We start from the raw sequence: 49,228 nt of genomic DNA on the forward strand, positions 1-49,228 counted from the left end.
ATCGCACCGATTAAGTTTTTGGCTAAAATTGCCAGCGATGAAAACAAACCCAATGGTCAGTGTGTTATTCCACCTCACCAAGTGAGCGCTTTTATTGATGCGTTGCCCCTTAAAAAGATCCCTGGTGTAGGCAAAGTGACGCAACAGAAGCTTCTTGCGATGGGGCTTGAATATGGGAGTGATGTTAAAGCGCTATCTGAAGCGCAATTACGCCAGTCATTTGGTAAGTTTGGCACTGTGTTGTGGCGACGCTGCCAAGGTATAGATGAGCGTCGGGTTGAGACTGACCGAGTGCGCAAGTCTGTGGGGGTTGAGACTACTTTTGCAGAAGATACGCTCGACCTAGCTACGCTCAAGCAGGTCATCACAGAAAAGCTCTTGCCAGAGCTTACACGCCGAGCACAGCCTTATCTAACGCGTGGATTTAACAAGCTTGGTGTGAAAGTGAAATTTTACGATTTCACCCAAACTACAAAAGAGTGCCAATATCAACATATTGATCTGGCCATTTTTGAAGAGCTGCTGGTGGAAGCCATGTCACGGCAAAAATTTAAACCAGTTCGTCTGATAGGGTTGCATATTGGTTTAAATGAAAAACCGGGTGATCAAGCACAGCTTGGGCTTTTTGATGGTTAGACTAAAAGATAACTGCAAATAATTTATTTTATGCTAGCTTCGAAGTTGTCGTGGAACAAACTAATCACGCAATGTGCGTGTAATTAAAACAACAACAAGAGGTAAGCATTATGCAATCCATAATGATCGTACTTTTCGGCATTATAGGGATGTTATTTGGATGGTTTGTCTATTCCAAATTTATTGCTGAAAAAATCTTTAAAATGGATGACAACTTTGTCACGCCAGCTCATGAATTGGAAGATGGTGTTGACTATGTACCGACGAATAAAGTGGTACTATGGGGGCATCACTTTACTTCAGTCGCAGGTGCGGCACCAATTGTTGGTCCTGCTATTGCTGTTTATTGGGGCTGGGTGCCAGCGGTGCTTTGGGTTGTATTTGGCACTATATTTTTTGCTGGTGTTCATGATATGGGCGCGCTATGGGCAAGTGCTCGCCATAAAGGTAAATCGATGGGGGCGCTGTCTGAAAGCGTCATCGGTAAGCGTACTCGTTCATTGTTTATGATAGTGGTCTTCCTTGTACTGCTCATGGTTAATGCAGTATTCGGCGTGGTGATTGCAAACTCTTTTGTGGGTAATCCTAATGCGGTATTCCCAGCTTGGTCGGCTATTGTTGTAGCGCTTATCATCGGTCAATTGCTAAAACGAAAAGTGCCGCTAGTGCCGCTGTGTATTATCGGAGTTATTGTGCTCTACGCGACCATTTATATGGGCAGTAGTATGCCGATTACCTTACCAACCGAAATGTTTGGCCTCGGTGATAAAGCAAACTGGATCATCATTTTATTTATGTATGCAGCGGTGGCATCATTACTACCTGTGTGGATGTTATTACAGCCACGTGATTTTATTAATGGTATGCAGTTGCTGGTTGGCTTGGTTTTATTATTTGGAGCGGTGTTTGTGGTGATGCCAGATATTACTGCACCGGCATTTAATACCCATACGGTCGAAAATACCCCTAGCATTATCCCGCTCCTATTCGTAACGATTGCCTGTGGTGCGGTATCTGGCTTCCACGGAATTGTCTCCTCAGGAACGAGTTCTAAACAACTAGACAAAGAAAAAGATGGCCGTTTTGTAGGTTACTTAGGAGCAGTTGGTGAAGGCTCATTAGCACTGATCACTTTGGTCGCCGTGAGTGGTGTGATGCTCGCAGTATCGCCAGAAGAGTGGCACGAAATTTATAGTCACCTTGGTGCCGGTAGCGTATCAGCCTTCATTAATGGTGGCTCAAACCTTATCAGTACGGGTTGGGGGTTACCAGTTGAAATCGCATCGACGCTACTTGCGGTTATGGTTGTTCTTTTTGCAGGCACGACGATGGACTCTGGCGTTAGGCTACAGCGCTATATTATCCAAGAGTGGGGCGAGATCTATAACATCAAGTTCTTGAACAACAGTATTGTCGCAACTTTATTTGCTGTAGGGTGTTGCTTGTTACTTGCCTTTGGCGCTGGTGGTGCATCGGGTAGTGGTGGTATGGTGATTTGGCCGCTGTTTGGTTCGACTAACCAAATCTTGGCAAGCTTAACTCTGCTGGTTATCTCAGTGTACCTTATCAAATTAGGGCGTCCCGCCAAGTACACTTTAATCCCAATGGTGTTCGTACTGGTAATGGCGTTCTTTGCTGGTGTGATCAAGCTAGGGGAATACTATCAAAAAGGCAACTGGCTGTTGGTTGTGCTTGACGTTATCGTGCTGGTGGTCAGTATTTTGGTGATGTTAGAAGCTTGGTCGGTGATAAGCAAAACCAAAGCAAAACCAGATGAAGCCCGTGATATGTCGTAGTTCCCTTGGAACTTACTCATAAATCACCTATAGTCGGCCCTAATTCTAATATAGAAAAGGGCCGTTTTTATGTCTTTTCCAATTGCATTACCTTGCAACACCTTATTTGAAAGCGATGCTGATGCTATCGTTGTTGTTACTCATGATATCCAAAATCTCGGCAGTGCACAGCTTGACGAAGTTGCGGCGCCATTTTTAGCCGTTGATGCACGTATTGCTCAAAAGGCAAGCTTACTTGTTTCAGACAAAGTGCCGGGCAACCGTTTAGTGATTGCACCAACTGGGCCACTTGATAGAGATTATGATGATGTGCGCCGTTTCTTTGAGGCAGCAAAAGCCGGCATTTTAGAAGCAAAAGCAGCAGGTGCTGTAAAACCTGTGCTTGCTGTTGTTAATGTGCCTGCCGATGCTCGTTACGAAAATGCTCGTGCTGTAAGCTTTTTAGGTGCATGCCAAGGCTTATGGCAGCCATTAGAAGCTCGTGAGTACCGTGGCGATGCAATTGAGCCAATCGAGGCGATTTATGTTTTTGAAGCGTCAGCACAAAGCTGCGATCAACTGAGCGCAATCGCGGCTGGTCAGTATGCTGCACGCGATTTATGTGGTACCGAGCCTGAGCGCATGGCACCGCCTCGTTTTGCTGACTACTGTGTTGAGCTGTTCCAAGGTTCAGCGGTAAGCGTTGAAGTCATCGCCGATCGCAAAATTATGGATCAGCAGTATCCTCTACTCAGTACTGTGGCGCGTGCGTCTTACGCCGTTGAACGCCATCACCCTCGTGTTGTAAAAATGGCATACGAGCCAGAAGGGGACATTGAGCGTACTCTTATTTTTGTTGGTAAAGGTCTTGTTTACGATACCGGTGGTGCCGACCTTAAAGTAGGTGGCTTTATGGCAGGCATGAGCCGAGATAAAGGTGGTGCGGCGTCAGTGGTTGGTTTTATGGAAGCAGTTGCTAAGTACCAGCCAAAAGGCGTTAAGGTTATTGCTTACCTTGCCGTGGTTCGTAACTCGATTGGTTCTGACTGTTTCGTACCAGATGAAATCATTGAGAGCAGGGAAGGGGTTCGCGTTCGTATTGGTAATACCGATGCGGAAGGTCGCTTGGCAATGGGCGACTTGCTCAGCGAAGCGAAAGACTTAGCTCTGGGTGAGAAAAACCCTGAGATCTTTACAGTTGCAACACTGACAGGTCATGCAGCACGCGCTATGGGTCCTTACAGTGCTTACGTTGAGAATGGTCCTGCACGAGCTGCACACGTATCTCGTAAGATTGCAGATATGGGAGACCTGTGGGCTGATTGCGCAGAAGTGTCCCGCAGCCGACGCGAAGATTATGATTTTGTCCAACCACGCACCCTGGCAGACGATGTACTATCGAGCAACAACGCACCATCGGCCGTGACAGCTCGTGGTCACCAATTCCCAATGGCATTTTTGGCAATTGTTGGTGGTTTAGACAAGCATGGCTGTAACGCCGAGTTGCCAATTCCGTATGTACATATGGATATTGCAGGTAGTGGTGTTGAAGGCGGAGACTGGCAGCATGGCAAGCCAACTGCTGCAACCGTAGCAAGCTTATTTGCAAGGTATTGTATTTAATACCAATTGAATTAATTCTATAATCAATTTGAAGGGTGAAATAGCATATTAGCTTCGTTAAAAATTTCTCATTTAGAACAACTAAATAGCAAAATTTTTGCCTTGCCTATATGGATATAGGTACCTTAGCGGTAGCAGGACGCGAGAGCGGTGCTACTAAAGCTATTTTCCCGCATCAAGATAGATCATTTACTTAATACAACTGGTATAAGATTGATAAAAGGGAAGCATTGCAGCTTCCCTTTTTGGTTGGGTCAAATTAAAGAGAAGACTATTTGGGATCTAGCCCTCTGCGCTTTAAAAGCGCTGCAGTCGTCGGCTCTTTTCCGCGGAATGCTTTGTAAGAGTCCATTACAGGTCTTGAGTTACCAACTGATAAAATATGTTTACGATATTTTTCGCCATTTTCAAGTTTAAGGCCACCGAGCTTTTGCACGTATGCATAGGCGTCGGCTGCTAATATTTCACTCCACATATAGGCATAGTAACCAGCAGAATAGCCGCCTCCCATAGAGTGCGCAAAAAATGCTGATTTATAACGCGGTGGAACGTAATCGAGGGCGACTCCATGCTTTTCCAGTGCCGCTTGTTCAAATTCATTGATATCAGTGGGAGCATGCTCGGGGGAAATTGTATGCCACTCCATATCTAAGAGCGCAGATGCCATGTACTCCAAGGTATCGTAGCCCATATTAAAAGTTCGTGAGCGGATCACTTTATCAAGCAGTGTGTTTGGGATGGGCTCGCCGGTTTGGTAATGCTTTGCATAGTTACTGATAACTTCAGGGTGTGCAGCCCAGTCTTCCTCAAAGGTTGAGGGAAACTCAACAAAGTCACGAGAAACAGCGGTTCCAGCAAGGCTCGGATATTTTACGTCAGAAAACATCCCGTGTAAGCCATGTCCCATTTCGTGAAACATAGTTGTCACTTCATTGTAGCTCACAAAGGTTGGCTCACCATCAGGTGCCTTTGCAATATTCATGACATTGATAACCACAGGCTTTTGGTTTAATAACTCAGATTGCCCTACAAATGAATTCATCCAAGCTCCACCACGTTTACCTTCTCTTGCAAAATAGTCGGCAAAGAATATCGCGAGGCTTTCACCATTGTTATCGAATAGTTCATAAGCCTTAACGTCTGGATGATATACAGGTAAGTCAGGGCGAGCTTTGAAACTTACGCCGTACAACTTATTCATGGTATAAAAAACACCATTTTCTAAGACGTTATTAAATTCGAAGTACTTTTTCACTTCTGTTTCGTCTAGGTCATAACGAGATTGACGAACTTTTTCAGCGTAGTATGCCCAGTCCCAAGGTTTGATGTCGAACGAGTGCCCTTCGCTTTGAATAAGCGTTTTAATATCTGCTGCTTCCTTTTCCACGTTGGAAACAACGGCCGGCACCATGCTACCAAGCATGTCGTAAACTGCTTTAGGGTTTCTAGCCATTTGCTTTTCTAGGCCGTAGTCTGCCCAGCTTTTATACCCTAACAGCGCTGCTTTTTCAGCCCTTAACTGTGCCAGTCGGATGATAATCTGAGTATTGTCATTATCACCTGACTGAGCACGATAAGCAGAAGCTTGCCAAATCTGTTGCCTAAGTGCTCGGTTGGTTAAAGACGCTAAAATAGGTTGACGAGTTGTGTTGGTAATACCTATTAAGTACTTATCTTTATGTCCTGCTGCTTCAGCCGCGCGTTTAGTGGCAAGAATTTGTCTTTCTGTTAAACCGTCCAATGCGGCTTTATCATCAACAATCACTGATATGGCAGACGTTTCTGCTAATAGGTTTTGTGAAAACTGGGTAGTTAGAGATGAATGTTCTTCATTGATTTTGCGAATTTTCTCCTTATCTTCAGCACTTAGTTTTGCGCCAGCTCGCACAAAGTTGGTGTAGTAAACATCCAATAAACGCTTTGATTCTGAGTCCAGTTCGAGTGAGTTACGATTATCATAAAGCGACTTTATACGGCCAAATAATGCGGCGTTCAAATTGATGTTATCGCGGTGTTCTGCGAGCATTGGGGCTAGTTCTTTTTGTAATTGACGACGCTTTACCGAGCTATCTGTGCCTATTAAGTTAAAAAATACACTACTGGTTCGCTTTAGCAGTGCACCACTTTTTTCCATTGCAACTAAGGTGTTTTCAAACGTAGGCGTTGCTGGGTTGCTTGCTATTCTTTCGACTTCTTCAAGGTGTTCTGCCATTCCTAATGTAAATGCTGGCATAAAATGCTCATCCTTTATTTTATCAAACATTGGAGTTTGATAGGTCAAGGTGCTGACATTGAGTAATGGATTTATATAAGCTGTTTCTGCAGAGACGGCAGATGTCATCTCAGTTGAATAATTAGAGCAACCTGAGACAAACAGTGTGGAGTAAATCGCAGCTGCGATGACAGTCTTTTTCATAAACATTCTTCTTGTATTGCTTGTTATGTTATAATATATCAGCTTCTTGTGTTTTATATTGCAACTTATCGCATAATAATGGTGTTATAACGATTTTCAGTTTTACGTTCCGTTTGTTTGCGTAGCCTAAACGTAGAGTAGTAAATGCCTTCCTAGCCGTTAACTTTGATTCTGACTACGTTCAAATCTACTTCTAATACGTATACTTACTCTTGCTAGCGGGCGAAATTACCGCTTCAATCGCCTAGCGGAGCTACTTCTAAAATTCTCAGATAAGACAAGGTAACTCTAAAATAGCGGTTAGCTTTTTGTGTATCCAAGCCTAAAGTGAGACAAGAGATTATCCGCACAACTGATGTGTTGGAAATTTATGATCAACGACGACTGCATTGTGAGCATGTAAACTTTCTTGATGCTCTACCTTAAACCAGTAATCTATAAATTGAGGGCATGTTTCTAAAAATTGCTTGACTCTGCGCGCAGCATCTTCGCAAAACATTAAATTTTCTGCATTTAGCTTCGCAAATGCCTGTTCATCTTCGCGTTTTACCGCAGTTTGAACTGGCGTGCCAATGGTTTGTTCTAGCGCTTTTATAAGGTTTGGAATGAGGGGTAACATCCGTTCTGTTAGTTTTACTGTTACGTAAGCGAAAGAACGCTGGCTATGAGGTGTGGCAATGCTCCCTTTTAGAGAGGTTATCCACGTCATTAGTTCGTGTTTTGAAATCATCTCATGGGAAAACTGTTCTTCGATCTCTTCACTTAATGCTTGTCTAGAAAGTGCCGCTGAACAAGGGCAGGTACTTGAATAGGCAATAGTAAGTGACAACTCATAGCTAAGCTCTGAGTTTATATACTCACAATTAAGCGTGATAGGGTAACTTTGATAGCCGAATTGATCGCTCAACAATGCTGGTTTATCTATGGTTACTTCAAACTGTAACTCAAGCTTGGCTGCGTTGCTCAATCCTTGCTGAGATTGAACCGATTCTTTTAATAACGCTTCAATCGTTTTAATATTCAAAGGAGTCGTACTTAGTATCTCTCTCAAGCGAATGTATAACCGGGACATATGGATCCCTTTCGCCTCAGGTTTATCAAGGCTAACAAAAATATTTGCAAGAGCGTTAACCCTTTGGTAAGAGGTGCTTGATATTTCTACTTCTAAAGGTATGGCAATTTTTTCCATACCGACCCACTTTAGCGGTAAAGCTGTTGTTGCAAGCTGCCCAGAGGCAACATCAGGTAAAGATACTGTCATAGTCATTTCCGGTGAGGTTTCTAGGGCCTGTTGATCTTTGCTGTTTGATTTTTGTTCTCCTGAGTGTGTTTTGGTCGCGACGCTCGACTTGCCGCCTAGTAATCTATGCAAAAGTTGAGCAACAATGAACAAAGCGCACTCAGCTGAACCCAAAGGGCAGCGCTTGATTAGCATTTCTACTGTGTTCTCGCCTGACTCACATAGAATAACTATGCTACGCAGGCTCTGTCTTGTACAAATACCAATCAAACTGCTGCAAAAACAAACTTGAAAGGTAAACATGCCCTAGCGATTAAAAATTAGTGGCATAGCGGCTTTGGGTGTATTAAGCGGTTGTTGGCCGTCATAAACGAGACTGCCATTCACCCAAGTTTTTAAAACTTTAGCTGAAAAACGGTGACCGTCGAATGGGGTCCAGCCACAGTGATAGTGTGTTTTCTGATGGCAAGTGAGCGTTTCTTGATGAGGGTTCACGAGCACTAAGTCAGCATAGTATCCTTCACGAATAAAGCCTCTATCTACAATGTGATACCTTAACGCTGGATTATGTGCCACCTTCTCAACGAGTTGCTCTATAGATAAACGCTGATGATGCACATGGTCGAGCAAGCTTAACAATGCATGTTCAACTAAAGGCAAACCCGCAGGTGCTTGCTGGTAGGGGAGTTGCTTTTCTTGCCAAGTATGAGGCGCGTGATCAGTAGCAATAATATCTATTTGATTATTACGCACTGCTGCTAACAAAGCATCACGATCGCTTTTCGCTTTAATCGCTGGGTTGCATTTTATTAGGTTACCCTGCAGTGCATAATCTTCTTGACTGAACCACAAATGATGAACACATGCTTCTGCCGTAATATGTTTGTCGCGAATATCGCCTGAAGGGAATAAGCTCAATTCTTTTTCTGTTGTGATATGCAGTACATGTAAATCGCTACGATATTGTTTCGCTAAAGATACAGCGTACGAAGAGGATGAATAACACGCTTCGACGTCACGAATGATGGGGTGATCTTGAATTGTTAAACTGCCACTGCGTCCGATGCACATGGATAAATTCTTTTCAATCACTCTTCCATCTTCACAGTGGGTGACAATTAGGGTGGGACTTTCTCTGAAAATTGCGTCGAGAGCTTGTGGATGCTCAACGAGTAGATCGCCTGTTGATGCCCCCATAAAAACTTTAACACCGCAGTACTTCTTCGCATCTAAACGTTTTATTTGTTCTAAATTATCTTCGGTTGCCCCTAAGTAAAAACTATAGTTTGCCAGCGAACTTCTAGACGCAATCGCGTATTTCTGTTCAAGAGCTTCAATGGTTGTAGTCGCAGGGCTTACGTTTGGCATTTCCATATAGCTGGTGATACCACCTGCCACAGCAGCTCTGGATTCTGAGGCTATATTCCCCTTCTGTGTTAAGCCGGGCTCACGGAAATGTACTTGGTCGTCTATCATTCCAGGGAGTAGAAAATAACCTGTCGCATCGACAATATAGTCATTTGACTGTGCCGTTATTGAACTTTCAATTTTATTTATTCTGTTATCAACGATAAGTACATCACATTCTTGTGATTGATTCTCGTTGACCACAATTGCATTTTTTATCAGTGTGCTTTTCATATTGTAGGGACCTATTTGTCAAGTTTGGCTTTGCAAAGGTTACATAAGCCAGGCAACTCTAAGCGTGCATTTGCAGCTGAAAATCCAGTGCTTTCTACCGCTTTAAATAGATGCTTGGCAGCCTCTTGAACAGAATCTATTTCTTCTATTTGATGGCAGGATTTGCAGACTAAGATCACGGATAGATGGTGATGGCACGCACCATCTAGACTCTTACAGGCTATATATTTATTTGCAGAATGGATCCGGTGTGCCAGATTGACTGATTCTAAGAATTCAAGAATGCGGTACACGGACATTGCTAGAATAGGAGAGTTGGTGCTTTTATTGTATTTGTCAGTAAGTTCATACGCTGATAGCGGCTCGACTGTTTGCAATAATATTTCAAGCACGCCCTGTCGTTTTTCAGTTAAACGCAGCCCTAACGATTGGCATTTTGCTTGAGCCTGTTTGAGAATAAAATTTCGTTGAGTTTTGTTCACGGCAATGACGACATAATTCATTCAACTATTGATACAATATAACATATCAAGCATAATTGATACAATATAACATTTATTGGAGTCGTTATGTCTAAACTATCAACAATATCCTTGCTCGTTGCTGCACTGTTACCACCAAGCCTTGTAGCAAAGTCCGTAGAAGGTACAGTCGTCAATAAAGCTGGTAAAGGGATTGCAAATGCATCAATTGAGGTCGAAGGAACTGATATTCGAGTACTCACAGATAACAATGGTCATTTTCAAATTTCGGGTGTTGGGCTTGGAAATAAACAAATTCATGTAAGAGCATCTGGTTTTGCTCATCTGCATAAGGTGCTCACTCTGGATCAAGGTGGCGTTAAAAACGCAATGCTAGTGTTAAATCGCTCTCCAATAGAAGTTATAGATATTGTTGCTACTCCTGTACATATGTCGGCGATGGAATCTGCGGTTCCAGTTAGTGTTTTGTCAGGTGAAACATTGCGTCGACAACAAACCGCTACGCTAGGGGATAGTTTAGAAAAATTGCCTGGCGTCAATACAAATTTTCACGCCAAAGTAGCGAGTACACCAATTATTCGAGGTTTGAGTGGCCCGCGAGTGTTGGTGACGCAAAATGGATTAGATGTCAGTGATGTATCTAGAGTTGGTCCTGATCACTCAGTCGCCTCCGAAGCCTCAACGGCTCAACAAATCGAGGTGTTGCGGGGACCTGCAACTCTTTTTTATGGTAGTGGTGCGATTGGGGGAGTGGTTAACGTTGTCGATACAAGAGTGCCAACCGATAATACAACTCGCGGAGAATGGAATCTGGAAAGTAACTCTGTTGATGACCAAAATACAGCCTCGTTTAATGCGACATCGGGTATTGGCTCTGTGGCCTTATATGTTGATGCATTCTGGCGAGAATCTAATGATTACGAAGTACCTGTTCCTGCTGAAATTCATGAGCATAGTGAAGGGAATGACAATGATGAACATCACTATAAAGTAGCAAATAGTGCTGAAGAGTCTGATGGTTTTACTGTTGGCTCAAGTTACTTATTTGATCAAGGTTATGTCGGTGTGGCTGTTGAGAAATTTAACCGCAAATACGGCATTCCGGGGCATACGCATGGTGATGAAGAAGCACATAATGAGGCTGAAGAGCAGGTTTTTGCCGACTTAACACAAACAAAAGTGCAACTATTAAGCGAGTACAAGTTTAACAAAGGTTGGCTTGATAAAGTGAATGTGCGTGCTGGTTTTACAGAGTATGAACATGCTGAAGTTGAGCACGGCATGGTTGGAACAACATTTAAGAATGATACCAATGAGTTAAAAGTTGATTTACTACATCAGCCTCTGTCCGCTTGGACTGGTGGCGTAAGCTTACATTACAAGCACAGTGATGTTGAGGCTCAAGGTAGTGAGGCGTTTACGCCACCATCTGATACCCAAACACTTGCGATAGGGGTAATGGAGGAAAGGCGATTTGGTGATTTTTTAGTGCAGTTAGGTGGTCGTATTGAGCAAGTGGAGATCACCGCAAGTAATGTGCCTTTACCGAGTATTGATGCCCACTCGCACGATACTGAAATGCATGACCACATCGGTCATGACTCAGAAGCAACAAAGGTATATGCGGTTGAGCATCAGTTTACCCCTGTCAGTTTATCTTCGGGTCTTGTATGGGACTTTGCGCAAAATTATAACCTTGGGTTATCTGTTTCACACTCTGAACGAGCTCCTTCTTCATCGGAGTTATTTTCCTTTGGTCCGCACATAGGAACTAGTACTTATGAAGTTGGTGCTTTGTTTAAAATGGATGAGCACGGTCATTTCGAACTCGATGAGAAAGGTATAGCGCTAGAAAAGTCGCACAATATTGATATTACAGTGCGAAAAACCCAAGGTGATATAGGCTTTATTTTTAATGCTTTTTACAACCAAGTAGATAACTACTACTATCAAATAGAAACTGGGTTTTACGCCGAGAACGGCCATAGTCACGACCACGACCACGACCACGACCACGACCATAATCATGAACATGAGCACGATCATGCTTCCGAATTACCTATTTATTTATTCAAGACAGATGATGTGGTTTTGCACGGTTTTGAAGCGCAAGTTGCTTGGCAATTGACCGACGAGTTGAAAGTTGATGTTTTCTCAGACTTTGTGCGTGCCAGGTTAGAAGAAGGCGGCGATTTACCTCGTACACCACCTCTGCGCTTTGGGTCGCAGTTTAGTTATCAGACGGATAACCTCAGTGCACATATCCATATTACTCGATATCAAGAGCAGGACCGGATTGCACCAGAAGAAACCACGACCGACGGTTATACCCTAGTTGATGCTAGCATCTCTTATGATCTTTCGGTGTTCAATCAAGATCTCTCTATTTATCTTAGGGGAAGTAACCTAACGGATACAGAAGCTCGAGTACATAGCTCATTTTTAAAAGATATTGGTCCTCGTCCGGGTCGCAGTTTTGCACTTGGTATTCGCGGCTATTTTTAAGAATCTCAATCATTATGTACCTGTTAGCTAAAGCCATACAGGTACATAAGTCACTGAGTTATGCAACAACATAGATTTTAACTATGTGTAGCACTAGATTATTACCGACACGATTCACAATCAGCAGGGGAAATTATGGTTTCACGTCGAGGGTTTTTAAGGGGGGCAGGCACCCTAGCATTTATTGGCCTTTCTAAAAGCGCATTTGGCAGAGTGCCACTATTAGATTTTAACACGATGATAGCTGGGTATGGACCGTTGATCACTGACCCCAATGGCTTACTCGATTTGCCCCAAGGTTTCAGTTATCAAATAGTATCAAGCCTTGGGGATGAAATGTCCGATGGTTTTACTGTACCAGATAAAGCCGATGGTATGGGCTGTATTGCTTTAGATGAAGAGCGGGTTGCATTGATCCGCAATCATGAATTGAAACCAACAGATTTAGCAAAAGCCGATAATAGTATTCGCCAACATAAAAGTGATCTTGCTTTTGATACAAATGGCTCAGGCATCGCGCTTCCAGGTGGCACAAGTCATATTGTCTATAACCTAAAAACACGTCAAAAAGAACAAGAATATTTATCCTTGGTTGGCACTATTCGCAACTGCTCTGGTGGAATAACGCCTTGGGGGAGTTGGCTTACTTGTGAAGAAACAACTGCAACTAAAAATGATGGTTTTACACAAGATCACGGATATATTTTTGAAGTACCAGCGACTGCAAAGGGTTTAATTAAGCCACAACCTCTAAAAGCAATGGGGCGGTTTAATCATGAAGCTGCTGCTGTTGATCCCAAAACAGGTATTGTTTATCTCACGGAAGACCGGGGAGACAGTGTGTTTTACCGCTTTATTCCAAACGAAAAAGCAAAGCTCCACAAAGGCGGGAAACTACAAGCGTTGGCTGTGAAAGAAAGCCCGCAATTTGATAGTCGAAATTGGAATAAAAAAGCGATGCCACTTCATCAGGAGTTTATCGTTGAGTGGATAGATTTGGACGACCCGCAAAGTGCTAAAGACGATTTACGGATCCGTGCTTATCGAAGTGGAGCAGCGTTATTTGCTCGAGGTGAAGGGATCCATTGGGGTGAAAAAGAACTGTATTTCTGCTGCACCAATGGTGGGAAAAAGCAGCTAGGGCAAGTGATGAAATATCAGCCATCTGAATTTGAAGGGACAGAAAAAGAACATCTCAGTCCAGGAAAGCTATCTTTATTTGTGGAAAGCACTAGCCAGTCTCTCTATAACTTTGGTGATAATCTCACTGTATCACCAAAAGGTCATTTAATTGTGTGTGAGGATCAGTACTCGGATATTGTAAATAACTACCTAAGAGGAGTGACACCAAATGGTGAACTTTACAATTTTGCTAGATTAACCAAGCAAACTGAACTTGCAGGCGCTTGTTTTTCACCAGATGGAGGTACGTTATTTGTCAATGTCTACTCACCAACTACGACACTAGCGATTGTTGGACCTTGGGAGTGCTTCAATGAATCCTGTACATAATTAACTTGTTTGGACAATTTAAATTATCTTATGGTGTGGTTACACTGGTGAGGAATATGACAACACCAAAATAACGAGTGCAGTATGACAACAATATTCCAAGCACCTCAAGCGGTGGTGATGATCCGCCCACACCATTTCACTTCAAACCCCCAAACCATGCAAGATAACGCTTTTCAGCAAGCTTGTAGCGAAAACAACCCTAACAATAGAGCTTATGTTGAGGTCAGTAACGCAGTGCACGCGTTAGAATTAGCTGGCGTGAAAGTGCACTTATTTGAGGACACCTCTACGAAGACTCCTGATTCAGTATTTCCTAACAATTGGTTTTCGACTCATAGTGATGGTCAATTGACGATTTATCCTATGTATGCACCAAATCGACGGCTTGAAGTGCGCAGCGACATTATCGATTTTTTACGTGCTCAGTATCAGGTGACAAATATCAATGACTATAGTCATCTAACCGCTGAAGAAATATTCCTTGAAGGCACCGGCTCAATGGTTATCGACCATCAAACAAAAGTGGCCTATGCGGTAGAGTCTAAGCGCACCAACACAGATTTAGTTAATCAGGTTTGTCAGCAATTGGGGCTACAAGCCGAGATATTTAATGCCTATGATAAAAACCAAGTATCGGTTTATCACACTAATGTCTTAATGTGTGTTGCGACCGACTTCGCCATGATATGTCTAGATATGGTGCCTGAACATCAGCGGACAAAACTTGTTGCCTGTTTAACGCAAAGCGGTCACACGCTAATTGAGCTATCTTATGAGCAAATCCAACATTTTTGTGGCAACGCGATTGAGTTGCAAGGGAGCACCGGTCGCATACTTGCGCTTTCTACTACGGCTTATCGGGCGCTATTACCAGAGCAAATTACTGTCATTGAAGAGTCAGCTAAGCTAGTTGCTATTGATATACCGACAATTGAAGCCGCAGGTGGCTCGGTGCGTTGTATGATTGCTGGAGTCCATTTAAATAACCGTTAAAAAATACTAGATAAATGGCAAATAATAATAAAATAGGAACCGCCTATGTTTGAAAGTGCAGTTAAGAGTATCAATGGGCTCTTATGGGGAGAAGGCCAGATACTTATTTATATCCTGTTATTTGCAGGGTTCTGGTTCACTATTCTTTTGCGAGGAATACAAGTGGTTAAATTTCGCCACATGTTTAGCCTATTAAAAGGCAGTAGCAAAGGCGATAAAGATAATATCAGTTCTTTTCAAGCATTATGTACCGGGCTATCCGCAAGGGTCGGTACTGGGAACTTGGCAGGTGTGGCGGTCGCTATTTCTCTTGGCGGTAGTGGCGCTATATTTTGGATGTGGATGATAGCTATTTTGGGGATGGCAACCGGTTTTGCTGAGAGTGTGCTTGGTCAAGTCTATAAAGTACGTGATAGTCAAGGCGAATTTAGAGGGGGCCCTGCCTATTATATTCAAATGGGGCTAGGTAGTAGGGCACTGGCCATATGCTTCGCACTGTGTTTGTTTTTGGGCTACGGCTTTACCTTCAGCGCAATGCAAACGAACACCATTACCGACGCGCTTAATTACGCATTTAATATCCCAACTGGGTACTCGGGTATTGTGATCACTGTACTTGCAGGTGCAATCATCCTTGGTGGCTTTAAAGCGATTGCTAGATTTGCCGAAAAAGTGGTGCCCGTAATGGGATTAGTCTTTGTGCTCGTTGCCATCGTCATCACAGTGATAAATTACTCGCAAGTGCCGGGCATGCTGTTAGATATTTTGCGCAGTGCTTTTGGTTTGCAAGAAGCGGGAGCTGGCGCTCTTGGTGCAGCCATTAAAAATGGCATTCAGCGCGGCCTTTATTCAAATGAGGCTGGAGCGGGAAGTGTGCCGCACGCGTCAGCCAGTGCGACGCCGATACCCAACCACCCTGTGACTCAAGGTTATATTCAAATGCTAGGGGTCTTCTTTGATACAATCGTACTATGTAGCTGTACCGCTGTGATAATTCTCTTAGCCGATATCGATATCGGCAGTGAGATGGAAGGTATACGCCTTACACAATCTGCGATGACATCCCACTTTGCCGCAGGGGGCGTGTATTTTGTCGCGGCAGCAATCACTTTATTTGCTTTTACTTCCGTAGTAGCAAATTATGCCTACGCTGAAAGTAACTTACATTTATTCCATTTAGATAATAAAGTTGGTCGTTCAATCTATACCGCGTGTTACTTATGTATGATGCTTTGGGGCGCCTCAGCGACACTTAAGCAAGTGTGGGATCTAGCTGACATTGCACTAGGGTTAATGACCGTAGTTAACGTCATCGCGATTGTCCGCCTTACGCCTACTATTTTGGCGGTTACAACGGATTACCATAGTCAAAGTATGAAAGGTAAAGCACCGGTATTTGACACCAAAAAGGTAAAAATACAAGGAGTAACCGAGTCAGGAGTTTGGAATAATAGTCGTGAGAATCACTCAGCTTAAAACGTTGAAAGAAGGGTTATGGAGGGTTTTTTACCTCAGTTTATTCACAGGAGTTTTGAAGTAAAAGTGTCGTTATATTTTCTATCATCTACTCTATTTAATTTTTTTATATTCATTGTATACTGCCGCGCGCTTTTTATTTCAATATTTTAAATTAAATATTGCTCTTTTTTTAATCTGTGAATTTTGATGTGATAATGAAAATAAAACTATTTGGATTGGTATTACTATCCTTACCTATTTATGCAGAAGCTGAGGTCAACGTATACTCAGAAGCACTTATTGGTAAAGCCAATAATGAACTTTATGCGAAGGACGACTTTGACGGAAGTAAGCGCGCGTCATCTGCCATGTCTGATTCATTTGGACTTAGACTGGGTTTCGAGCTTACCGAGCAGTTAGCTCTTGAAATCTCTAAACACTATCATGGGGAAGCACCTGCCGAATATACAGTTCATAGGTCTACCACAATCCCTGGAAGTAATGAGGGTCCCTTTACAACTTCATATAACGTTGTCTTGCCTATTGATACTGAATCTCTAAGACTTGGAGTTAAGGGTAAGATAGCGTTGTCTAACAAAGTTAATGCGAATATAAGAGTGGGAATTGCACACTGGAAATACAAAGATGTGCTCCCCGCACAATTAGTTTCTCCAGATAATACCGGCTCAGGTGATAGTGGTAATGATATTTATACTGCTGTAGGATTTAATTATCAACTTACAGACAATCTCTATGCAGGTTTAGAATACGCCCTTATAAATATTAAAGAGTCGCAAGAATATGACTATGGGGGCAACGTTAAGTATGAGCATAATTTACACGAATTATCCATAGTGCTCGGTTGGGCTTTTTAAACCGCAGATTCACTTCGCTGAGCAATTAGCGTCAGGGATCTATTTAAAATTGGTCAAATTGATTGGTTTTGTATCACCTATTTTGGTAATCGGGTTTGGGCTCTTCTCAATGATGAGATTACCCAAACCCAGCGATGATTAGCTATCACCAGCCATCGTAGCGTTTTCTACGAGATAAAAATAGTGTCAGGATCACACCGATAATGATGCCACTAATCCCGATGATACCTCCGTAAGTCAGCAGCTGGTGCTGTTCTTTTTGGACTTTTTGCTGCTGTGACAAGCGTTCATCTTGAAGTTGCTGTTCAAGTCCGGAAATGGTCTCTTGTAACGCTACGTTTTCGGCAAGTAAATTGGTATTATTTTGTTGTAAGATGGGCAGTTGTTGCTGAGCGTCATTGAGTGCTGTTTGAGTATCAACCAGCGTTTGATTCAGGTTCTCAAGCTGTTGTTTTAGTCCGGCCTCAGTGGTAATGAACTTACTCTCTACCCAGCCTTCTCTTTCCTTGTCATCTTTAATTTGGACAAATCCATCTTCAGCGCCACTAAGTATAGTGATTGGTGTGCCTGCATCCACAGAGCCTAAAATCCGATAATTTTTACTTGGACCTGTGTGCATGAAAATATAAAGATTGTCACTTATATAGCCATTTGGCTGCGGTGGGTTTGCTGGGGTAGTGTCGGCAGGCTCTTCAGCAAAAATGGTAAAGCTTATTAAGAGCAGGCTCGCAATGATAAATTGCTTAAGGTTGAACATGCGTGGGCCTTTTATTCTTAGGGTGGTAAAGTTTACAAAATAGTAGGGATTTCACAGCTTAATAGCAAGGCTTTGTTTATTTTGAATAAGCCGAAATAATTGATTACATACTGGAAATTACTAAAGCGTGAGAGCTAAGCTTACGTATCAAAAATCCCGACATTTAGCGAATTTATCCAAACTATTTGTTGATTTAGCACATATTTAGCGGGATTTTCATCAGATAAAAAGATTGCAAACTCGGCTTCCTTTGTATATTTTGATCTTCCCGTAGACAAATAGGTAAAACACTGCCCTAATGGACACTGAAATAGAACTGAAATTCTTGGTTTCAGATAATGAAGTTCCGCTGATCCCTGCACTTCTCACACAGTTTGCAAAAACGGTCACCAACAAACCCGCTAAAAATTTAACGAATGCTTACTTTGATACGCCCAATCGTGAATTACGAGCGCTAGATATTGGTTTAAGAACTCGTTGTTGTAACGATGAGTGTGAACAAACAATTAAACTTGCAGGAGAGGTTGTTGGTGGGTTACATCAGCGGCCTGAATATAACTTACCTATTCAGTCAGGGCGTCCAGACTTACATGCTTTTGATGCTAACATTTGGCCTCATGGCATGCAGTTGGAATCCATTGCGCAGAATATATTCCCGATCTTCAGTACTAATTTTATTCGTCGTACATGGCTATTGGAGACGGATTCTGGTACTAAGATAGAAGCGGTATTAGATAAAGGCGAGATCGCCGCGAACGGCCAAATTGAGCCAATCAATGAGCTCGAGATAGAATTAATTGAGGGAAATAAAGAGGATTTATTTCTTTTGGCTGATCACCTGATAAAACAAGCAGGCATGCGCTTAGGGTTATACTCTAAAGCAGCTAGAGGCTATCGAATAGCGGACGACAAGCCGCTGAAACCAAATAAATTTATAGGTTTTGTACCTCTTAAATCTCAAGCGACGCAAGAGCAAGCACTCATCGCGACGGTAAGCTACGGGATCCAATTTGTACAAAAGCATGAACAGTGTTATTTCAACAAACCGAGCTTAAAAACACTTAAGCGAGTCATTGATGGCATCTCACTTATTCGTCATGCGTTTTGGCTATTTGATGATATCGTGGATAAAAGCTTAACTGAGAGTATTCGCAATGAGTTGAAGTGGTTGTTGTCAGAGTTGGCTTGGGTTGAGAATGCCATCCACCTTAAAACTTATACTTCAAAGCGTCATGCTTATTATAAAAAGCTAAATCAATTTCCTGAGTTAGCTCATGTGATCACCGATTTACAGGATGTACAGCCAACACCGACGGACATTGAAGACTTATTTCATTGTACCCGTTATAACCGGTTGATCCTCTCGTTGACGCGCTGGTTGGTTGATAGAGCTTGGCGTAAAAATTGGGATCAAAAGGCACTGAGCGCAGCGCAGCTGCCAGTTACTGATATTGCTAATCAACTTTTCGATAAAGATTGGCAAGCGTTGAAAAGCCTGTTGCCGCAAGAAAAAACGCTATCAGAATATGATTACTTACAAGTAAGAGCAAAACTAGAAAACACGCTGCTTAGTGGCAATTGCCTAGGCAAACTTTACGATAAAGAAGCACGCAAAGCATTTAGAACGCCATGGATCGATGTGGTGTATGGCATCTATGAACTTGAAACCTTGACTTATTTGCATCAACTTTGCCAAAACCAAAATTCTGACGCATTACAAGAAGTACAAGTGTGGCTAAAACAAAAATCTGATTTTTTAGTGAGTGCCATGGAACAAAGCCGGCAATCTTCAATGCTATCTGAACCTTATTGGTGTTGATTAAAGAGAGCGGGGCAACCCGCTTTTTTTAATGTGTACTGTCATGCCTACTCCCTTTAAACTAAACCGACTTGAGCGACAATTAAAAAGGCAAAATGGTGTCATATATTAAAATAACTTTGCTTTGGATATGTGTGTTGTTAGCACCATTTAGTCAAGCAAATGAACGTTTATATGAAGTTTTCATCAAAGAGCTTCAGCAAAAAGAAACTCGTGAGCAAGCTCTGCAAAAAGTTGATTTGGTGCTTGAATCGACTCTTGCGCCTGAAGAAATAGCAGAGGTACACCATAAAGTAACCGTCGCATTAAAAAATGATTTTAAATTAGAGGATGCGCACCGCTGGGCTGAGCGTTTCAAGCAAATATTGCTTACGTATCATTTGCCACAATATGAGGCAAAGTACTCGTTGACCTATGGGGACCTCATGCTCAAAGAGGGGAAGTTCAGCGATGCGATTAGCTATTTAGACTTAGCTGTGTCTCAGCTATCTGCACTTAATATGCATCGGTTGTTATGCCATGCTTATCGGTTCCGTGCGGGTGCTTACAAAAATAATGGTAGTTATAAAGATGCCATAGAGAGTTATGAGTTATCGATTGAAGTGGCAAAAAAATATGAGTTTGCGGATTTACAGGTTTCGTCTATCACGCAATTAGCTGACGTTTATTCCGACCTTTCTTTACCAGATAAAGCACTTAAATTATTGCAGCAGTCCATTGCGGTGTTGAAAAGCCAACAACAACAAAATACGGCACTACTTGCCCAAGTTTACTATAACCTAGGTGGAGCCCATCAGGTGATTGGGGATCACGAGAAGTCCCTCCAAGCCTATCAAACAGCCTATAATTACGACCTTGAAAGTGGAGCTGTAGTTTACTCGGCTTATACCTTGATCCGTATCGGTCGTGAGCAAATCAAACTTAAGCGCTTTGATGAAGCGCAAGCATCGTTTGAAAAGGCTTACGAAATTTTCGAGTCTCATAAACATACCAGAAATCAAGGTTGGGCCAAGAGCAACCTTGCTGAGCTTAAACTCAAAGAAGGCAACAAAACAGAAGCCAAAGCATTTGTTGAGCAGGCACTTGAGCTTATCGACCCTATCCAAAGTAAAGTTCTTTATCAAGAAACGATGACAACGTATGCACAAATTGTGTTGCCAGAGCGTGCTGAATTTTTTATTGAAAGCATGAAGCAGATCGTTGCTGAAGAAGAAGCATATCTTGGCCTCAAAGAAACCGCATTGCGTGTCTTAAAAGACGCTTATAGTGCACAAGGTGACTTTGAATCCGCGCTTAACTATCAGTTGCAATATACCGAATCCAAGATCTCTCAGTTAGAAAAAGAAGCTAGCCAAAAAGCGCTTGCTTATCAATTGGATACAGAGTATCAGAAAAACCAGTTTGAGTTACAGAGTCTAAAAACACAACGTGAGGTTGAGCTTGCCGAGCAGCGCATCCAGCAAATTGTTACGGCAGCCGGAGTCGGTGTTTTAATTATTTTCTTGAGTGCGTTTTTATTACTAGCGAGAAACAAACGTCGTGCACTGGAGCTGGAAAAACAATTACTCAACAAAGCTTTGGATTTAAAACAGCAACTTCTTGCTGATATATCCCACGAATTGAGAACGCCGCTTACTGTACTTAAACTACATATTGAATCATTGGAACATAATTTGGTGGAAAACCCAAAGCAGAGCTACAAAGTGCTTAACCGCCGCCTCGATACGCTTAACACTTTAATCAAAGATATTTACGAACTTGCGCAGGCCGATACTGGCAGTCTTAATCTGGCATTAGAGCGTGCCAATGCCAAACAAGCGTTTATTGGCTTTGTAGAAGATATTGATGATTTTGTGACGGATGAAGGGCTTGAATTTAACGCCAATATTGAACTTCCAGACGATCTGGAAATCGACATTGATGTAACAAGGCTGGCGCAAGTATTTAATAACTTAGCTCGCAATAGCGTAAATTATACCGACAAGCCAGGTGAAGTTTCCGTGGATATTGGCTATCGAAATCAGCAACTCTACTGTGTTATTGAAGATTCAAGTCCTGGAGTGGACGATGAAGCTTTAGGGCGTTTGTTTGAGCGCTTGTTCCGGTGTGATAAGTCTCGTAGTCGAGATCTTGGTGGTTCAGGTCTGGGTTTATCCATTTGCCAAAAGTTGGTTGAATTGCACGGTGGCAATATCACAGTAGCGCACAGCGAATTAGGCGGGCTGAAAGTGAGTGTTATTATACCTTGTGAGTAATGTTAGCCTATCTTTACCTAGAGCTAGGTAGTACAGATAAGAACGATTTTATATCGCGAATTAGTAAAGTCTCGCCACATAAAGTGGCTCCGACCTGAGTTTATAGACTGAATGTAGGAGCGATTTTACATCGCGATATAGCACAAAAGCTCGCCGCATAAAGCAGCTTCCCGCCAGAGGTTATACATAATATGTAGGAGCGATTTTACATCGCGATTTAGTAAAGTCTCGCCGCATAAAGCAGCTTCCCGCCAGAGGTTATACATAATATGTAGGAGCGGTTTTATACCGCGATTTAATAAAATCTCACCACATAAAGTGGCGCCAACCTGAGTTTATACACTGCATGTGGGAGCGATTTTACATCGCGATATTTAGTAAAGTCTCGCCACATAAAGCGGTGCCGACCTGAGTTACATACTGTATGTAGGAGCGATTTTACATCGCGATTTAATAAAATCTCACCACATAAAGTGGCTCCTACCAGAGTTTATAGACTGAATGTAGGAGCGATTTTATATCGCGATATAGCACAAAATCTCACCACATAAAGTGGCGCCGACCTGAGTTACATACTGCATGTAGGAGTGATTTTACATCGCGGTTTAATAAAGTCTCGCCACATAAAGTGGCGCCGACCTGAGTTTATACACTGCATGTAGGAGCGATTTTACATCGCGATATAGCACAAAAGCTCGCCACATAAAGTGACTCCTACCAGAGTTTATACACTGCATGTAGGAGCGATTTTACATCGCGAAAGGTATAACACCGTAACTACAAAAAGTTGCGTTCAAACCGTTTAAGCACCATAGGTTTGACCTTTGCGGTGGTCAATATTAGTACAATAAAAGCGACAATAAACCAGATAGGGCGATTACCATGCTCTGCATACCAGCTCACTCCATTAATTAGCTTCACATCAGTTTTCAGTATATTCGCTTCGAATTGTGGAATAACATGCTGAACTTTACTAAGTGGATCGTACACACCAGTTATACCATTGTTCGTTACCCGGACTAATGGGCGCTGTAGTTCTAAGGCACGCATGCGAGCGATCTGCATATGTTGATGTGGACCATGGGAGTCACCAAACCAAGCGTCATTACTCACAGTAAAAAGGATATCTGACTCCGCTGTAAAGTTGCCCCTTACCAACTCGCTAAACGCAATTTCGTAGCAAATTGCGGGTAGTACATGTAAGCCATTTGCAAGTAAATTAGGCTGTACCGCTTCACCTCGAGTAAATGACGACATCGCTAGGTTAAACAGAGGTGCAATAGGACGTAGTAGGTCTTCAAATGGTACAAACTCACCAATAGGTAGCAGCTGATGCTTTTGATAGCGGTTTTTGTGCAGATAGTGGTATTGCCCTTCGCTATCTTCTTTTTCTTTTTTACCAAGCGTTATCAGCGTATTGTACGCGGTTCTAGTATCAAATTGATAATCGGGAATACCAGTAATCAAAGCTGTGCCGTTGAAGGTTGCGGCTTTGTCTAGATTTTCTAAAAATGGATAAGCTATATCTTCAAATTCAGGAATAGCAGCTTCCGGCCACACAACTAGGTCAACGCCTTGCCAATTTGGCCTAGTCATATCTCGGTATTTAGACATGGTTGGCCAAAACTGCTCAGGCTCCCAACGTAGGCTTTGTTTGATATTACCTTGCACAAGTAAAGTGGTGACCTCGTCTCCTGAATATTTTAAGGTGCCCTGGATTAAAGGAACACTGTAAAGCGCTGAAATACCCAAAAAACTTACAATAGCTAGATATATAGCGCGTTGTTTAAGTAAGTAATACAGGCTAGTTACCACTAGAATAATTAATAATGTCAGGCCAAACTCACCAACCCAAGGAGCTAAAGTATTCAGTGGTGAGTCTGTTAAGGTGTAGCCAAATCTAAGCCACGGAAAGCCCGTTAATAGGTGAGCACGTAACCATTCAGTAATCGCAAAGCCAGCAATAAGGGCGAGCACCCGTTGCCATGGTGTGTGAGTAAAGTAGCTGGCAAAAATAAATGCTAATGTTGGGTAGAGCGCCAAGTAAGCACAAAGTAGCGCCATTAACAGTACAGAGATCGCTAAAGGAAGACCACCAAATTCGGCAATAGAGACATGTACCCAGCTGATACCAAGGGCAAACCAGCCAAAACCAAATAGAAAGCCATACTTAGCCGCAAGTTTTGGATCAGGCTTATCGGTAAGCCAAACAGCGATAAGCAAGCTCGCAAAGACAACGGGCCAAACACCAAAAGGGGAGTAAGCAAAAGTAAGTGCACAGCCAGAAAATAGTGACAGCCATGCGAACTTATCTTTTGCGAGGTTACTCAGGTTAGATACTAGAGTCTTCAACATGTTCAGATTTAGGCACACTTACTTGAATTTGTAAGATCCTCCGGTTATCGGAGTTAGTAACCTTAAACTGAAGGGGATCTATGTCTATGGTTTCACCGCGGCTTGGCATGTGGCCAAACGCATGAAGAATGATACCACCAATGGTATCTGCTTCTTGGGTATCGTAGCTGGTTTTGAAGAACTCGTTAAATTCATCCAAAGGTGTAAGAGCTTGTACCGTGTAAACATGTTTGGATAGCTGACGAATATCCTGTTGTTCTTCGTCGTCATCATGTTCATCTTCTATTTCACCAACAATGGTCTCAAGAATATCTTCAATGGTAACCAGTCCAGATACACCGCCGTATTCATCAATCACGATAGCCATATGGTAGCGCTTTTGACGAAATTCGTTGAGTAGCGTATCAACACGTTTACTTTCAGGCACGACTACGGCTGGACGCAGATAATCACGGAGACTTGGCAAATCGCTCTGTTCACGCAAAATCAAAGGTAAGAGGTCTTTAGCAAGTAAGATGCCTTCTACGTGATCTTTATCTTCACAAATCACCGGGAAACGTGAGTGTGAAGATTCTACCATCATAGGTAGTTGAGCACTGAGCGGCTCATCCACATCTAGTGTAATCATTTGTGAACGCGGGATCATGATATCGCGCACTTTCAGCTCTGATACACTGAGTACACCTTCCATCATGTCCTTGGTTTCTGGGTCAATCAGCTGGCGCTCTTGCGCATCAGCAATGACCTCAGCCAGTTCTTCTTTATTTTGGGGTTCCCCTTGCAGCATCTGCGTGATGCGTCCCAGCCAGGTCTTGCCAGAAGAACCCTGACTACTTTGCGAGTTATCGTCGCTCATTAGTTGTGTCTGCTCCGTTATTTTAACAATCGTCTCTGTATGGATCTGCGATATGCAAAGAAGCGAGAATCTGCTTCTCTATTGTTTCCATTTCTACCGCGTCTTGTTCATTTATATGGTCAAATCCAAGTAAATGCAAGCAACCATGGATAACCATATGGGCGAAATGGTCATGAAAGGTCTTTTCTTGCTCTACGGATTCTTGGTATACCACTTGGGGACAGATAATTAAATCACCAATAAGTGGTAACTCGATCCCAGGTGGTGCATCAAATGGAAAAGATAATACATTAGTTGGCTTATCTTTGCCCCTGTACTGGCTATTTAGTTCTTGGCTTTCCTGCTCGTCAGCGATGCGAATCGTTAATTCTGCTTCTTTGCGAAACTGCGTTAATGCGTGTTCAGCCCATACTTGGAATTGTGCTTCGGATGGCAAGTTGTCAAACTCACAAGCCGCTTGCAAATCTAGCATTAAGTCCATGGTTTATTCCTCAGAAGATTGTTGTTTTGCTTATTGCTTTTCAGCTTTAGCAAAACGTTCTTGCTCTTCTTTCTTCTCATATGCTTCTACGATACGAGCTACAACTGGGTGTCTAACTACATCGTGAGATTTGAAGAAATTAAATGAAATTTCCTCTACGTCATTGAGTACTTCAATTGCATGGCGAAGACCTGAGCGCGCGCCGCGAGGTAAATCTATCTGCGTGATATCGCCAGTTATTACCGCCTTTGAATTGAATCCAATCCGAGTTAGAAACATTTTCATTTGCTCTGAGGTGGTGTTTTGACTCTCATCTAAGATAATAAAAGCATCATTAAGTGTTCGACCACGCATATATGCCAAAGGTGCAACTTCGATGACGTTTTTTTCAATTAAACGTTCCACTTTTTCAAAGCCAAGCATCTCGAATAGTGCGTCATAGAGTGGACGAAGGTAAGGGTCGATTTTTTGTGTTAAATCACCTGGTAAGAAGCCTAACTTTTCACCTGCTTCAACCGCAGGGCGAGTAAGTAGAATACGACGGATCTCTTGTCGCTCTAACGCATCAACCGCTGCTGCAACCGCAAGGTAGGTTTTACCCGTACCGGCAGGGCCGACACCGAAGGTTATATCGTGTGTTAAGATATTGGCGACGTACTGGCTTTGATTTGGATTACGGGGCTTAACTACACCGCGACGAGTCTTAATATAGACTTCTTTATCCCACACGGTTGGAGCGTCTTGTTCCAATACATTCGCTTCTGTGATTGCCAGATGAACCTGATCCGGCTCGATTTCTGTCATTTTTCCTTTCACAGGCTGAGTATCAACATATAGAGATTTTAGAATATCCACAGCAGCTTTTGCTGTTACTGCTTGCCCGGTCACTTTAAACCAATTGTCACGGTGGGCGATTTCAACTCCAAGGCGACGCTCTATTTGTTTTAAATTTTCGTCGAACGGACCACAAAGAGAGGAAAGGCGGTGGTTATCTGCGGGTTCTAAGTAAATTTCTATATTCTTAATCTGATTACTCAAAATGTCTTCCTATAAAAATGACGCTAGCCGGAGCTAGCGCGCAATTTAAAAATGCTAGGGGGTAAAAGTACCAACACCTAATTCATTAATTTCAGGTTCTTGTGGCGCTTTGTTTAAGATATCAGCAGGTTTTACGTCACGACGTAAATCCATTTCAGCTTCAGTTCGGATAAGCTCACCACGTAACGAGTTTGGTAACGCCTCAGTAATACGTACATCGACGAATTGGCCGATCACAGAATGCGGGCCTTCAAAGTTTACAACGCGGTTATTTTCGGTTCTACCACGAAGCTCCATAGGGTTCTTCTTCGATGGGCCTTCAACCAAGATACGTTGCTCGGTATCGTGCATTTTGCGGCTAATATCTTGCGCCATTTGGTTGATACGATTTTGTAGAATATACAGACGCTCTTTCTTTTCAGACTCAGCAACGTCATCTGGTAAATCCGCGGCAGGTGTACCTGGGCGTGCCGAGTAGATGAAACTAAAGCTCATATCAAAACCAATATCATTGATAAGGTTCATCGTTGCTTCGAAGTCTGCGTTTGATTCACCCGGGAAACCAATAATGAAATCTGAGGACATGCTCAAATTTGGACGGATTTTACGTAGCTTACGAATGGTTGACTTGTATTCAAGTGCGGTATGACCACGCTTCATCAAGTTCAAAATACGGTCAGAGCCGCTTTGTACTGGCAAGTGTAAATGGTCAACAAGTTCAGGCACATCAGCGTACGCTTCAATAATATCCGGCGTAAATTCTACTGGGTGAGAAGTGGTATAGCGAATACGATCGATACCGTCAATTGCAGCTACATAGCGTAGCAAGTCAGAGAAATAGCAGATTTCACCATCGTGCATTTCACCACGATACGCATTTACGTTTTGACCTAATAGGTTTACCTCTCGTACGCCTTGCTCTGCAAGCTGAGCGACTTCTAAAATAACATCGTCTAACGGGCGGCTTACTTCTTCACCGCGGGTATAGGGTACAACGCAGAACGTACAGTACTTAGAACACCCTTCCATAATCGACACAAATGCCGATGGACCTTCAGCTTTTGGCTCAGGTAAACGGTCAAACTTTTCAATTTCAGGGAACGAAATGTCGACAACAGAGCCTTCTTTACTCTGCACCTGCTTAATCATTTCCGGCAAGCGGTGTAAGGTTTGAGGACCAAACACGATATCAACAAATGGAGCACGTTGTCGAATTGTGTCACCTTCTTGCGATGCGACACAGCCACCTACGCCGATAACGAGATCTGGATTTGTGTCTTTTAATAGTTTCCAACGACCAAGTTGGTGAAATACTTTTTCCTGCGCCTTCTCACGAATCGAACAAGTATTGAGTAGGATCACATCAGCTTGTTCAGCTTCTTCTGTGAGCTGATAGCCATTTGTTGAATCCAAAAGATCCGCCATTTTCTGGGAGTCGTACTCATTCATTTGACAACCCCAGGTTTTAATATGCAGTTTTTTACTCATTTAAATATTGCCTCGTTTACAACTCGGTGTTTAGCACTACGCTTTATCGGGCAGGCGATACTGAAAGTGATATCATTATGCCTAAAGGACGCGTATTTTATATGACCTATCTTGTCAAGCCAAGTATAGATTTTAACTTTCAAAATGTGGATCAATACAGTGCGTTTTAAGCAAACATCTGTTTTTATATGCGTTACAATGCGCAAAGACTCTAATAACGGGAATATGGCATGAAAAACAAGGCTCTGATAGTGGGAGGCGGCATGGTAGGTGCTGCTTGTGCGGTGAAGTTAGCTAAGCAAGGTGTTGACGTTACCCTGATTGAACATGCACCGATATCACCTGACGTAGTGTTGGCAAGTGATAAGGTCGATATTCGGGTGTCGGCAATCAACCGTTTTTCGGAGCATTTATTAGATGGACTTGGCGCTATGCCGCTACTAAGAAATACCAGAGCAGCCGTTTACAAGCAGTTAGAGGCCTACGAGGATAAGCCTGGGCAATTACTCTTTGATTGTGAAGAATTAAATGCGTCACATTTAGGGCATTTAATTGAAAATAACTTGATCCAGGCTGCACTTTGGCTGCAGTTTGACGAATTTAATATTAAAGTAGTGTCGCCAGAGGGACTCCCTACTCACATAACCCGAGACAATGATTCAATTACAATCCATTATTCACAACAAAACTATACTGCTGATTTATTGATCGCAGCAGATGGTGGTCGCTCGGTCGTACGTCAATTGAGTGGCATTGGTGTTACTGGGTGGCAATATGATCAACACTGCATGGGGTTGCTCATTAAATTAGATGCGCCACAGCAAGAAAAAACATGGCAGCAATTTAAGCCATCTGGGCCTATTGCATTTCTGCCCATGCAGTACCCCTATGCCAATTTAATTTGGTATGACAATGGCAATAAACTCAAGATGTTGAAGCAATTAGACAAGCAAGCGTTAAAACAAGAAGTACAGTCCGCATTTTTTGAATTACCGGGTGATTTTGAAATTGAAGATGTCGCTGTATTTCCACTTGCCAGACAGCACGCCAATGCTTATGTTGCCGAGCGAATAGTGTTAGTAGGTGATGCAGCACACACTATTAACCCATTAGCGGGGCAGGGCGTAAACCTTGGCTTCAAAGACGTTGTAGCGCTTGCCCAAGCGTTGGAGCCTAGTGAAGATATAGGTGACAGCAGTGCACTTAATCATTACGAATCTAAGCGTAGAAAAGACAATCTCTTGATGATGAGTATGATGGATGCGTGTTATTTTGGGTTTTCAAATCAAGTCACACCACTAAAGCATCTACGAAACTTCGCGTTGAATGTAGCGAATAAAGCAGGGCCGCTAAAAAAAGAAGTACTTAAGCACGCCATGGGGGGCGTGGGCTTTTAATTTGTTTGTAAACATCCTAAGAAAAGGGCAAACAGGGATAAGAGCGGTCGCACAATCTTTCGCTTTGCCTTTAAATTCTACATCTTTGCAAAACCCTCTGGCTAGACAAGGAAACAACTAAGTTGTGCTTTAGTAACAATGAGTTGGAACATCCCTTATCGAAACCTCAGGTTAAAACGAGTTTATCGCGATGATAGTTTCATATTGTTCAGCAGTAACAATAGTTCTTAGGTTATCAATAGCAGATGATCGATATTATCGATGCGGTATTAATTGGATATATTATGAAGGGTATAAAAGATGATATAAATGGTGCGGAAAGAGAGACTTGAACTCTCACATCCGAAGATACTGGAACCTAAATCCAGCGCGTCTACCAATTCCGCCACTTCCGCACATTACATTTTTCTTAGCTGCATCTCAAAGAGATGGCTGGAGTACCAGGATTTGAACCTGGGAATGGCGGGATCAAAACCCGCTGCCTTACCGCTTGGCGATACTCCAGCAATAGAGGTAAGTTCAAATCTTATTTAGCCTAGATTTGATTTAGGCCACCTTACCGCTTCCACTTCGTGTCGAGACGATACCCAGCAATAGAGGTAAGTTCAAGTTTTTTTAATTCTACTTGAAAGAATATGGTGCGGAAAGAGAGACTTGAACTCTCACATCCGAAGATACTGGAACCTAAATCCAGCGCGTCTACCAATTCCGCCACTTCCGCAAATCTTTTTGCATTAGTTATTAGAACCTAAATCCAGCGTCTATATCTAGACAACTGCCAATTCTTTAACTTTCGCATTGTATTATCTGGAGTATTTGAAACGTAAATCCAGCGTCTATTTCAAGACATCTGCCAATTTCTCAACTTCAGAATGTTGGCTGGAGTACCAGGATTTGAACCTGGGAATGGCGGGATCAAAACCCGCTGCCTTACCGCTTGGCGATACTCCAACGAAATAAAATCTTTTTTAGTTCTGACTTAAAAGAACATGGTGCGGAAAGAGAGACTTGAACTCTCACATCCGAAGATACTGGAACCTAAATCCAGCGCGTCTACCAATTCCGCCACTTCCGCACATCTTTTTGCATTGGTTATTGGAACCTAAATCAAGAGTCTATATCTAGACAACTGCCAATTCCGCTACTTCTGCATTTAAAGAATGGTGGCTATGCCCTGATTTGAACAGGGGACCCCATCATTATGAGTGATGTGCTCTAACCAGCTGAGCTACATAGCCATTGGCTGGAGTACCAGGATTTGAACCTGGGAATGGCGGGATCAAAACCCGCTGCCTTACCGCTTGGCGATACTCCAACGAAAACTTGATTATTTTAGTTCTAATCGAGAACATGGTGCGGAAAGAGAGACTTGAACTCTCACACCCGAAGGTACTGGAACCTAAATCCAGCGCGTCTACCAATTCCGCCACTTCCGCATTGTTGGCTGGAGTACCAGGATTTGAACCTGGGAATGGCGGGATCAAAACCCGCTGCCTTACCGCTTGGCGATACTCCAACGAAAACTCAAATCTAACTTAAATTGTTGAACCCAGGATTTGAATCTGGGGGGGATGAGCGAGGGATCAAAACCTCTCTCTTCTCTTCCTTACCGCTTGGCGATACTCCAACGAAATAAAATCTTTTTTAGTTCTGATTTAAAAGAACATGGTGCGGAAAGAGAGACTTGAACTCTCACATCCGAAGATACTGGAACCTAAATCCAGCGCGTCTACCAATTCCGCCACTTCCGCACATCTTTTTACATTAGCTATTGGAACCTAAATCCAGCGTCTATATCTAGACAACTGCCAATTCCGAAACTTTCGCACATATTTTTGCTAGCTAGATAAGTTTTGGTAGTAGTTAAAATATGGTGGCTATGCCCTGATTTGAACAGGGGACCCCATCATTATGAGTGATGTGCTCTAACCAGCTGAGCTACATAGCCATCTTTTTAACTTCTCATCATCGCTGATGCGGGGCGTATTATGCGTATATGCCCCCAAGCCGTCAACACCTTTTTTGCAAAAAATCAGTTATCACAGTTTGTTTGCAGATAAATTAAGCGAAACGGCTTGTTTTTATATCAAATCCTAAGGGGGAATTGCAAATCTTTAACAATGCCGATTGAATTTTAAGCTAGGGTATTGTGTAAAACAGGCTGCGAGAAATACATCAATTACCCAAAGCAGTGGTTATTTAGCGAGATAGTCTGATCTCACATTAATTTTTCGGGTTTGGGATACAAAAAAGGAGCCTAAGCTCCTTTTTATGGTATGTCGTATCGCTAAAACGATTACACGTTAAATAAGAAGTTCATCACATCGCCATCTTTAACGATATATTCTTTACCTTCTTGACGCATTTTACCTGCATCTTTTGCACCAGACTCACCACGGAATTCGATGTAGTCATCAAAACCGATGGTTTGTGCACGGATGAAGCCACGTTCAAAGTCTGTATGGATCTTACCTGCGGCTTGTGGTGCTGTTGCACCAACAGGGATAGTCCATGCACGCACTTCTTTAACACCTGCTGTAAAGTAAGTTTGCAGCTTCAACAGTTCATAACCACCACGGATAACGCGGTTAAGCCCTGGCTCATCAAGACCTAAGTCGTCCATAAACTCTTTCTTGTCTTCTTCGTCAAGCTCAGACAGTTCAGCTTCAATCGCAGCACACACAGGAATGACAACGGCGTCTTCAGCAGCAGCTATTTCACGTACTTTGTCAAGGAAAGGGTTATTTTCAAAACCATCTTCATTAACGTTTGCAATGTACATGGTTGGCTTGATAGTCAAGAAGTTTAAGTAGCTGATTGCTGCCGCTTCTTCTTTAGTTAACTCTAACGAACGAAGTGTTAAGCCCTCATCCAAGTGTGCTTTTACTTTTTCAAGTACCACAAGCTCAAACTTTGCGTCTTTGTCGCCACCTTTGGCTTTTTTAGCGTTACGCAGTACAGCGCGGTCAGCCGCATCCATATCCGCAAGCACCAACTCAGTATTGATAACGTCAATATCTTCAGCTGGATCAATTTGACCTGCTACATGTACGATATTTTCGTTTTCGAAACAGCGTACAACGTGACCGATAGCATCGGTTTCACGAATGTTTGCTAAAAATTGGTTACCTAAACCTTCACCTTTGGATGCACCTTTAACCAAACCTGCAATATCTACAAACTCCATAGAGGTTGGGATAGTACGCTGAGGGTTGACGATTTCAGCTAGCTGATCAAGGCGAGAATCTGGTACAGGTACTACACCGGTATTCGGTTCGATAGTACAAAAAGGAAAGTTTGCGGCCTCAATGCCCGCTTTAGTCAACGCATTAAATAAAGTAGATTTACCTACGTTCGGTAAACCAACAATGCCACATTTAAAACCCATAGTGTTTATTCCTAAATTTCTACCGTATTATCTCAATCCACATTCGCGAACCGAGAAGCTTAGGTATGACTCAATTAAGTCGCAGCAGTGAACTGTTACGGTTTAAATGAATGTAGTCTATTTTGCGCCTTTAACACACCGTCTTTTGCGAGTATTTCCATACATCTGACTGCTTCATCAACAGCGGCCTCAATTTTTTCTTGATCCGCTTGTGGGGCTTTGCCTAAGACCCAACCAGTTACCTTGTCTCTGTGTCCTGGATGGCCAATTCCAACACGTAGTCGCATAAACTCTTTGTTGTTTGCCATTTTTGCTATGATGTCTTTTAGACCATTATGACCACCATGGCCGCCACCTTTTTTAAGTTTGGCAATACCGGGTTCAATATCCATTTCATCATGAGCAACGAGAATACTCTCAACGGGGATTTTATAAAAATTGGCAAGACTCGAGACTGCTTTACCACTCAAATTCATATAAGTAGTAGGGATCAGTAATTTAAACTCTTGATTGTTGATGAGCACTTTGCCAGTAAGGCCATGGTGCTTAGAGTCTGGTTTAAGGAGGCAGTTGTATCGTCTGGCTAGTTCTTCAATAAACCATGCGCCAGCATTATGACGGGTGTTTGCGTATTCGGGGCCTGGATTTGCCAGGCCCACAAGCATTTGAATATTATTCAAGGTGCTAACACCTGAATAATTACTCAGCTGCGTCTTCAGCAGACTCTTCAGCAGGAGCTGCTTTAGGAGCGTTTACTGAAACTACTGCTTGGTCGTGATCTGCACCTTTAGCCAGCTCAACTGACACAACACCTGCTGGAAGTGTGATATCAGATAGGTGTAGAGTTTCACCAGCAGCTACATTCGCTACGTCAACTTCAATGAACTCAGGAAGTCTTGCTGGTAGGCAAGTGATTTCTATTTCAGTTAGTTGGTGAACGATAGTGTTACCGCCTTTCGCTGCTTTTTCTTCATTGATGAAGTGAACAGGGATCTTAGTGTGTAGCTTCTGTGAAGCATCAACGCGTTGGAAGTCTAAGTGAGTGATCTTAGGCTTGTACGGGTGACGTTGGATATCTTTAAGAATTGCTTCAACAGACTCACCGCCGATGTTTAGCGTAAGGATGTGAGTGTAGAAACCTTCGTCTTCTTGCGCTTTTAATACTTTGTTGTGGTCAAGAGTTAGTGAAACTGCATCTTTACCAGCACCGTATAGGATTGCAGGAACTTTGTCAGCGCGACGTAGGCGGCGGCTCGCACCAGTACCTAGGTCAGAACGTACTTCAGCGTCTAATTTGTATACAGACATGGATGTCTCCAAAATAATTTAAGTTAATATGTCAGAGAGCTCGCGACCAAGCTCCCTGCCTAAAAAAGGCGCGCCAATATACCACTAACGCACCTGCAATGAAACCTATAAAACAAAAAAAGCACCAGAGGTGCTTTTTGGCTAATCAGTTTTATTGCTGATTAGTGTTGAAACATCGCAGAGATAGACTCTTCGTTGCTGATACGACGAATAGTTTCAGCCATCATATCTGCAAGTGTTAGTACTTTGATGTTATCGAGTGCTTTTAATTCATCTGAAAGAGGTATTGAGTCAGTTACGATAACCTCATCAATCACTGAGTTACGTAAATTCTCAGCAGCATTACCTGAAAGCACTGGGTGAGTCGCATAAGCAAATACGCGTTTTGCACCATGTTCCTTAAGCGCAGCAGCAGCTTTACACAGTGTACCACCAGTATCAATCATATCATCGACGATAATACAGTCACGACCAGCTACATCACCGATAATGTGCATCACTTGAGAAACGTTAGCTTGCGGACGGCGCTTATCTATAATAGCAAGGTCTTTATCGTCTAACAGTTTTGCAATCGCACGAGCACGAACAACGCCGCCAATATCAGGTGAAACCACGACTACATCTTCAAACTTACGCTCTTTCATGTCTTCGATAAGCACAGGGCTTCCGAATACATTGTCTACAGGTACGTCGAAGAAACCTTGGATTTGTTCTGCGTGTAGGTCAACAGTAAGGACACGGTCAACACCAACACTTGATAGGAAATCTGCTACCACTTTTGCAGTAATTGGAACACGAGCAGAGCGCACTCGGCGGTCTTGGCGTGCATAACCGAAATAAGGAATAACGGCTGTGATACGACCAGCAGATGCACGACGTAGCGCATCAACCATGACGATTAACTCCATTAAATTATCATTTGTAGGAGCACATGTTGATTGGATGATGAATACATCTGAACCACGAACGTTTTCGTTGATTTGAACGCTAATTTCACCGTCGCTAAAACGGCCAACAACGGCATCACCTAACTCTATAAACAAACGTTTTGCAACTTTTTGAGCTAGCTCAGGTGTTGCGTTACCAGCGAAGAGCTTCATGTCGGGCACGGTAGGGTTCCTCAGGCACTGAATTTTTTTGGACTAACATGCAATGACCATGAAATAAAAAAGTCAAAACAAGCTAACTTAAACAATTTACTTCTAGTTTTGCCAAGCGCGTAATTGTCGATGACAAATTGACTCACTTGTATTTTGGGCAATAAAGCCCTGCCAAGATGATGGTAGAGTTTCGAGCACACGCAGCGCTGCCTCACGATTTTCAAACTCCGCGAAACAACAAGCTCCAGTACCAGTCATTTTGGTTGGTGCATATTTTAGCAACCACGTGAGGGTCTTTTCAACCTCGGGGTAAAGCTTTTTGACAAGAGTTTGACAGTCATTGCCTGTATCCGAGAGTTTCCAACCGTTTTTAAGCTTAGGAGTAGCACGAGGCAAATCTGGATGCGTGAAGATTAATGCTGTGCTGACATGAACCGGTGGGGCAACCACTAAATACCATTTTTGTGGAATATCCATTGGCTCAAGCTGCTCCCCAATACCATGTGCAACGGCTGTTTTACCTTTGACAAATACAGGTACATCCGCACCTAAACCCAAGCCTATTTTTGCAAGTTCTGAAATAGTAAGTTGACATTGCCAAAGTGTATTTAGTGCCAGCAATGTGGTTGCTGCATCCGAAGAGCCCCCTCCAACCCCTCCACCCATAGGTAGTTTTTTATTTAGGTGGATTTCGACTCCTGCTGTAACTTTTTTGTACGGCTCGAGTGTTTTAGCGGCTTTATAAATGAGGTTTTGCTCAAGTGGGATATCCGCAGTGTCGCCAGTAATAATGATATTTTGATTGGTGTCGGTGAGTGTAAAGGCTAACTCATCGCCAAAATCTAAAAAAGTAAATAAAGTTTCTAGCTCATGGTAGCCGTCTTCTCGACGACCGTTGATATGCAGAAAAAGATTTAATTTTGCCGGAGCGCTTAGTGTCAGTGTCTTCATTTGAACTGCCATGAAGTGATTAATACTTTGACCTCAATGTTGGTCGATGAGAGTTTCATACGGCTCGGTAACCACATGCCATCTTGCATTTTATATTGTTGATAGGTGATTTGCCACACTCGGCCTGATGGGCTTTGCCATTGTGTGTTTTTTATTCTACCAAGATCATCAAGTTTGTTGGCTGGTGCTTGAACTTGTCCAGTTAACCACTGTGGAGCTTGGTTTACAGGTAGCGACAGTCCACTTAAGCGTTTGACTAAGTCACTACTGTCCATACCTTTGTGGACATTGTCTTCAAAGGTCAGTTCAGAGTGTGTGTCTAGCTCAGCAAGTTCAAATATACGGGTGCCGACAAAGCTAGTTAAGATCAGATTTTGTTTGTTTTCCTTTAAATACCAATTAAAGTTGGCTGATTGACGATTGTCTGGAGCAATGAATGCAAGTTTACCTCGAGCTTGCCAATTTTTTTGTTGTTTTAGCGTAGAACGCCAGTCTTGTGCCGCATTTTGCTGAGGTAATTGTTGCGCACAGCCTGTTAAAATTAATAAAAATATGAGTAAAATCAAATGAAGTTGTCTCAAAGGCCTTTCCTTACTTTCCATATTCGATTGATTTTTGGTAAAATTGCCGACTTTAAAGCAGGGCTCGAGCAATACTGGCATCTATGACCATCATCGCACTTGGTATCAATCACAAAACCGCGTCTGTAGAATTACGTGAAAAAGTGGCGTTTTCTCCAGAACAGCTTACAGAAGCATTGCACCAACTCCAACATTCTTCGCAGTTTAAAGAATCTGTGATTGTGTCGACCTGCAATCGAACCGAAATCTATTGTAGCCTTGAGTCTGCTGATCCCCAAGCATTACTCAATTGGCTATCTGAGTTTCATAACATAGAGCAACGAGCCTTAACGGAAAATGTCTATGTGCATATGAACCAAGATGCCGTAAACCATTTAATGCGTGTGGCTTGTGGGCTGGACTCTTTGGTGCTCGGTGAACCGCAGATCCTTGGGCAAATCAAACAGGCGTTTAGTACAGCAAAGCAACATCAAGCTATTCATCCGACCTTTGAGAGACTATTTCAAAAAACATTTTCAGTGGCAAAGCAGGTGCGTACAGAGACAGACATTGGTGCCAGTGCTGTTTCAGTCGCCTATGCCGCGGTAAATTTAGCTAAGCACATTTATGGCCAGTTAGACAGAACACAGGTATTACTGATAGGGGCTGGTGAAACCATTGAACTGGTAGCAAAACACCTCTCGCAGCATAACCCTAAATCTATTACTGTTGCGAATAGAACCATTGAGCGTGCGCAAAACCTAGCAACAGAAATAGGCGGGAGTGTGATTTCGTTGGCACAGCTTCCTGAGGCGTTACCTGATGCCGATATTGTCATTAGTTCCACGGCCAGTACTTTGCCGATTATAGGTAAGGGTATGGTTGAGCAGGCGCTTAAAAAGCGTCGACACAAGCCAATGTTATTTATCGATATTGCAGTACCTCGCGATATTGAAAGTCAGGTATCAGAGCTAGATGCTGCTTACCTTTACTCTGTTGATGACCTTCAGGCCATTGTGAATGAAAATTTGGCAAGCCGTGAGCAGGCTGCTATTGAAGCGCAGCAAATTATTGATGTTCGTACCCAAGAGTTTTCTGAATGGCAGCGCTCGCTGCACTCCGTAGATGTCATTCGGCAATATCGCCAAAGTGCACAAGAAATAAAAAATGAGCTCGTAGAAAAAGCGTTAAATCAGCTACAATCGGGCAAAGACGCAGAAAAAATTATTATCGAATTAGCAAATAAGCTGAGTAATCGACTAACCCATGCACCCACACGCGCCATTCAAGAGGCCGCGAAAGAAGGTAATATCGACAAGTTAGCGCAACTTAAGCAAACATTAGGAATTGAGCAGGAATAACAGTTAATGAAAGAGTCTGTATATCGTAAGTTAGAAACCTTAGTAGAGCGCTATGAAGAAGTGCAAGCCATGCTAAGCTCACCTGAGGTAATTAGCGATCAGAACCGCTTTCGCGCCTTATCTAAAGAGTTCTCAGAATTAGAAGATGTAGTTAAAGCGTTTACAGCCTACCAACAGGCTCAGGAAGACGTAGCAACTGCAGAAGAAATGCTAAAAGACTCAGATCCAGATATGCGAGAAATGGCGCAGGAAGAGTACAAAGAAGCCAAGGCAGCTATTGCAGCACTTGAAGATGACCTCCAGGTACTAATGTTACCTAAAGATCCAAAAGACAATAATAACGTGTTTTTAGAAGTGCGTGCGGGCACTGGAGGTGATGAAGCTGCCATTTTTGCAGGTGATTTATTCCGTATGTATAGCCGCTACGCGGAAACACAAAAATGGCGCGTAGAAATCATCAGTGCCAACGAAGGTGAGCATGGTGGTTATAAGGAAGTGATCGCAAATATTAGTGGTGACGGCGTTTATGGTAAACTTAAGTTTGAGTCTGGTGCGCACCGAGTTCAGCGAGTCCCTGAAACCGAATCGCAAGGTCGGGTACATACTTCTGCGTGTACAGTGGCGGTGATGGCAGAAATCCCTGAAGCCGAAGCCATAGAAATTAATCCATCAGATTTAAAAATTGATACTTTCCGTGCCTCAGGTGCCGGTGGTCAGCACGTCAACAAAACGGATTCTGCCATCCGTATTACGCACTTACCAACAGGTGTAGTGGTGGAGTGTCAGGATGAGCGTTCACAACATAAGAACAAAGCTAAAGCCTTGTCAGTACTGAGCGCTCGTTTACAACAAGCTGAAGACGAAAAGCGAGCCGCAGCAGAAGCGTCTGAGCGCCGTAACTTAGTAGGTAGCGGTGACCGCTCTGAGCGTATTCGTACCTATAATTATCCTCAAGGACGTATCACTGACCACCGCATAAATTTAACACTTTATCGCCTAAACGAAGTAATGTCGGGAGAGCTTGGTGCGGTTATTGACCCGCTTGTCATTGAATATCAGGCCGACCTACTTGCAGCAATGAGTGATGGCGATTGATGTCAGTGCTCACTATTGCCCAGGCTATTGCTTGGGCAACCAAACAACTGCATGACTACTCCGAATCAGCAAAGCTAGACAGTGAAGTGCTGTTACTGCACGTCATTGAAAAAAACCGCACTTACCTCTTTACATGGCCCGAGGCGGAGCTCTCAAAGCCGCAACAATCATTGTTCGAGACTTACATCAAACGTCGCATCACCGGTGAACCAGTTGCACATATTACCGGCCAAAGAGAGTTCTGGAGTTTACCGCTTAAGGTTAACAACAGCACGCTCATTCCAAGACCTGATACAGAAACATTAGTAGAGCATGTACTCACACTGACCATGCCAAATGATGCAAAAGTGCTAGACTTAGGCACAGGCACTGGAGCAATTGCGTTAGCTTTAGCGAGTGAATACCCCTCATGGGAAGTCACCGCGGTTGATGCTTCAGCGGCAGCAGTCGCGTTAGCTAAGGAAAATCAAACTCAGTTAGGCTTTGATAACGTGACCATTTTGCAAAGTGACTGGTTCGACGCTTTGGCTGAGCAGCGGTTTGATCTTATCGTCAGTAATCCACCGTATATAGATGAGGAAGATCACCACTTATCTCAAGGCGACGTTAGGTTTGAGCCGCGCAGTGCGTTAGTCGCTGCGATGCATGGTTATGCTGATATTTTTCATATTATTACCTGCGCCAAAAGGCATTTAAACGCTGGCGGTTATCTACTACTCGAACATGGCTTTGAGCAAGCGAGTAAGATCCGTCAGTTTTTTGCAGAAATGGCGTATATTAATATACTTACCATAAAAGATATGGCAGGGTGTGATAGAGTGACGTTGGCAATGCTGCCTTAAAAGCCACGAATCCACACCAGAATTAGGCGCTTCAATAGGATCCGCAATATGGATGATTTTTTGTTTTCAGATGAACCCGCTGATGTAGTAGAACCCGAAAAGGTTGGTGCTTGGAAGGTCATTATTGTTGATGATGAACCTGAAGTTCATGCGGTGACTAAGTTGGCGCTCAGTGACTTTGAGTTTCAGAATAAACGGCTCGAGTTTATTAGTGCCTATTCCGGCGAGGAAGCAAAAAAGGTTGTGGATAGTCACCCTGATGCAGCGGTTGTACTGCTTGATGTGGTGATGGAAAGCGATGATGCCGGCTTACAAGTTGCTAAGTACATTCGTGAAGTAGCCAAGAACAACCACATCCGTATCATTCTAAGAACGGGGCAGCCTGGCCAAGCGCCAGAGCGCCAAGTGATTGTCAACTATGATATTAATGACTACAAGTCAAAAACTGAACTGACAGCGCAAAAGCTTTTTACCGTCGTGATGTCGAGTTTGCGTTCGTATCGAGATATTCTGGCTATTGACCAATCTAGACAGGGGCTGGAAAAAATTATTAAAGCATCTCGAGATATTTTCGCGACACATTCAATCGAGAGCTTTATAGAAGGAGTGCTTCAGCAGTTGACGTCGCTCCTTGGCACTGTTGATCAGGCAATGTATGCAACTTCCCTTGCAGCAGGTAAAGAAGCTGGACAAAGCAATGACCAGTTAGTGGTGTTTGCAGGGCGCGGTGAGTTTGAAAGCAGCGAGGGTAAACCTATCGCTGAAGTGCTAAGCAGTGACCAAATGGATGCTTGCCTAAAAGCGCTTCAAGAAAAAGATATTGTTTATAAAGATAATTATCTATTTGCGTATTGTTCTAGCGATTATAACCACGCTTCGATGCTGTTTGTGTCTGGGATCCCTGAGTTTTTAACTGAAACGCAAAGACACCTGATTGATATTTTTGCGCAGAATATGCAGTTAGCATACGAAAACGTGCAGCTTCAAGCTGAAATAGAAGATACCCAGCAAGAATTAGTGATCCGCTTGAGCGAAGCGTTGGAGTTACACTCAACAAACACAGGAAATCATGTGAAAAGGGTGGCTTATCTGTGTCATGCCTTAGCTAAGGAGATAGGTTTGTCCGACAAAGAGGCAGAGCTTGTCAAAATGGCATCACCTCTACACGATGTTGGCAAGGTGGGGATCCCAGATGCCATTTTAAACAAACCGAGTAAGCTCACAGATGAAGAATGGAAAGTAATGCAGACCCACACTGAAAAAGGGTTTGAATTACTCAAAGACTCACGCCGAGAAATTGTCAGTGCTGGCGCGTTGATAGCCAGAGATCACCATGAAAAATGGGATGGTAGTGGCTACCCTAAAGGGAAAAAAGGTGATGAGATCCACCTTTACGGCAGGATTGTAGCGCTGGCAGATGTATATGACGCACTACGTCACAAGCGTTGTTATAAAGAAGCATGGAGCAAAGAAGACGCACAGCGCGAAATTACCGCACAAAGAGGTAAACACTTCGATCCGACACTCGTAGATGTATTCAATCGCTGTATAAATGAGTTAGAATCAATCTTACAACGATTCCCTGACTAGAGATTTTTATGGATTATATGGCGTTAAAACACACGCATTTATTGTTTGTGGTATTGAGTATTGTGCTGTTTTACACCCGTGCATTTTCACGCTTGGGCTCTGGCAAGTTAGCAGCAAATAAAGGCGTGTTCATTACCAGTCACAGTGTTGATACTTTATTGCTGATCACTGCTGTTGTTCTAGCTGTGACTGCAGGGTTGAGTCCGGGGCAGCAGCCTTGGTTGTTACAAAAAATTATATTAGTGTTTGGTTACATAGCGCTTGGTTTTGTGATTGCAAAAGCAGGCGCTAAGAAAATAAAAATAATAGCCCTTGGTACAGCAACGCTTGTATTGCTGGCAATCGCACACTTGGCTGTTAGCAAGCAAAGCTTGCTTTTTTAACTGACATCATAGCGCTTCTATAGCACCTCTGTAATTAACCGAGATTCGGTTTAATTAGTTCGCGACTAGGATTACTTTTTTACGACTTTTGGCAATATGACAAAAAGTGGTAAACTAGTCGCTCTTAATAAAAGCATTCAAGAGAAACTGAATTCTATGAAGAATGATATCTGGTTAGATGAGAATGACTTATCTCTCGATGACAATTCAGATGCATTTTCCTACCCACCCTTGATCCGTTGTATCAAGGCTGAGCAAAGTTGGGATGCACAAGCTGATACCAATGAAACGTTATGTCAGTTAGCTGAACTTGAATTTGCCGTGGATGAGATCCGCCAAAAACAAAAAAACCAGCATAAGTGTTTAGATGGCGTTTTAGATGCTTTTTATACTCAATGGTTATTTAGTGGCAGTAGTCAAGACGTTCCTGAGTACAAACTCAACAGCGTATGTTATGCACTTTCAATGCGCAGCGGCACCAATACTGCACTAGGACTTATCTTAGTTCACTTACTTGAACGCGCAAAACTCAATGCGAGCTTGGCCTTAAGTCAAGGTGAAATTATTGTTCATGTTGCACTGAGTGAAGAAGAAGGATATGTCGTTGAACCAAGCTCTGGTCATCAAACTTGGTATATTATGCCGGAGAATGAAAATAAAAAAGACCAAGAGCAAGATCAAGAACCAATGGAGCTGATTTTCAACGAAGAATCCGTAAAGCTATACCTATCTCAGCAAAAATGGGCCTTTATTGCAGTAGAAAAGTTTGGTCATGCGTTGAGTTGTGTTGAACAACTAATGGATATATTAGGCGATGATCCTTATGAACGCCGTGATAGAGGTTATTTGTTGAATCAATTAAATTGCCCAAAAATGGCAAAGGATGATTTGCAATTTTTTATTGATGAATGTCCTGACGATCCGACTATTGAAGTGATCCAACACCAAATAAAAGAGTTGGCCGATCATAACAATATTCTGCATTAAAAATAGTGTCATAAAAATAATAACAGCGAGGAGTTATGGAGCAAAGTACTGCGCTTGTTACAAATAATGCGGTCATTATGGGACTGTTGGCCGTAATCCTAGGCTTCGTTTTTTACACCTCTAGCCAAAAGAGTGGCTTTTGGGCGAAGTTTTACAAGTATATTCCCGCGCTATTAATGTGTTATTTCTTACCGTCATTGCTCAACACATTTGGTATCGTTGATGGTAATAACAATGATGTATATACCGTTGCAAAGTATTATTTGCTCCCAGCTTGTCTAGTTTTGCTCACCTTAAGCATTGATCTTAAGTCTATCGCTGGGTTAGGCAAAAAGGCAATTATCATGTTCTTGACGGGAACGGTGGGTGTTGTGATTGGTGGTCCAATTGCGCTTTTACTTACAGCTACTTTTATGCCAGAACTACTCGGTGTAACTGGTCCAGAAGCCGTATGGCGCGGTATGGCTGCGCTTGCAGGAAGCTGGATTGGTGGTGGTGCCAATATGGTGGCTATGAAAGAGATTTATGGTGCAGGTGGAGAAATCTTCACCATCATGGTAACGGTTGATATTGTTGTCGCAAACCTGTGGATGGCGTGCTTGCTCTATATGGCGGCGCGAAATAAAGAAATTGACGCTAAAACGGGTGCAGATACCTCCTCAATCAACCGACTGATTGACAAAGTCCAGGCGTTTGAGGCTGAGCACGCAAGACGTCCAGAGTTAAAAGACTTTATGATCCTTGTTGGGTTTGCCTTTGGCGCTACGGGGTTAGCGCACTTTGCTGCTGATTTACTTGTGCCATTTTTCAGCGCTAACTATCCAGAGCTAAAGAAATTTTCACTTCACAGCAAGCTTTTTTGGATCATTGTATTAGTGACAACGATTGGGTTGGCGTTATCGTTCACCAAAGCTCGCCAGTATGAAGCGGTTGGCGCGTCAAAAATAGGCTCAAGCTTTTTGTACATACTCGTTGCCACGATAGGCTTACACATGGATATTACCAAGATTGTGGAAGCGCCCAAGTATGTTGTTATTGGTGTTATTTGGATGGCGGTGCACGTCGGACTATTATTTATTGTAGCTAAAATTATTAAAGCTCCAGTGTTTTATATTGCTGTTGGCAGTAAAGCAAACATTGGCGGTGCAGCATCAGCCCCAGTAGTTGCTTCGGCATTTCATCCCGCGCTTGCGCCGGTTGGGGTGTTATTAGCGGTACTTGGCTATGCGCTTGGTACATATATGGCTTGGTTATGCGGACAATTGCTTCGCGTGATTGGTAGCTAAAGGATAAAAAATGAATACAGATATTATTAACGTCGCGGGACGTGAGGTTGCTAACGATAAGCCGTTTGTACTGTTCGGTGGCATGAATGTGCTTGAGTCACGTGACTTGGCAATGCAAATCGCAGAGCATTATGTTGAAGTGACGAGTAAGCTTGGGATCCCATACGTATTTAAAGCGTCATTTGATAAAGCCAATCGCTCGTCAATCAATTCTTACCGTGGCCCTGGCATGGAAGAAGGCTTAAAGATTTTTGAAGAAGTCAAAAAGACTTTTAATGTACCAGTGATCACCGATGTACATGAGCCATTTCAAGCAAAACCGGTAGCAGAAGTAGCGGATGTTATTCAATTACCTGCCTTCTTAGCCCGCCAAACTAACTTGGTTGTCGCGATGGCAGAAACTGGCGCGGTGATAAATGTGAAGAAGCCTCAGTTTTTAGCGCCACACGAAATGCGCCACATTATTAAAAAAATTAATGAAGCTGGTAACGACAAGGTGATCTTGTGCGAGCGTGGAAGTAGCTTTGGCTACAATAACCTCATTGTTGATATGCTGGGAATGGATGACATGAAGCGTATGGCACCAGTGATTTTTGATGCGACACATGCGCTACAGCGCCCTGGTGGCCGCAGCGATTCTGCTGATGGCCGTCGTGCTCAAGCAGCAGAACTTGCTCGAAGTGGTATGGCGTTGGGATTAGCTGGACTTTTTATTGAGGCGCACCCAAATCCAAATGAAGCAAAATGTGACGGCCCTTGTGCGCTGCCGCTTGCTAAGCTTGAAGGCTATTTACAGCAAATGAAGGCAGTAGATGAGCTTGTTAAAAGTTTTGCGCCACTGGACACCAGTGCTGCTGATTTATAATCTATAGCCAAGCAATCTTGTGTGACTTGATTGCTTGGGTATATTAATTGCCCGCGTATTGCGGGTTTTTTATAGGCATGAATAAATGTCACGACGAGTTCCACCATTAAACGCATTAAAGGCCTTTGAAGCGGCGGCACGGCATCTGAGCTTTACCAAAGCAGCAGAGGAGCTGTATGTCACGCAGGCAGCAGTTAGTCATCAAATTAAAATCTTAGAAGAACATCTTGGGCTAAAGTTGTTTTTACGCAAAAACCGCTCGCTGCTGTTAACCGAGGAAGGGCAGGGCTATTACCTCGATATAAAAGATATTTTTTCACAGTTAATTGATGCGACTGAAAAGCTGCTGGCACGAGGTGCAAAAGGCTCGCTGACGGTAAGTCTAACGCCGAGCTTTGCGATTCAATGGTTGGTGCCAAGGCTCAGTAACTTTAATGAATTGCACCCGGAAATTGATGTACGGATAAAAGCTCAGGACCATGATGACAATTCATTAACCGACGATGTAGATGTGGCGATTTACTATGGCCGTGGCAACTGGAATGGGGTGCAAACCCATAAATTACATACTGAGTATTTAGTACCGTTATGTAGTCCATTTTTATTAACGGGTCCAAAGCCGTTAAATCAGCCAAGCGACCTCGCGCAACATACTTTATTGCATGATACTACTCGGCGAGCTTGGAAGGCATGGATGAAAACCGCGGGAGTCAGAAACGTTGCGGTCAATACCGGGCCTATCTTCAGTCACTCTTCTATGGTATTACAGGCGGCAATTCACGGCCAAGGTGTGGCGCTGGGCAATAGCGTACTGGCAAGGCCGGATATTGATGCGGGTCGACTGGTTATTCCATTTAGTCATCACCTTGAAAGTAAGAACGCCTACTACTTAGTATTTAGAGAGTCGCAATCGGAACTGGGTAAAATTGTCTCATTCAAAGAATGGATGCTCGGTATGGTAGAACACGAACAAGAGTTAAATAGTTTATGAGCACAGTAAATATTGAATGGCACTATGCAGAAAACCCAGTTGCACAATTTATTTTTGCCCACGGTGCTGGCGCTGGCAGTGACAGTGACTTTATGCAAGAAATGGCTAAGTTACTAGCTGCAGCGGGGGTTCAAGTGGGCTTGTTTGACTTTGAATATATGCAGCAAGCAAAACGCGAAGGAAAAAAACGTCCGCCTGAACGCGCTCCAAAATTACTCGCTTACTTTGAGCAAGTCTTAGCGGCGGTCGAGCCTGATTTACCGCTCTTTATTGGTGGTAAATCGATGGGGGGGCGCATGGCTTCGATGTTGGCCTGCGAGACATCAGTAAATCTTCAAGGTGTTTTGGCATTTGGTTATCCGTTCCATCCGTCGGGAAAACCTGAAAAACTGAGAGTAGATCACTTTCCTGAGCTAAACTGCCCAATGCAAATTTTACAAGGTGAGCGAGACACCTTTGGCAACCGCACTGAAGTGGATGCGATGTGCTTCCCAGAACAAATAACAGTAAAGTGGCTAAAAGATGGCGATCACTCATTAAAGCCGCGTAAAGTAAGCGGTGTTAGCGAGGCTGAAAGTCGTGTCAATGCAGCAGCAATTGCTGCTAGCTTTATCAAGGAGCACTGTCATGGCTAAACTGTATCTCATCGTGGGTAGTGTATTTTGTTTGCTGTCTGTGGCGCTTGGAGCTTTTGCTGCACATGGTTTAAAAGGCCGTCTAAGCGAGTATGCGATTGGCATTTTTAATACTGCTGCACAGTACCAAATGACCCATGGCCTTGCCATTATCGCGACTGCATTTTTAATCAAATGGGGACTGAAAGTGCAGCTCGCAGGTGGCTTTTTTATCGCTGGCGTATTGCTGTTTAGTGGCAGTCTATACTTACTGGCGTTAACGAATATGAAGTGGCTGGGCCCTATTACGCCGATTGGCGGCAGCTGTTTTTTGATAGCTTGGATCTTATTGATTATTCAAGCTGCTAAATCTTCCTTTTAATTAAGTCTTACTGAGAATCTGATGTCGAGTATCGTTATCTATTGTCGTGGTGGTTTTGAAAATGACGCCGCTGCTGAAATTAATCATTATGCTGCAAAGCATGGTATTGCAGGTTATGTAAAAGCCAAACCTAATACTGCGTATGTAACGTTTGAGTGTTTTTCGCCTAATGATGCTGAGACATTAGCAAAGAAAATAGACTTTAAAAAGCTGGTATTTGCTAGACAGTGGTTTGTTGGTACTTTACAAACAGATATGCCGATTGAAGATAGAGTCAGTGTGATAAAAGAGGCGGTGCAGGACTTTCCTCTGTGTGGTGAGCTGCGTGTAGAAACACCGGATACCAATGAGGGCAAAGAACTTTCTAAATTCTGTAAAAAGTTTTCGACGCCTTTATCAAAAACGCTTGAAAAGCAAAACAAACTGACTCGTGAGGTAAAGTCTGCCAAACCTGTGTTGCATGTGCTGTTTTTAGCCAATAACACAGCGTATGTGGGTTATTCATTTAGTGATAACAATTCACCTTTTTTTATGGGGATCCCGCGTCTTAGAATGCCTTCGGATGCGCCAAGCCGCTCTACTCTTAAGTTAGATGAGGCATTTCATGTATTTGTGCCAAAAGCTCAGCAAGAAACACGTGTGAGATCAGGCATGCGAGCAGTTGACTTGGGGGCGTGTCCAGGTGGTTGGACGTACCAGCTTGTGCGCCGTGGTATGTTTGTTGCTGCGATTGATAATGGACCCATGAATGAAGACTTGATGGAAACAGGACAAGTGAAACACTTCCGTGAAGATGGGTTTAAGTATCGGCCAGAAAAGCGCAATATTGATTGGTTGGTTTGCGATATGGTTGAGAAGCCCACCCGAGTCGCAGACTTGATGGTAGATTGGATAGTTAATGCGTTTGCTCGTGAGCTTATATTTAACTTAAAGCTACCAATGAAAAAGCGTTTTGACAGTGTGTATGAATGTCTCACTTTAATTCATGAAGAGCTGCAAAAATACAATGTTGACTACGAAATTCAAGCAAAGCATTTATATCACGATCGCGAGGAAGTCACGGTGCACATTAATGTATTGAAAGTACCACAAAACTTGTATAGCTGATTGGTAGGTGCTTATTTGTGGTAGGTGCGATTTTACATCTCGAGCACTTTTACAAAATCGCCGTGTAAAACGGCTCCCACCCCAAGTGGTTCGCTGATTTGTGGTAGGAGCGATTTTACATCGCGGGTACTTTTACAAGATTGCCTTGCAAAACGGCTCCCACACGAGTGGTTCGCTGATTTGTGGTAGGAGCGATTTTACATCGCGAGATTTTTACAAGATTGCCTTGCAAAACGGCTCCCACACAGAGTAGCTTATTTGTGGCAGTAGCGATTTTACATCGCGAGATTTTTACAAGATTGCCTTGCAAAACGGCTCCCACACAGAGTAGCTTATTTGTGGTAGGAGCGATTTTACATCGCGAGTACTTTTACAAGATTGCCGTGTAAAACGGCTCCCACCCAGAGTAGCTTATTTGTGGCAGTAGCGATTTTACATCTCGAGACTTTTACACCATCGCCGTGTAAAACGGCTTCCACACAGAGTAGCTTATTTGTGGTAGGAGCGATTTTACATCGCGAGATTTTTATACCATCGCCGTGTAAAACGGCTCCCACACGAGAGGTTCGTTTATTTGTGGTAGGAACGATTTTACATCGCGAGCACTTATACAAAATCGCCGTGTAAATCGGCTCCCACCCCAGGGGCGGAGCATACTTTGATTACTTATAAACCAAAGAATACCTGTGCCCTAAATTTGTCGTTCCAGCCAGCGGTTTTCAATTTGCTGCGTTGACTCGGTAAGCCGCATTCACACTGCTTGAGCATATTCATTACAAAGCGCCTGAATAGGGCCATATTTTCTACCGCACC

The 49,228-nt window shown here is 43.1% G+C and carries 39 protein-coding genes, 11 tRNA genes and 1 pseudogene (1 of these 51 running past the window's edge); 23 read left to right on the plus strand and 28 right to left on the minus strand.

Going from position 1 to position 49,228, the window contains the following annotated elements; translation table 11 throughout:
• The 3 genes from dinB to F9Y84_RS01040 all read left to right on the plus strand — a co-directional run.
• Window positions 1-636, plus strand: the 3' portion of a protein-coding gene (dinB, locus tag F9Y84_RS01030) for a DNA polymerase IV (RefSeq protein WP_444980666.1). It extends 420 nt beyond the left edge of the window; the window shows 636 of its 1,056 coding nt (coding positions 421-1,056); its start codon lies off the left edge, out of view; the stop codon is at window positions 634-636.
• A 110-nt stretch (window positions 637-746) separates the two neighbouring features.
• Window positions 747-2,432 carry a carbon starvation CstA family protein gene (locus F9Y84_RS01035; RefSeq protein ID WP_147391082.1) on the plus strand — a complete coding sequence of 562 codons (1,686 nt, stop codon included), beginning with the start codon at window positions 747-749 and terminating at the stop codon, window positions 2,430-2,432.
• Window positions 2,433-2,501: 69 nt separating this feature from the next.
• Window positions 2,502-4,034, plus strand: coding sequence for a M17 family metallopeptidase (locus tag F9Y84_RS01040; protein WP_147391083.1), 1,533 nt, complete (start codon window positions 2,502-2,504; stop codon window positions 4,032-4,034).
• Window positions 4,035-4,305: 271 nt separating this feature from the next.
• Here the strand turns inward: F9Y84_RS01040 and F9Y84_RS01045 are convergent, their stop codons facing one another.
• The 4 genes from F9Y84_RS01045 to F9Y84_RS01060 all read right to left on the minus strand — a co-directional run bounded on the left by F9Y84_RS01045 (window position 4,306) and on the right by F9Y84_RS01060 (window position 9,834).
• Complete coding sequence (locus F9Y84_RS01045) at window positions 4,306-6,450, minus strand: M3 family metallopeptidase (protein ID WP_147390286.1); 2,145 nt, start codon at window positions 6,448-6,450, stop codon at window positions 4,306-4,308.
• A 340-nt stretch (window positions 6,451-6,790) separates the two neighbouring features.
• The gene (gene folE2, locus F9Y84_RS01050; RefSeq protein ID WP_147390287.1) at window positions 6,791-7,711 is read right to left on the minus strand and encodes a GTP cyclohydrolase FolE2; all 921 of its coding nucleotides are present in this window, start codon (window positions 7,709-7,711) and stop codon (window positions 6,791-6,793) included.
• A 285-nt stretch (window positions 7,712-7,996) separates the two neighbouring features.
• Window positions 7,997-9,331, minus strand: a complete 1,335-nt coding sequence (locus F9Y84_RS01055; protein WP_147390288.1) for a dihydroorotase — start codon at window positions 9,329-9,331, stop codon at window positions 7,997-7,999.
• Between the two features lie 11 nt (window positions 9,332-9,342).
• Complete coding sequence (locus F9Y84_RS01060) at window positions 9,343-9,834, minus strand: Fur family transcriptional regulator (protein WP_147390289.1); 492 nt, start codon at window positions 9,832-9,834, stop codon at window positions 9,343-9,345.
• 66 nt (window positions 9,835-9,900) lie between these two features.
• On the opposite strand from F9Y84_RS01060, the gene F9Y84_RS01065 reads away from it, so the two are divergent.
• From F9Y84_RS01065 to F9Y84_RS01085, 5 genes are all read left to right on the plus strand, one after another.
• Entirely contained in the window at window positions 9,901-12,318 is a 2,418-nt protein-coding gene (locus tag F9Y84_RS01065) for a TonB-dependent receptor (protein WP_147390290.1), read from the plus strand.
• Window positions 12,319-12,453: 135 nt separating this feature from the next.
• Window positions 12,454-13,830, plus strand: coding sequence for an alkaline phosphatase PhoX (locus F9Y84_RS01070; protein WP_147390291.1), 1,377 nt, complete (start codon window positions 12,454-12,456; stop codon window positions 13,828-13,830).
• Window positions 13,831-13,914: 84 nt separating this feature from the next.
• Complete coding sequence (gene ctlX, locus F9Y84_RS01075; protein ID WP_147390292.1) at window positions 13,915-14,826, plus strand: citrulline utilization hydrolase CtlX; 912 nt, start codon at window positions 13,915-13,917, stop codon at window positions 14,824-14,826.
• Window positions 14,827-14,871: 45 nt separating this feature from the next.
• Complete coding sequence (locus F9Y84_RS01080) at window positions 14,872-16,302, plus strand: alanine/glycine:cation symporter family protein (protein WP_147390293.1); 1,431 nt, start codon at window positions 14,872-14,874, stop codon at window positions 16,300-16,302.
• Window positions 16,303-16,499: 197 nt separating this feature from the next.
• Window positions 16,500-17,159 carry an outer membrane beta-barrel protein gene (locus F9Y84_RS01085; RefSeq protein WP_147390294.1) on the plus strand — a complete coding sequence of 220 codons (660 nt, stop codon included), beginning with the start codon at window positions 16,500-16,502 and terminating at the stop codon, window positions 17,157-17,159.
• 145 nt (window positions 17,160-17,304) lie between these two features.
• Here F9Y84_RS01085 and F9Y84_RS01090 read toward each other — a convergent pair whose 3' ends face one another.
• Window positions 17,305-17,916: a TIGR04211 family SH3 domain-containing protein gene (locus tag F9Y84_RS01090; RefSeq protein ID WP_225740757.1), complete on the minus strand. Its 612-nt coding sequence runs from the start codon at window positions 17,914-17,916 to the stop codon at window positions 17,305-17,307.
• A 298-nt stretch (window positions 17,917-18,214) separates the two neighbouring features.
• Between F9Y84_RS01090 and F9Y84_RS01095 the strand changes: the two genes are divergently transcribed.
• Both F9Y84_RS01095 and F9Y84_RS01100 read left to right on the plus strand, forming a co-directional pair.
• On the plus strand, window positions 18,215-19,735 hold the full coding sequence (locus F9Y84_RS01095; protein ID WP_147390295.1) for a CYTH and CHAD domain-containing protein: 1,521 nt from the start codon (window positions 18,215-18,217) through the stop codon (window positions 19,733-19,735).
• Window positions 19,736-19,869: 134 nt separating this feature from the next.
• Window positions 19,870-21,990 carry a tetratricopeptide repeat protein gene (locus F9Y84_RS01100; protein WP_244297288.1) on the plus strand — a complete coding sequence of 707 codons (2,121 nt, stop codon included), beginning with the start codon at window positions 19,870-19,872 and terminating at the stop codon, window positions 21,988-21,990.
• Window positions 21,991-22,767: 777 nt separating this feature from the next.
• On the opposite strand, the gene lnt is transcribed toward F9Y84_RS01100, so the two are convergent.
• The 5 genes from lnt to miaB are packed head-to-tail and all read right to left on the minus strand — an operon-like array spanning window position 22,768 to window position 28,208.
• Complete coding sequence (gene lnt / locus F9Y84_RS01105) at window positions 22,768-24,345, minus strand: apolipoprotein N-acyltransferase (RefSeq protein WP_125250457.1); 1,578 nt, start codon at window positions 24,343-24,345, stop codon at window positions 22,768-22,770.
• On the minus strand, window positions 24,323-25,201 hold the full coding sequence (gene corC, locus F9Y84_RS01110; protein WP_147390297.1) for a CNNM family magnesium/cobalt transport protein CorC: 879 nt from the start codon (window positions 25,199-25,201) through the stop codon (window positions 24,323-24,325). Before corC ends, lnt begins: the two co-directional genes overlap by 23 nt.
• Window positions 25,202-25,223: 22 nt before the next feature.
• Complete coding sequence (ybeY, locus tag F9Y84_RS01115; protein WP_147390298.1) at window positions 25,224-25,682, minus strand: rRNA maturation RNase YbeY; 459 nt, start codon at window positions 25,680-25,682, stop codon at window positions 25,224-25,226.
• A 30-nt stretch (window positions 25,683-25,712) separates the two neighbouring features.
• A complete protein-coding gene (locus F9Y84_RS01120) occupies window positions 25,713-26,720 on the minus strand; it encodes a PhoH family protein (RefSeq protein ID WP_147390299.1) in 1,008 nt (335 codons plus the stop codon).
• 54 nt (window positions 26,721-26,774) lie between these two features.
• The gene (miaB, locus tag F9Y84_RS01125; RefSeq protein WP_125250453.1) at window positions 26,775-28,208 is read right to left on the minus strand and encodes a tRNA (N6-isopentenyl adenosine(37)-C2)-methylthiotransferase MiaB; all 1,434 of its coding nucleotides are present in this window, start codon (window positions 28,206-28,208) and stop codon (window positions 26,775-26,777) included.
• Window positions 28,209-28,438: 230 nt separating this feature from the next.
• Between miaB and F9Y84_RS01130 the strand changes: the two genes are divergently transcribed.
• On the plus strand, window positions 28,439-29,605 hold the full coding sequence (locus F9Y84_RS01130; protein WP_147390300.1) for an FAD-dependent oxidoreductase: 1,167 nt from the start codon (window positions 28,439-28,441) through the stop codon (window positions 29,603-29,605).
• A 310-nt stretch (window positions 29,606-29,915) separates the two neighbouring features.
• On the opposite strand, the gene F9Y84_RS01135 is transcribed toward F9Y84_RS01130, so the two are convergent.
• From F9Y84_RS01135 to lolB, 17 genes are all read right to left on the minus strand, one after another.
• A tRNA-Leu gene (locus F9Y84_RS01135) sits at window positions 29,916-30,000 on the minus strand.
• 34 nt (window positions 30,001-30,034) lie between these two features.
• Window positions 30,035-30,109 (minus strand) — tRNA-Gln (locus F9Y84_RS01140).
• A gap of 132 nt (window positions 30,110-30,241) precedes the next feature.
• Window positions 30,242-30,326 (minus strand) — tRNA-Leu (locus F9Y84_RS01145).
• A gap of 155 nt (window positions 30,327-30,481) precedes the next feature.
• A tRNA-Gln gene (locus F9Y84_RS01150) sits at window positions 30,482-30,556 on the minus strand.
• Between the two features lie 39 nt (window positions 30,557-30,595).
• Window positions 30,596-30,680, minus strand: a tRNA-Leu gene (locus F9Y84_RS01155).
• 86 nt (window positions 30,681-30,766) lie between these two features.
• Window positions 30,767-30,843, minus strand: a tRNA-Met gene (locus F9Y84_RS01160).
• 2 nt (window positions 30,844-30,845) lie between these two features.
• A tRNA-Gln gene (locus F9Y84_RS01165) sits at window positions 30,846-30,920 on the minus strand.
• 36 nt (window positions 30,921-30,956) lie between these two features.
• Window positions 30,957-31,041: transfer RNA gene (locus F9Y84_RS01170), tRNA-Leu, on the minus strand.
• Window positions 31,042-31,046: 5 nt separating this feature from the next.
• Window positions 31,047-31,121, minus strand: a tRNA-Gln gene (locus F9Y84_RS01175).
• 150 nt (window positions 31,122-31,271) lie between these two features.
• Window positions 31,272-31,356 (minus strand) — tRNA-Leu (locus F9Y84_RS01180).
• Window positions 31,357-31,476: 120 nt separating this feature from the next.
• A tRNA-Met gene (locus F9Y84_RS01185) sits at window positions 31,477-31,553 on the minus strand.
• 348 nt (window positions 31,554-31,901) lie between these two features.
• The gene (ychF, locus tag F9Y84_RS01190) at window positions 31,902-32,993 is read right to left on the minus strand and encodes a redox-regulated ATPase YchF (RefSeq protein WP_125250451.1); all 1,092 of its coding nucleotides are present in this window, start codon (window positions 32,991-32,993) and stop codon (window positions 31,902-31,904) included.
• A gap of 95 nt (window positions 32,994-33,088) precedes the next feature.
• Entirely contained in the window at window positions 33,089-33,673 is a 585-nt protein-coding gene (gene pth, locus F9Y84_RS01195) for an aminoacyl-tRNA hydrolase (protein WP_125250450.1), read from the minus strand.
• 19 nt (window positions 33,674-33,692) lie between these two features.
• A complete protein-coding gene (locus F9Y84_RS01200) occupies window positions 33,693-34,301 on the minus strand; it encodes a 50S ribosomal protein L25/general stress protein Ctc (protein ID WP_125250449.1) in 609 nt (202 codons plus the stop codon).
• Window positions 34,302-34,462: 161 nt separating this feature from the next.
• Window positions 34,463-35,410 (minus strand): ribose-phosphate pyrophosphokinase, encoded by a 948-nt coding sequence (locus tag F9Y84_RS01205; RefSeq protein WP_010370444.1) that lies wholly within the window; start codon window positions 35,408-35,410, stop codon window positions 34,463-34,465.
• A gap of 93 nt (window positions 35,411-35,503) precedes the next feature.
• On the minus strand, window positions 35,504-36,352 hold the full coding sequence (ispE, locus tag F9Y84_RS01210; protein WP_147390750.1) for a 4-(cytidine 5'-diphospho)-2-C-methyl-D-erythritol kinase: 849 nt from the start codon (window positions 36,350-36,352) through the stop codon (window positions 35,504-35,506).
• Entirely contained in the window at window positions 36,349-36,933 is a 585-nt protein-coding gene (lolB, locus tag F9Y84_RS01215; protein ID WP_167508293.1) for a lipoprotein insertase outer membrane protein LolB, read from the minus strand. The genes ispE and lolB overlap by 4 nt, the downstream gene beginning before the upstream one ends.
• Window positions 36,934-37,016: 83 nt before the next feature.
• Between lolB and hemA the strand changes: the two genes are divergently transcribed.
• From hemA to rlmM, 12 genes are all read left to right on the plus strand, one after another.
• The gene (hemA, locus tag F9Y84_RS01220; protein ID WP_128731920.1) at window positions 37,017-38,273 is read left to right on the plus strand and encodes a glutamyl-tRNA reductase; all 1,257 of its coding nucleotides are present in this window, start codon (window positions 37,017-37,019) and stop codon (window positions 38,271-38,273) included.
• Window positions 38,274-38,279: 6 nt separating this feature from the next.
• On the plus strand, window positions 38,280-39,368 hold the full coding sequence (gene prfA, locus F9Y84_RS01225) for a peptide chain release factor 1 (protein ID WP_125250445.1): 1,089 nt from the start codon (window positions 38,280-38,282) through the stop codon (window positions 39,366-39,368).
• On the plus strand, window positions 39,368-40,210 hold the full coding sequence (gene prmC / locus F9Y84_RS01230; RefSeq protein ID WP_147390752.1) for a peptide chain release factor N(5)-glutamine methyltransferase: 843 nt from the start codon (window positions 39,368-39,370) through the stop codon (window positions 40,208-40,210). Before prfA ends, prmC begins: the two co-directional genes overlap by 1 nt.
• A gap of 48 nt (window positions 40,211-40,258) precedes the next feature.
• Window positions 40,259-41,800, plus strand: coding sequence for a response regulator (locus F9Y84_RS01235; RefSeq protein WP_147390753.1), 1,542 nt, complete (start codon window positions 40,259-40,261; stop codon window positions 41,798-41,800).
• An 8-nt stretch (window positions 41,801-41,808) separates the two neighbouring features.
• Complete coding sequence (locus F9Y84_RS01240) at window positions 41,809-42,183, plus strand: SirB2 family protein (protein WP_125250442.1); 375 nt, start codon at window positions 41,809-41,811, stop codon at window positions 42,181-42,183.
• A 156-nt stretch (window positions 42,184-42,339) separates the two neighbouring features.
• Window positions 42,340-43,170 (plus strand): tetratricopeptide repeat protein, encoded by an 831-nt coding sequence (locus tag F9Y84_RS01245; RefSeq protein WP_167508294.1) that lies wholly within the window; start codon window positions 42,340-42,342, stop codon window positions 43,168-43,170.
• 35 nt (window positions 43,171-43,205) lie between these two features.
• Window positions 43,206-44,456, plus strand: coding sequence for a DUF819 family protein (locus F9Y84_RS01250; protein ID WP_128731916.1), 1,251 nt, complete (start codon window positions 43,206-43,208; stop codon window positions 44,454-44,456).
• Between the two features lie 10 nt (window positions 44,457-44,466).
• Window positions 44,467-45,321 carry a 3-deoxy-8-phosphooctulonate synthase gene (kdsA, locus tag F9Y84_RS01255; RefSeq protein ID WP_147390755.1) on the plus strand — a complete coding sequence of 285 codons (855 nt, stop codon included), beginning with the start codon at window positions 44,467-44,469 and terminating at the stop codon, window positions 45,319-45,321.
• 85 nt (window positions 45,322-45,406) lie between these two features.
• Entirely contained in the window at window positions 45,407-46,312 is a 906-nt protein-coding gene (locus F9Y84_RS01260; RefSeq protein WP_088531408.1) for a transcriptional regulator GcvA, read from the plus strand.
• The gene (locus F9Y84_RS01265; protein WP_147390756.1) at window positions 46,309-46,947 is read left to right on the plus strand and encodes an alpha/beta family hydrolase; all 639 of its coding nucleotides are present in this window, start codon (window positions 46,309-46,311) and stop codon (window positions 46,945-46,947) included. The genes F9Y84_RS01260 and F9Y84_RS01265 overlap by 4 nt, the downstream gene beginning before the upstream one ends.
• Window positions 46,940-47,308 carry a DUF423 domain-containing protein gene (locus F9Y84_RS01270; protein ID WP_147390757.1) on the plus strand — a complete coding sequence of 123 codons (369 nt, stop codon included), beginning with the start codon at window positions 46,940-46,942 and terminating at the stop codon, window positions 47,306-47,308. The genes F9Y84_RS01265 and F9Y84_RS01270 overlap by 8 nt, the downstream gene beginning before the upstream one ends.
• Window positions 47,309-47,329: 21 nt before the next feature.
• Complete coding sequence (gene rlmM, locus F9Y84_RS01275; RefSeq protein ID WP_147390758.1) at window positions 47,330-48,415, plus strand: 23S rRNA (cytidine(2498)-2'-O)-methyltransferase RlmM; 1,086 nt, start codon at window positions 47,330-47,332, stop codon at window positions 48,413-48,415.
• 666 nt (window positions 48,416-49,081) lie between these two features.
• On the opposite strand, the pseudogene F9Y84_RS01280 reads toward rlmM, so the two are convergent.
• A pseudogene (locus tag F9Y84_RS01280) lies at window positions 49,082-49,228 on the minus strand (ISAs1 family transposase); the annotation flags it as partial.

This window comes from Pseudoalteromonas peptidolytica (genome assembly GCF_012641745.1).
Classification (GTDB): Bacteria; Pseudomonadota; Gammaproteobacteria; order Enterobacterales; family Alteromonadaceae; genus Pseudoalteromonas; species Pseudoalteromonas peptidolytica.

Excerpts from the sequence above, each read along its gene's own strand:
- ybeY (WP_147390298.1), bottom strand. The coding sequence starts at position 25,682 with ATGGACTTAATGCTAGATTTGCAAGCGGCTTGTGAGTTTGACAACTTG.
- F9Y84_RS01240 (WP_125250442.1), top strand. The coding sequence starts at position 41,809 with ATGGATTATATGGCGTTAAAACACACGCATTTATTGTTTGTGGTATTG.
- F9Y84_RS01260 (WP_088531408.1), top strand. The coding sequence starts at position 45,407 with ATGTCACGACGAGTTCCACCATTAAACGCATTAAAGGCCTTTGAAGCG.
- F9Y84_RS01045 (WP_147390286.1), bottom strand. The coding sequence starts at position 6,450 with ATGAAAAAGACTGTCATCGCAGCTGCGATTTACTCCACACTGTTTGTC.
- rlmM (WP_147390758.1), top strand. The coding sequence starts at position 47,330 with ATGTCGAGTATCGTTATCTATTGTCGTGGTGGTTTTGAAAATGACGCC.
- F9Y84_RS01040 (WP_147391083.1), top strand. The coding sequence starts at position 2,502 with ATGTCTTTTCCAATTGCATTACCTTGCAACACCTTATTTGAAAGCGAT.
- F9Y84_RS01245 (WP_167508294.1), top strand. The coding sequence starts at position 42,340 with ATGAAGAATGATATCTGGTTAGATGAGAATGACTTATCTCTCGATGAC.
- F9Y84_RS01035 (WP_147391082.1), top strand. The coding sequence starts at position 747 with ATGCAATCCATAATGATCGTACTTTTCGGCATTATAGGGATGTTATTT.
- corC (WP_147390297.1), bottom strand. The coding sequence starts at position 25,201 with ATGAGCGACGATAACTCGCAAAGTAGTCAGGGTTCTTCTGGCAAGACC.
- F9Y84_RS01200 (WP_125250449.1), bottom strand. The coding sequence starts at position 34,301 with ATGTCTGTATACAAATTAGACGCTGAAGTACGTTCTGACCTAGGTACT.
- F9Y84_RS01270 (WP_147390757.1), top strand. The coding sequence starts at position 46,940 with ATGGCTAAACTGTATCTCATCGTGGGTAGTGTATTTTGTTTGCTGTCT.
- lnt (WP_125250457.1), bottom strand. The coding sequence starts at position 24,345 with ATGTTGAAGACTCTAGTATCTAACCTGAGTAACCTCGCAAAAGATAAG.
- hemA (WP_128731920.1), top strand. The coding sequence starts at position 37,017 with ATGACCATCATCGCACTTGGTATCAATCACAAAACCGCGTCTGTAGAA.
- F9Y84_RS01130 (WP_147390300.1), top strand. The coding sequence starts at position 28,439 with ATGAAAAACAAGGCTCTGATAGTGGGAGGCGGCATGGTAGGTGCTGCT.
- F9Y84_RS01055 (WP_147390288.1), bottom strand. The coding sequence starts at position 9,331 with ATGAAAAGCACACTGATAAAAAATGCAATTGTGGTCAACGAGAATCAA.
- folE2 (WP_147390287.1), bottom strand. The coding sequence starts at position 7,711 with ATGACAGTATCTTTACCTGATGTTGCCTCTGGGCAGCTTGCAACAACA.
- F9Y84_RS01250 (WP_128731916.1), top strand. The coding sequence starts at position 43,206 with ATGGAGCAAAGTACTGCGCTTGTTACAAATAATGCGGTCATTATGGGA.
- prmC (WP_147390752.1), top strand. The coding sequence starts at position 39,368 with ATGTCAGTGCTCACTATTGCCCAGGCTATTGCTTGGGCAACCAAACAA.
- F9Y84_RS01085 (WP_147390294.1), top strand. The coding sequence starts at position 16,500 with ATGAAAATAAAACTATTTGGATTGGTATTACTATCCTTACCTATTTAT.
- ispE (WP_147390750.1), bottom strand. The coding sequence starts at position 36,352 with ATGAAGACACTGACACTAAGCGCTCCGGCAAAATTAAATCTTTTTCTG.
- ctlX (WP_147390292.1), top strand. The coding sequence starts at position 13,915 with ATGACAACAATATTCCAAGCACCTCAAGCGGTGGTGATGATCCGCCCA.
- ychF (WP_125250451.1), bottom strand. The coding sequence starts at position 32,993 with ATGGGTTTTAAATGTGGCATTGTTGGTTTACCGAACGTAGGTAAATCT.
- F9Y84_RS01235 (WP_147390753.1), top strand. The coding sequence starts at position 40,259 with ATGGATGATTTTTTGTTTTCAGATGAACCCGCTGATGTAGTAGAACCC.
- F9Y84_RS01060 (WP_147390289.1), bottom strand. The coding sequence starts at position 9,834 with ATGAATTATGTCGTCATTGCCGTGAACAAAACTCAACGAAATTTTATT.
- prfA (WP_125250445.1), top strand. The coding sequence starts at position 38,280 with ATGAAAGAGTCTGTATATCGTAAGTTAGAAACCTTAGTAGAGCGCTAT.
- F9Y84_RS01095 (WP_147390295.1), top strand. The coding sequence starts at position 18,215 with ATGGACACTGAAATAGAACTGAAATTCTTGGTTTCAGATAATGAAGTT.
- F9Y84_RS01090 (WP_225740757.1), bottom strand. The coding sequence starts at position 17,916 with ATGTTCAACCTTAAGCAATTTATCATTGCGAGCCTGCTCTTAATAAGC.
- miaB (WP_125250453.1), bottom strand. The coding sequence starts at position 28,208 with ATGAGTAAAAAACTGCATATTAAAACCTGGGGTTGTCAAATGAATGAG.
- F9Y84_RS01265 (WP_147390756.1), top strand. The coding sequence starts at position 46,309 with ATGAGCACAGTAAATATTGAATGGCACTATGCAGAAAACCCAGTTGCA.
- kdsA (WP_147390755.1), top strand. The coding sequence starts at position 44,467 with ATGAATACAGATATTATTAACGTCGCGGGACGTGAGGTTGCTAACGAT.
- F9Y84_RS01080 (WP_147390293.1), top strand. The coding sequence starts at position 14,872 with ATGTTTGAAAGTGCAGTTAAGAGTATCAATGGGCTCTTATGGGGAGAA.
- F9Y84_RS01070 (WP_147390291.1), top strand. The coding sequence starts at position 12,454 with ATGGTTTCACGTCGAGGGTTTTTAAGGGGGGCAGGCACCCTAGCATTT.
- F9Y84_RS01065 (WP_147390290.1), top strand. The coding sequence starts at position 9,901 with ATGTCTAAACTATCAACAATATCCTTGCTCGTTGCTGCACTGTTACCA.